Origin of the sequence: Rhodoferax sp. (assembly GCF_012927445.1) — a bacterium.
GTDB lineage: Bacteria > Pseudomonadota > Gammaproteobacteria > Burkholderiales > Burkholderiaceae_C > Rhodoferax.
In genome coordinates this window covers 575922-616924 of record NZ_JABBPD010000008.1, presented here as the reverse complement: position 1 = coordinate 616924, position 41003 = coordinate 575922, and the positions used below count along the sequence as shown (strand labels likewise).

The following is a 41003-nucleotide window of genomic DNA, read 5'->3' as shown; positions in this document are numbered from 1 at the left end:
GGGGAGAAATTACCAAGAAAGGAAGTCAGAACCAGCCAGGCCAAACAGTTGATAATTTAGCCGTCCTGCCTGGGGGAATTTGACTGGCCAAAGGTGGGGGAATTTGAAGTGGCCATCAGGGAGACTGTAGGAAGTTAGCCTGAGGAGTGGCGGTATAAGCCAAATACGATGCGAAGAGCTTTTTATTCAACGTTTCATTGGCTGTTCCATTTCCAGACCATAAGCGTTGGATATATCTTGGTATTTGTTTCAATAAGTCAGAGTCAATTGCTTGTCCTCGCTCGGCTTCACTATCCAGGATTGATCCATCATCAGCTTCATCATCAACGACTAACATGTGAAGAGGTTTGTCCGACTTCGCGAAGGTCGAATTCAGGACCTTATGAAGGTACTTCCCAAAATGTTCCAGGTGATCCACCTGTTTCATGACAACGGCAATGAGAGGCCGTTGGGCAATCAACATGCTTCTAACTAGGTTCGGAGTCTCAAAATACAGGTATTCAAGATCAACAAAGTTTTCTGAAGAAAGCAGAACTGACGGGGAAGGAACCAATATTCGCTCTGAACGGCGGTCAGTGTCGTTTTCCTCATTCCATTGATCTAACTGAAAAACGACACGCTCGTAGGTCTGCCGCCAAAGCGCAGTTCTCGTTCCCCCAAGGATCACCACAATATCAACTTTGCTATCCAAAGCCTTAGCGATGACCGCAATGAGTGAAGCAGTTTTTCCGGATTGCACAGCCCCCATGACCAGACCACGTCGTGTCCTTGTCTCTGGCCAATTTGTCAATGGTGACCTGATGTCCCCAGCTCCATAAATCCCGCGGTCAACAATGTATTGAGAGTCAAGATCAACCGCTTTCACTGCCGTTGCACTCAGGCCGCTCAATGCAAGCTGATTTTTGTAACTCACCCACCAACCAATTGGTTCGTTCAAAATCGGAGTACCTCTCGGCAACACTCCACCCGTCAGCAACCTAATATTTTCCGAATCCACGGTCACCTCAGGCTCGAGGTCTATAGTGAACTCTCGCAGCCCTTAGCGTTGACAAGCAACTAACACCATATCGATCAAGCAAAATGCTTTCTAGCATCATCTGATCCACATTAGCCAGTTCAAGCATTCCCAATGCGACCTCACCAATAAATCCCCATTGTGTTTTGTTTTGGGCGTTTTCTGGTCTTCTGTGTCCCTTAGTGAACTCCAAGATGTCCTTTCTCCGTGAGCTTAAGAATTCGTCAGTGTTGCCCCCACTCACATCGTGCAGAAACACTGCGAGCAGAGTAGCTACCAATTGCAACTCTTGCCATCTCTGACCGTTATCTTCATCCTTAAACTTGGCAATCCAACAATCGTTAGACGAGTGTGTTGTCAAGCATTTCTCCAGATCTTTTGCATACTCAACGAGAGTTGACTTTTTGCTGAGCTTATGTCCAGGTGTATCTCTGATGCTTCCCAGCAAATCATCTATCTGCTTAGCTGTTGATCGAATTACCAGCACGCCATCCGATTCAGCCGGTTTAAACAGCAATGAAGTTAGCCAACTCAACATTTTTGTTCGTTTGTAGCGAGCTTTGCCAAAATGATATCCATCCAAACAAGCTGAAATTTCCTCCAATGTCTTGTATTCATTTGACGGAAAGTAGGGCGCTAAATCTTTGAAATTGAGGTTATCTCCTGATGCAACAAGTAAGAGTTTGACCAATTCAACATCGTGGAAAAGTGCGTTGCGAATTTCCTCTGCATTGAGGTGTTTTCCTTGCTTGTTGTAGAGATGGAAGACTTCCTGAATTTGCCTTGGAGTTGCTTCTGAATACTCAATCAAAGGAATCTTGTATTGACTTTTTCGCTCAAAAATTTCATATACAGATTCCTCTACTTTTCCAACATCTATATTTACATCGATAATTTCACAGTAGTACTTTCCGGCTAGACCTTTTAGTGATCCTCTAAGTGCTTTCGAACTACTTTTAAGTGGGAAGGGAAAGTAAAGTTCAGTTTCAAGCTTGTCAGACAAAGTGCTCCCCACAGTTCGCTTCCAGACCTTACGGAACTTCCTGTAGTCAGTCCTGAAAAGTTTTTCCAACCCAGCATCTGGAAACCTGGCGGATTCGTTCTTGACAGTTTTCAGTGCTTTTGGATGTTGACCAATGAATCTCAATAGTGAAGTCAACCTTTGCTTGCCATCTACAACTTCATACTGCTTACTTTTCTTATCACCTTCAGGGTTAAGCAGAATGATTGAAGGCAGAGGAATGCCGCGTAAAACAGACTCTATAAGCTTCTGAGCATCGCTAGTAGGCCAGACATCGCCACGTTGGTATGAGGGGTTTAAGTTTAAGTTTCCCTTTCCAGCCCAATACGAGAAATCACTAATATTCCAAGTTTCACTAGTGGCAATTATTTGCTCGGAGTTGGAAGGATCTAAATCCCCCTCACCCTCCTCCTCCCAAGCTTCAATCCAAAGTTCAGTTGCATTTTTTTTGCTTAGGGTCTCACATAGTTCAATGAACTCTTGCTGAAGACGCAACGCCACATCAAATTTTTCTGCCAGTATCTCGGCGCCAGTTAACGTTAATCGCAAGTTGCCATCTTCAGAAGATACGCAAATAGCTTGCTCCTTTGGCTGCAACTCTTTAAATAAATTTTCTGCAAGGGTTATAGGGTTGGAATCTGCCAGATTACTTTCCAAGTCTTCGTTTAGCCTGAGCCAGGCCTGGACTTGACATATCCTTAGTAGCCAACTACTAGAAGTAAAACTTACCTCGGCGGCTTCAAATGAGCCACCAGACGACTTGTAGCCAACAGGCAATATCTCGCTATTGGACAGTTCAGATAGTTGGTCTGCAATTTTGTTCTGCAGAGTTTCCAGTTCGTCAAATTTAGCTTCATCGTCTTCGCTGAGTTGAGTCTCTTCTACCATTTCCTGCCCTAAATATTTTGTAAATTTCGTTGTTGGTTTAATTTCAGTCTAGCAAGTTGTCAAGACCGCAAATGGCAGTTTTTGATCTGCCTTTTTGACTTAAAGAAGCGCAGATGCCTCAAAAGTCATTTTGCAAGCGCATCTAAGACGCCGATTTGGACAGAATTTTGGACTTCACTCGCATTTTTAGACCTATTCCCGCTTCAGATGATAATCCTGTTTATTGAAGCGCTGAGCGTGGGCTATTGGTTAAACTCCGCAGCGGGCTCAGCTTCGTTTGGCGAATTTGTTTTGGGGTTATTTTGACAACTGTGGGTGTGAGCGACGAGCCTCGCGAGATTCGGTTCGTGGATTTTTGTGCGGGCCTGGGAGGCTTCCATCTGGGACTCTCAGATGCAGCCAAAGCAGCGGCCGATCAGCTGAGCAATCCAATTTCCTTTACTTGTGTGGCTGCGTCGGAGCTTGAAAATGACCTGCGAAAGTGCTATGTAGCCAACTTCCCGGAAATCAGTGATACGTACAGGAAGCTGCATTCGGAGTCGGGACTTTACGAGAAAGGCAAGGCAAAAAATGGAAAACTTCCCGAGTTCCTTAACGCCTTACCGGAATTCGATGAACGCGGCCAACTCGTCAAAATCCACGGAGACATGACTTGTTTCTTAGATGAGTCGGAGACTGGACTTCGAAAGTCTAAAAATGGCAAGTCATTGCTTCCCGAGCACGACTTGCTATGTGCCGGATTCCCCTGTCAGCCTTTTTCTAAATCTGGTGCTCAGCGCGGGTTGGACGATACACGCGGAACGGTATTCCATACTATCGCGACAATTCTTAGAGAAAAGCGACCTGCTTTTTTGTTACTAGAGAACGTCGGTAATTTCGCAAAACATGACGGAGGCAATACGTGGTCTCGCGTGCGCAGAATCTTGGAAGTCGATCTCGGATACGACATCGTTGCTACCGAGCATGTTGGCGTCGGTGATTCTTCAGGGCTCATTTCACCCCATCATCTCGGGTATCCCCATCATCGCGAGCGGTTTTTTATCGTTGGCCAGCGGAAAAAGCCAATCCGAACGGATTCAAAGTTGATCCGTGAGTTACTGAAGGAGCCATTGAGCAAGCGCAATACATTTCCGTTCGGGCGCACTGACGTAATGTTGTCATCACTGATTGGTAAAGGACTTGACGAGCAAGCGAGAACTAATCTCTCCGCTATTATTTCAGGAGCGAAATCACCAGCAGAAACTGAAAGCGTGGTTTCGTCTCAAGTCACATCTGACCGCGTGCGGTGTATCAACCACTGGGCTAAACTCCTGGAGAAGCTTGAGGAACTTGACCGACTAGGTGCTAAGCCCGCTTGGAAAGAGACTATGCCCTCGTACCCAATCTGGGGTTATGAATTGGACCCCTGGCATTGGTACCCAATTCATGAAAACCCTAAGGTATGTGCTTCTGATTTAGAGACACTGGCAAACCAGCGTAGAGAACTATTCAATTTCGCTAGAAAACGTATTGGAGAATCCACATCTCTTGGTGTTGACATCAAGGAGTTCTCACCAACTGGTGAGCGAGCTTGGCTTTCAAAGCCATTCAATACGCTTAGGACTGCTGATTGGATTGAAACTTGGCCAGCTTACGCAGGTAAGCGAGATGCATGGCCACGTTGGAAGCAGCGCTTCATTGAACAAAACCGCGAATGGGCCATCAGACTGTGGTCATCCATTGATCCCCATTGGCTCAGACAGTGGCTCGACAACCTTTATCAAGTCATTCGAGTCCCGTCTTACCAAAAACTCGAATGGAATTGCAAAGGAGAGGATCTTAAGATATGGAAACACATTCTCCAATTTAGACCGTCAGGCCTGCGCGTTAAACGCCTGGCACACGTCCCTGCGTTGATCGCAATGACGACCACACAAGTCCCGATTGTCCCGCGCCTGAATGGAAGTGAGTCGTTAGATGGGGCTGCTCCTGGCGCATTGGGGAGGCATCTCATTCCCTCTGAGGCCTTGCAGTTGCAAGGATTCCCCTCGAGTTGGGTACATCCGCCTAATCGAGAGCGCGCCTTTGCGTGCTTGGGAAACGCTGTTCATGTAGGTGTGGTGAATGCAATTGCGGGAAACTGGCTCTTTGGACACTGCCACCAAAAAGAGGCTTAGGGAAAACTTATATTGCAACTTCCCAAAAATAGCCCCTAGTATTACCTCTGAGTCTAGTCGAACGGATGGCCAAAACGGCCAATCCGGACTCCCAGTCCCAATCGACTTAAGCAGCCACTAAAAAGCCCTGGATCCAAGTAATCCTGGACGCTTTTCCATGCCCTAGTTCAAGGAACATCAGAATAGCGGACGACTTCCCCAAGAGCAACCCTATTCCTTCTTTTACTCTCAAATTTTAAATCAAAGCATCACCGCCCCCTCAAAAGCGCCCTCGGAGCAATCCCTGTGGCGCTTTTTTCATTTCCACTTCCACCAACCCAAAGGAGTCTTTATGTTCTTGCCATTCGTTGCCGCAACCGCCGTCGCCCTCTTCAAATTGGGTGCCATGTCCGTATGGATCAAATTGCTGTCTGAGACATCAGTTTCATGACGCTGATACTGAGTGCCATTGACCTTTTCGCCTTGAGGAAGCGGTACAAGGCACAGGCATAACCATCACCAACTCAGTCACCCGAAACCTTCACCACCCCACTGACCATCCATATCTCATAACTGACGCAACACCCGCAAGGGTTGAAACGTCACCCCTGCCAAGCCCCCTGACCCTCGCAGTCTCGGGGCTTTTTTTTGTCTATCGAAAGGAGCTGCCATGCAAACAATCCGAGACCCTGCCGACGCCGCCACCGTCACAAATCTTGAGTTGCGCACCTGTATTGAAAAAACGATCAGTGACCTCAGTGAAGACTATCCATACGACCCCGACGTGCTGGGCTACTTTCTTGTGGTCGAACCCGGTGACAGCATTGACGCCCTCAATGCACAACTTGGCTTCGACATCTTGGCCAACAAGTGGACAGGCATCCGCTTTGATCAGCTTGGGTATACGCAATCTTTCGAGGTCCTGGACGAACATGCCGGATTCTTTGAGATGGTGTTCATCATCAGCGACGACGGATTTGGCATTGAGGTCTTCATACCTAAAACTGGAGTTGATCCCGAGTTGCTGGCGATGTGCCGAAAGTATGCAATGCCGGTGGCAATCTGAGCATGGCATCCCGCAAATCCTCCGATCGCAAGTTTCATCCAAGAAAGGTCTTGCCTGCATGGCGGTCGATCCATACAGAAACGGTCAATTTGGTATTCCTGTCAATGCTGGAGCGATTTGGCATCACAGACGTTCCAAGCTATTTCCGCAAGCTACGCATTCCCATTGTCATTAGCGTGATCGTCGATGCTTGCATCGGCGGATTCGGCAGTGGCCTGAAAGGATTGATCCTTGGTGCCTTTTTAGGATTTATTGCACCAGCTGGACTGCTGTGGTTGGGTGTGATGCTAGTCGGAATCGGCATTTACCTCACCGTGTACTGCGCAGTATGGGCCGTCATTCTTTACATCCTTTGGTGGCTCATTCGTAGTTGACGCAGCCACCTTGCCATCTCCCTGCCTGTCCATTTTGGACTGCGCATTTTCAGCCATCTTATATGAGAAGGCTTCGGTCTGATCACCACTCAATCCCATTCACACACAGGAGTTCGTCATGAACACAGAAACTAATCAAGCCGTATACGTCACCATTTTGAAAACGGCATCCTGCCCTTCCCTTTCAGGCAAATCGACCCTGACCTACAACGTCGGCGGCAACGCTGCTTCCGAGATCCAGTTCCAGTTGCTGGCCAATGATGGTGGCGGTTACTTCAACAACGACTGGATTCCATACGTCGGCATTCAAGAAGTTCTGAATCAACTCCCCAATAGTCAGGAAATCACGTCCTCGACCCTGCGCTCCATTTATCCCAGCAAATCGACCAATTCACCTGGCTTCCTGCTGGCTGTTTTGAAGAGCCTTGGATTGGTGCGGACATTGAAAACCAACCGACGCTGCTATGAATTGATTGATCCATCGGCATTCATGGCGGAGGTCAATGCATTGCTGGAATCGGCACCGGATATTGCTATGGCTGCAACGGCCAATGCGAATACCGGAGGTAGGAAGTTGACGCTCAAAGACAAGCCAATGAAGGTCAAAGACTGATCGAGCTAGTAGTAATCCGCAGGTCTCTCCGTTTTTGCGTCTGTAAGTGCTTGAAACGTAACAAGTTTTCCGAGCTGACTTTTTTCACGCCGCCAATACCGGCCCAATACCGGCCTAAAGTTTTTTTCATTACCGAAGGAGGCCAATGCGACCTCTCGTTTCCACCTTGATCGCCGTCAGCCTTCTTGGCCTGATGTTCAACAACACCCGCTGGATGGGCATTGCCGCCGTTGCACTGCTGACATTCCGATTTCCCCCTTCCCTCGTTGGTCGCGCTCGCTTTGGGCCTGACCATTTTCATTTTCTACTGTTTTCGTTAAGGAGAATTTTTATGCAAATACAAGACCGCTATCTCGATGCCGTTTCCGCTGTCCTTGATTGGGACATTCCGGACGACGCTTATCCCGAAGCCATTAATGCCCAAGCTTGTCACCTGGCTGGCTCTGAGGCTGAAGATGGTTGGGGCTATGACTTGGACGTTATTGTTCACTGACATTACCCTGCCTCACACCCATCTCGTTTCTTCTCGCTTCTTCCCCCCAGTCATGTTTCGCAAGCTGCACTTCGCAGTGGGCGTAAGCGTGGCTGGGTGGCGGACAACACCATTATTTTTTTGATTGGAATTTCACATGAATGACAACATTTCCAGCTACCTTGTACCTGAAGCTGACCGCATGGATTTTGTGGATAAGCTGTTTGGCATTCACTTCCCGCTGAAGCTGGAGCCCACGGTGTTTTGCTTTGCGGAGCAATTGGCGGCACCCACATACAACGGTGGACATTGGCACTTCTTTGCTTTATCTAATGGCGGTTTCTACATGGCACCACGAACCGACACCATATTTAAAGTCAACGCCGACAATGGCTTTTCGGGGCAACTGTCGGGGGATGCATTGGGAATCACTGCCTGTTTGTATGCCTATAGCCACTTGTCGTTTGGTGATGGTGCGTTTGCCGAGACTTGCGCCCAGCAGTACCACCTGTTGCGAGAATACATGCTTGGGCATGCAGAGGTGAAGTCCATCTTGGCTGCGATTGACTGACGGAGGTGTACAGCATTTGACCCGTGGGGGATGCAGGTGGGGGCAGAAATCTTCGAAAGCGAAACCTGTGCCGTGGTGAATGGACATTAAGCGAGCTACCGTCACAACTCTTTTTTCATCTTGTGTTGGTGTTACAAAGTTTGCGCCCCCTCCCCACCCCTATGTCCCAGTAAACGTTGATTTTTTTTGCTTCCCCTCCTTCTCCTGCTACCACCAACTACATTGGGAATTTTTAAAAAAAACATTCAATCAAAATAAGTGATTTTGTCTTTTGGAAATATGTGTAGAGGAATGTATGTACGTGCTCTTTTGTGATGTGATTCTGCTTAGAAGGGGTACTATCAAATCCACTTGTCGATCTTGCCAGCGTGATGCTATCAATATTACCCACCATCTGTAGCCAAATCCAACATTAATAGGGAGTCCATCATGATCACCGCCGCTGACGAGATTTTCATAGATTTCAGTACGAGTTGTACCAGAAATGTGGCAGTTGCCAAATTACTTGGCTGGATGCAAGGTCCAATTCGGCGCAAGGTCATCGATGTGACTGAAGACGGCATCTCAGAGGATCAGCTTCCGTACATCCATACGATGGACGAGCCACTTGAAGATCAACTTTTGGAACTGCGGGAAGCCGCACAAAAAAGGCTGTATGAAGCGTTTGAAGCAGATGATGAGCTCAAAACGGACGAGTCGAAAAAAGTATTTAGTGATGCGGCTGACGAAGTTGACCGCCTTAGTCAAAAAATTTACAAAGCAGCACAATATTTTCGTGACATCGACGATGAACTTGCGAGAGGTGATGAGTGTGAATTGCGCGTAGATAAAACTGCTACAAAAACTCTCAATGACCCCTACATTGCGCTGAGTAGTCTTGATTTGTGGGCCATAAAGAAGTATGAGTTTTCTATCTTCTCACTCGAAGGTTCTGCCCCCACCATTGTTGAAGTAACTAAGAAAATAAGACAACGCCAAGGAGATGTGAATGAAACGGGTGACTTGGGCAAGGTCAAAGCGGGCAACATTCTTACAACACTTGCACTGTTCGTTGAGGCATTCGCGAAGACTGCTCCTAAATATGGAGGCGTTGTTGATGAGCCAAATGTGCTAGAAGTCGCAAAGTATTTTTCTGGCGTTGCGTTTGTAGCGAATAACGAGAATGAATTGAGTGGTCAATCGGTCGAAAACATACGGAAACTTATTTCGGCAGCCCTAAGAAGCAAGAAAGCATTGACTCTGAAGAGGACTTAGGCTCAGGATGAATTTACCATTTACCTTTTGGTAAATCGACGTATTACCAGACACCCGCTGATTTACTCAAGACTTCATCAACAGCCTTTAGAAAGGGCAAAATGGAGTCTCAAGAAAAGTCACCCAAGGGTAATGCGCCATTCGAATTTCCAGCACACCTGATCACGAAAAATAAGATCAGTGATGCCACGCCACCCGACAAAATCAAACCGATTCCGCCGTCTGCATTGGTAGCAAGCCCAGATGGTGCCAGCAAAACACTGGCGCCATCGAACTCAGGCTTGGCACAGTCACTCACAAACCAGCGAAGCAACGTATTTGTCTTGGATAAAGCCAAGCCGCTGGATGCGAATACATTCCCAAATCAACCCCGTACCCCAAGCTGCCAGATTCTGCCGACGATCGCCAACTTCCAGTACATGCTGACGGCCTACGACATATCAGTTGGCTATAACGTTATCGCTAAGAAACTAGAGATTGTTATAGCAGGGCACACCGGCTCTTTCGACAACCGCGACAACGTTTTGCTGTCACAAATAGTCAGTGTTGCGTCACTGAACAGCTTCCCAACAAGTCAGATATCCAGCCTACTTGTTGCCGTCGGTGACAGAAACCAATACAACCCTGTGGCCAGCATGATCAGGAGCAAACCGTGGGATGGTGTTGATCGTTACCCAGCCTTTTATGCCACCCTGGAGCAAGCTGATGGATTTCCGCAGGATCTAAAAGAGGTCCTGATGTACCGCTGGGTGCTTAGCCCGGTTGCTGCGGCGTTGATGGAAAGCGGATTCCGGTGCCGTGGTGTACTGACCTTGCAAGGTAAACAGGGACTGGGTAAAACGGCTTGGGTTGCATCATTAGTCCCTGATGAGAATCTTCGAGCACAAACGGTGTTGCTCAATCACCATTTGGATGGCAGCAACAAAGACTCCATCACAAGGGCAGCTTCGCACTGGATCGTCGAAATTGGAGAGTTGGATAGCTCTTTCAAAAAAGATGTTGCCCGTCTTAAGGGCTTCATCACGGCAGATACGGACAAGGTGCGACGCCCTTATGGAAGACTGGATTCTGAGTACCCTCGGCGCACAGTGTTTTGTGCCACGGTTAACGACAGCAATTTTCTGGTGGACTCAACTGGTAATTCGCGTTGGTGGACGATTCCAGTCACCAAGATCAATTACCAGCACGGCATCGACATGCAACAGTTGTTTGCTCAACTTGCCATTGATTTTGAAAAGGGTGAGCAGTGGTGGTTGACACCAGAAGAGGAACTGGTTCTTGAGCAACAAAACAATGCACACCGGGTTGTGAGTGCCATCCGTGAACGCATTATGAATGCTGTCGATATAGCGGACACTTCACGCGCCCACCTGCCACCAATGACCTCCATTGAAGTGTTGCAGGCCATCGGAATCAACTTTCCAACCAACCCCCAGTGCAAGGAATGTGCAGGCATCTTACGCGAATTGTTTGGCGAATCCAAGAAGATCAACGGGAAAGTTAGCTGGCGAGTTCCTTTGCGGCATCGCCAGACCCCAATGATACCGGCGTTAGGTGGCGCTGATCTGTACTGATTGACGGTACAGGACGGGATGCAGATTGGTCCGGGGCTGCCCCCCCCTGCATTCCCAAAGTCTTGTTGATTAACGTCCATCCAGGGATTGGTTCTGGCCAAACAGGGATGGAGGGTGGGCAGAAGTTTGAACTTGTGGTCATGTGACTCGGAACACTGGGGAAGGTCGCATTTCGATCAACGCCAGTAAGTTGAAACGTTCCTCCCCCCTGCCCTCCCCAAAGGTTCATTTGGCGTAACGGTACAAATGAACGACCACCCGCAAGTGCTTTAGTTAACGGCTGCATCGCCTGCTCCCGTCTGAAGGGGGTGCGCCAAATATCCCGGTTGGCATGTTCAGAGACGAGAGACGTAAAACCAATTTACCAATTACCTTTTGGTAAATCGACCTCTTACCAGATGACAAAAGGCCCAATACTTTTACCGCCAAATTTCAGAGGGCGGAATGAGAAAGAAAGAGGAATTAATCAACGCCTAAATGGGCAGGCATTACGTACGTTCCACATGACTGGCTTGCAATCTGAAGCTAGTCGCCATCAATAGCATAAATAAGGAATTTTCAAAAATGACAAAAGTAACCATCACCTATGGCAACAAGGTTCTCGCAAACAACAGTGAAATCCTGCTCGATTCTATGGAACCGAATGGCACCATGATTCTGCTGAATAAGTTCAAAGTTGAAACCGCATATTTTGACCTTGTTGAGTCCAATTTCAGAGACATCCAGCCGTTCCTATTGGAGGGTGTTGATTACACCGCTGAGGATCTGGTTGGAGCGAAACTTTGGGGCGACCTGACTGGCTTCGCTCAACGCCATGCGCATCTCTGCTTGAAGCATATGGCTACGTTTCCGTTTTCTCGTTTGACTGACATGTCTAAAGAGCAATACGGCAAAACTGGTTTTCAGATTGTTAACAAATAAGAGGAGCAACTATGAAATATGAAATCGACATTGCTGCTGGCATTCGCGCTGATCGCTTTGCTGCCATTGCGTTCGACAAGCGTCCAGGGAGGAAAGGCACAGTCGTTGGAATGCAACTTGGAGCCCACTTCGTTTTGAGGTGGATTTTCCAGGATGCATGGAAACATATCAGCGCTGGTATGGCTACAGCCGACAGATACAAACTCCACACGGCGAAATCACTTTTCAATGATAGCGAAGCTTGGGCCGGACATGAGAGGTCTACCTGCATCGCCATCGGCCGCTGCTTGGCCTACTTCGTCAGCAAAGAGATGCTGCCCCTGCATTGTGTCAATCCTCATGCAAGCAACAAACTTTACATGCTGAAAGGCCTGTAAGAGCTTTCTGGCAACCGTGACTCCATATGGGTCATGGTTGCCCTCACCTATCCATCAAACTATTTACGGAGATCTCACACTATGCCCGTTTTAAAATTAACCGCTGCCATGTTCCCGCAAGTGCTGCAATGCCTTGACGAAAAAGCCCGCACTGAACTTTGCGATGCCGACTGTCCCGGTTTGTATATTGAAGTACGTGCAACCAATCCAGGCCAAGGAACCTTTTACTTTCGTTACAAGGATGCCAATGGCAAGACCTGCCATCAACGCATTGGCACGACAAATGAGGTGACTCTTGCAGATGCACGCAAGCAGGCCAAGCAACTCAAGGCAGAGATTGCGTTGGGTGCTGACCCGAAAGGTGCAGAGAAGGCCAAGAAGGTAATGCTGACCTACAGCGTGTTCTTCACAGAACATTATTTGCCCTATGTGACTCCCCGCAAGCGGTCATGGAAACGTGATGAAGAGCTGTTTCGTTTGCGTATCGAAAAGGTGTTTGGCGACAAGAAGCTGGATGCGATTGACCGGATAAGAATTCAGTCGTTTCATACTACACTGTTGGCTGAAGGGCTTGCGCCAGCGACGTGTGACCACCACATCAAACTGATACGTCAATCACTTAATTTGGCGGTGGAATGGGACATGCTAGAGAAAAACCCGGCATCCAAGGTGCCTTTGTTCAATGTGGACAACAAGGTGGAACACTACCTTGATGAAGCTGAATTGTGCAGACTGCTGACGGTATTACGTTCACCTGACAGTCCTCGGAATGTTTGTCTGATCGCCCTATTCCTGCTAAGTACTGGTGCCCGACTCAATGAAGCACTGAAAGCCACATGGAGTCAGATTGACAGGCAGACTCGGGTATGGCGCATTCCGGCTGCAGTGTCAAAGTCACGCAAGATTCGGGTGGTGCCATTGAACGACAGTGCCCTTGATGTGTTGGCACAACTGGACACAGAGGATGACTTTGAGAGCTTGTTTGTCAATCGCCAAACTGGCAAGCCTTACACCACGATCATGAGGGTGTGGACAAGGTTGCGGTTGAAGGCTGGTTTGCCCCACCTTCGCATCCACGATTTGCGGCACCAATATGCGTCCTTCCTGGTCAACGCCGGGAGAACGCTCTATGAAGTGCAGCAGATATTGGGCCATAGCGATCCGTCAGTAACGCAGCGGTACGCTCATTTATCTACCAAATCATTACAAGATGCAGCAAACAGTGCGTCAATCATGATTAGAGGGGCGATGCCGGTGGCGCTACCGATGGACTTGCCGCTGCTGGTGGACTTGGCGTTGGTGGCTGCGTAATTCGGCGGTTTCGGGGCGGTGGTCGGTGCGAACTGGCCCCGCCTTGGGACATATTGGGCACGCGTCGGGCATTCGGGCTGTGGGGATGGCGACCCCCTTCCGGTGACTCGGCGTGTGACCCTGGGGGAATATTGGGGTGTGGCGTGGCAGCATGGCGGCAGTTGCAGCAAAACTGGAGGGATGGCGTGAATTGAGGTGGCTGGTGGAGTGACTGCAATGGAGCATTTTGTAATTCGGCAGTGCAGCGAGAGCGGTCATTTAACGTTATCCCCCAATCGGGGGATACCAAGAGCATTGCAATGATGTGAGAATGATTGATTGGGCAGATAAATCACACTCCTTATGAATTGCCGGGTTTGTCGCTATTTTTAATGGAGCAAACTATTCAAATGGGATTGACGAAAGTACAAGCCTTTATGCTTGAGGTTGCTACGTTATACCGTAGCATTTTGCGGTGTAAGTTACGTTGGGCATCACCCGCAACCACCTTGTGAACACTAAAGGAAATATGAAAATCAACGAGATACTGCCAAGGGGCAACTTAAAAATCGAGGAAGCCAACAGCCTGACCAAAAAGCTGTCATTGCTCGGCCTCCAATACATTACTGAAAGCAATGACTATCCACGGGTTCCAAAAACTCAGATGTCCGCGCGCTTCGATAAAGGCAACACAAACACACTAACCAAAGATCATGCCCATGTCTTTGCGAAACCAAATGGGCTAGGCAAGCAACTCTTCGCAATAAACGTCGACGGAACCGGGCATGATGGAAGCTCAGGCACAGATATCCCCAAGAAAGTGGGAGAGTTTTTGAAAACCAATGGGTATGCCATTCCACTGAATTATGTAGTCGAAAGCATGTCCCTCTCTGCTGCTCTTGAAGATACGTTCATCATCGTCATTGTTTTTGAGCAATAGTCTCACCGATGCCCAACCCGGCGCTCAACCCCGTTCGCTTCGCTCTCTGGACGCTGCGCGATAAAGCCGCGCAGCGCAGGTTAGCTCTACGTCATATGCCAGGAGAACGCGCGTGCTGAACGACTATGGATTTGAGGGACCCGTCTGGGAGGCAGCGAAGAAGCAGGCGACTGATGTGCTTGTCGAGGTTGCGCGGCGGCGCGGGCGCATGGCATATTCCGAACTCGTCGCTCAAATCACGGCGCTCTCGCTCGAGCCTCACGACCCTCGACTGTTCCATCTTCTCGGCGAAATCAGCTCCGAAGAAGATGCGGCTGGGCGCGGCATGCTCACCGCAATTGTGGTGCACAAGTCCGGCGACACGCAGCCTGGACCTGGTTTCTTCGAGCTAGCGAAATCTCGGGGACGGAACACCAAGGACGTGCTCGGGTGTTGGATTGCTGAATTCAACAAAGTGCATGACTATTGGGCAAACAAGCGTGCTGGCACATAACGGGTTGCTCGTCGCGGACATGCGGCATCAGAATGTCGCTTCGCGGCACTTGTTGCTTGCCGGACAGCACCAACGTTATAGGTTTGAAACGAGATTCTTGTGTTCCCCGCTCAAGCAAACAACGAGTAAGTTTGATGGCTACTGAAATAAAAACCTTTAGAGATTGCATGGCTCAAGCTGGAACAGCAAAAAAGCACCTAATGCTCGGAAACGGCTTCAGCGTTGCTTTGTTCCCTCAAATATTTAATTACACAACCTTGACCGAAAACATCGAGTCCGAGCGTATAAATTCTCTTTTTGATGCGATTGAGACACATGACTTTGAGTTTGTGATGCGCCGGTTATTGGAGGCAGAAGATATAGTTAGACATTACGATTCATCAGAGAAGGTCACTGACGAAATTGATTCCGATATAGAGGAACTCAAGAGAACGCTGATACATGTAATTACCAAGTCACATCCTCCCAAGCCTTCTGAGATAACAGAAGAGCAGTACTTAAGTTGTCGTAGTTTTCTTAAGAACTTCGAAAATGGGAATACCTATACCTTTAACTACGACTTGCTCCTCTATTGGGTTTTGATGCACTTTAAGGATCAAGGCGAACTGGCTTTGCCTTGTGATGATGGCTTTCGCTACCCCTATTCTGATGAGTACGTTCCAGACGGAGAAAGAGACACTTCATTACACTGGGAAATCGGCCGAGAACGGGGGCAAAGCACGTACTATCTGCACGGTGCGATGCATATCTTTAGCAATGGTTCGGATATAGAAAAACTCTCGTATGCCAATTTGGGTGTGCCGCTGGCCGATCAAGTGAAGAAGGCTATAGATCAGGATAGATTTCCGGTATTTATTTCGGAAGGCACAACTGAGCATAAGCTGACTCGAATAAAGAAAAATGGATACCTCTCTAGAACATTTTCATCGTTAAAAAGCATTACTGGCAGCTTATTTATTTTTGGCCACTCCATTCGTGATGAAGATGACCATGTATTTGATTTTATAAACCAAAACAACAGCAAGTTAATGATATTTATTAGCCTGTATGGACATCCTGACGATCCACATAACAAAATTATCATTCACAAAGTGAAGGGCTGGAGAGCAAAGTACTCCAATAAGGTTTTTGAGTTTTATGATTCATCATCAATTGATGTCTGGGGAAGCCAAAAAATCACACCCTAGTTTGTCATGCAGCCTATAACTCAGGCGTTGAATGTCTGCAGTCTGGAAATTTGAAAGTCGGCAATGGGTCTTCTAGAGTCAACTACTTTTCTCGAAAGCTGCCAGTCAAAATTGAGCGGCTGCAATGGAGCCAAACGTAATTCGGGTAAGCAGCGGGAGCGTTCGTTCTGATCGGCAATTCAATTTGAGTGAAACCTATCTAGGCTGCGCTAGGCTACCCGACGACTTTGTTGTTTTCAATATACCTGTGCATTCACCCGGTCGACAGACGCAAGTAAATGATTCATATAATATTTATTCGACGTTTTTCGCTGAGTTATTCGACTGGCTTCCATGTTACCTCGCCGTTTTTCTGAATATATCAATAGTTAGAGATAACATTCATAAAAATGCTATTACTTAATATTGTTAACCCAATAAATTTATGGCGCGAAACCTAAATAAATACCTTGATAATTAGGAAATTTAAATGTCCACAAATTTAAACCTTGTAATCTATCAGCATGAAAATGGTGAGCTGATTGAGGAAGGCATGAAAACCGTGCGATGCGAAGAGATCACGCCACAGCTATTAAAGCGAATCACTGATTCATTCCCAATGAAAGAGACGAAAGTCTATTTCGATAGAAAGCTCGAAGAAAGTTTTGAAATACAGTATTTCGAAAGCACAGACACGGCCAGTATCAGTAAAATATTATGCGAGTTATTTTGCAGCCTACTGGCTTTTGAGAATAATTTATTGAACCCAATAGTCGGCGAAACTCTTGGGCAGGCAAGTAATATGAATAGCCTTGTCAGCATAATCTTACCAGAACAAAATCAACAAGATCCAATCGAGGTAGCTATTGAACGATTCAGCATGTTAATTGGTGTTATCGGACTGTTTAGAGATAAGCAAGATAAGCTGCCCAATGAAATTGGCGCCATCATCAAGCTAGGGTGATCAGAATGTGCAAAAAAGAAAACTCTATAGAACCAACTGATAATTTCAGATCATGTAAAACCATGGAATCAACGTCTCGAAACTCAACAGCTGTTGGGGATGTTGCTAGGTGTGCCGAGCATAGATACCTTTCAGCTTTATCTTTTCACGCCACAAACACACATAGTTTAGAGATTACCAGGCCTACTATTACAAACTGCCCTGATGGCGGGCATGATCTAAATATCAGAGGTAGCATCGAAGAAGTAAAAGAACTGGTTAGCATTTTGACAGGAAACTCTGTTGAGACATTAAGTTTTTTAGATGGAAACGCCAAAGACGGAAATCTGAAAGTTAGAATTGATGTAAAAAGTGGGAAAACCATCTCCGGTGACACCATTGATAATCATGCCGCAAACTCAAACAGAAGCCCAGACTGTCAAGTAAATCTTTTAGCTCTTACAAACCCAGACTGCCAAGTCACTCCTGAAGCCCACAAGAAGCTAAATCTTCAGCGGCGCCTTTTCCAAGAGACAGGGGTGCTGGTTGGTATTGCTACAGCCAAAGGCATTCAACGAATTGAAGAGAAGAATAAAAAATATATAGAATCTAACGAAAGCAGTGAAGAAGAATAACTCTGAGACATGTCTCTGGGCTAATTTCCCACATTGCGTTCGTGCCAGGCTATTTATAACAATGCGTTCAACACCGCTCGCTTCGCTCCCCGGACAGTAAAAAACGACGCTTTTGCTTGCCTGTTAGCTCAATCGGTAAATGACAGGTATCTGGAAATTTGAAAGTCGGCAAAGGGTCTTCTGGCGCCGGTCGCAATCGAGCTGCCATACACAAACCACCCGCAAAATTACAGTTCAGTTTGGTTCAGTCGGTGCGCTCGGTTTACGCCAGTTCGCACCAAACTCACCATAAGCCCTTGATCCTGTTCGACTATTCCCAGCATCGCAGCCACCGTTGCCACCATAGGTTCAGTTGGCGGTTCAGCATCAAAAGGGTGCCACACTTGCCAGCAAAAAACACCTTGCAAATCTTCGTCTTACAAAACGATTGACTCGGTGTGGCCCTTACTGTTAATCCGTAGGTCCCTGGTTCGAGCCCAGGTCGAGGAGCCAAATATAGCAATGCATCAAGTACTTAGGTCTTGCGACTTAGGTGCTTTTTTCATTTCTGGGTTGAGCTAAGCCACTCTTCAGGTTCTGCATTGGTTCGGTGGCGGATTCAAAAGTATCTCCCACCGCTGCCGATGGCTTGGACCGCTCAGCTTTTGGCGGGTCGCCCCGCTAAACTAAAACACATTCAATTACCGAAAGAAAACATGTTTGATAAAAGCGGCCAATGGATTTACCTTGAAACGTTCGAAGATTTTGACAACGGCCTGTCAGACCTGATCGAACTCTGGTCAAGTACAGCGACCCAAGCGGTCAAAGAATCAGCACTCGCGCACTTCAAAGAAAACTTGGAGGGTGCCATGCTAAATTGGGCCGACAACCGCGCCAAGTTAAAAAAATACACAGCCATTGGTAAAGAGTTGGCTGAGTTTGAAGAAGCACTGAAGTAAGGCTCACCCAATGGAATCCACAAATGAAGCGATCGCTTGGGAGGCATTGAAAAGTCTTGGCGACACAGCTTTGGCGCGAGGTGGAATTCAAGGCGTTCTTCAAATGTTTGTCAGTGTGCTCACCTCCGCAGAACAAGTGGCGCGAGAATGTGACGATGAGGGCCATCCTGAAGCGATGATTTCGGATGCCATCTCCACCTGGATCACGTCGACTTATGTCCCTGAAATGCAGCAAGAGCTTTCAAATGGACCGGGTACAGCATAGGGTTCCTTTACACGGCAATCGGTGTTTACGCAGGATTGCTCTGCACCCCATTGGGGCTCTGCATTGGTTCGGTAGTCTGCATGGATAATTCCACCGATGAGAATAAATCTGACAACGCCGTTCGCTGAGAAAGATGCTGTTAAAGCACTTGGTGCACGCTGGGATGGCTCCAAAAAGCTTTGGTACATCGTCGATGTCACTGACCTCACTCCATTTTTGCGCTGGATTCCAAATATGGAGTCAGCCATGGACGGATCGGATGCTGTTGCGCAATCGACAAAGTCAAAAAGCACTCCACCGAAACGTACCCAAGCCCCAGTACCCTCCATTTCAGTGAATGACGTTCCGCATTGTGGGTGCGATGTTCGGCCTTGGGAAGACTGCATTCACACGGCTATTGCATGAACTCAATCAGCTTGAATCTCTCGGGCTGGTGCTGCCCACTCCAGCGTACATCTTGGGTGCCATCCTGTTTGGCATCATCAGCTGGATTGCGTTTCGGCGAGGCAGAAAAACATCAGTCTCAGTCCTCACATGGGCTGGTGTCCCTTTGATGCTGTACCCCTCCGGAATATCGCAAACTTGGACGCTGTGGTTGGTCGGGGGACGCACTTTCGGGCTTGGTTTATGCCAAGTGGAACTCTTCAACACAGGCAAGGTAAGTTCACCACAGATCGCTGCAACACTATCTAAGGTGAAACGCACTGGTACCAAACATGCCAATGAGTCCGATCGAGATCAGGTAGATGGCCGCAATGAAGTTCAGGAGCTTAGGCACAAGCAATATAAGAATGCCGAGTTAGCTGAGTTTGAAGAAGTGCTGAAGAAAGGCTCAAACGTTGTCCCTGCAGCCGACAGCAATACCCCTGCGGCGCCTGCCAAGACCAAGAAAAAGGCGTAAGCATCCTCAAATCGAGAAGCCGAACACATTACGAATCAAGCACTTAGGTCTTACGACTTAGGTGCTTTTTTAATTTCTGCAGTGATTTTGATGTGAGGCCCAGATCGGCCAGTAAGCGTTACGGCTTCCGTAAACTGATCTCTTCTCTACCGTCTATGTCAAAGGCCGACATCTTTGGCTTTAACCAGCTCACGCGCGTAATCGTAAGCCGCTTCTACCGCTTTTTCTTGAGTCGGAAAATCGTTGGGAACACGCCTGCGCATACCAGGAATGTGTGTCTTTAGGGGGGCGAAATCGCTCATCCGCTCAAATCGAGCCCAAGACAGCCAACGGCCTGTTGGCTCTTTTTGCGCACTGACAGTCACAGAATAGCCATCGAGTTCGATGAATCCATTTATATCCATGGTCTCCCCCTTAAAGTGGTGAAGTAATTATGGACTTTTTGCGAAAAAAGTGGAATGACATGACATCGGCATCCAGATCGCATCAACGAACCTTGCTTCCTCGTTGCTTCGCCATGTGACGGACCAGCAATAGCCAAAAAATTGCCCAAGCGGAGCCAAAAGCCCAGCCGCCCAGTACATCGGTCGCCCAATGAACGCCGAGCGCCACGCGACTCAACCCCACCAGCAGCGTCATCAGTGCTGCCGTCAGCAAAATATAGATACGTTCGGGCAGATAGCTGCGCGTACTCGCAATCAAGGCGCCGATCGTCAGAAAAACAATGGCGGACATGCTGGCGTGTCCGCTCGGGAAGCTCAAACCAGAAACGACAAGCTCAGCGTAGACCGCGTCAGGGCGAAGGCGACCGAAGGCTGCCTTGAAAACGCTAACCAGGACAGTCCCTGATATCACTGAGGTAGCCACAAGGAAGGCCTTGATCCTCGCATGAACGAGCGAGAGGTAGCCAACGGTTGCAACCGTGAAAAGTGACAATACTGCCGTGCTGCCCAATCCACTCAGGTCGCGCATGACTTCTGCCAGCCACGGGTAGGCTCCGCGAAATGACTGGGCACGGGCCAATAATTCCATGTCGAATATTCGCGTGTCACCGTCGGTCACTTCACTGCCTAGTTTTACAAACACAAAAGCCAGCATCACAACCGCAAACCCGATCATGAGAGGAAGCAACAGGGTTTGATATCGATCGTCTCCTTTGCGGGACGACGAAGTGGCTTTTTTACGGTCTAGAGTGGGCATCGAAGTAGCAACCTCATAGCAGGAAAATTCACTTGAAGGTCAGGGGCGAAAAACATCAACGATAAGTGTCGAAGTCCGCCCATGCCGGGTGCAGAATTTAAAAAAGCCCAGCACTTGCGTACGGGGCTTTTGAATTTCTGGCGACCGATTATTCGGGCAACGCAACTTTCTGGTCAACGCTGAACTGGTAATCTTTAAAGATGTGTTCAGCGCTCAGTGTTTGGTAGCTACCGTCGTCCAGACGACGTGTCGTGTCTTTCAGGCGATAGGTGTAATGACCACAGGTCCAGCAATTGAAGTTGCGCATGTGGGTACACAGGCAGGTCTTGTCCATCACCGAGATCGTTTTTGACTTCGGATGCAGGGCCACTTCTTGGTTGTAAGCGGTGATATAGGCACAGTTGCCATTGCCATCCAGCAGGTAGCCATAGGCTTCGCAGTTGGGACGAATACCAGCACCGATGGCCGGTGTATTCTTCAGCATGCGCATCGGGTAGCCCGTTGGCGAAATCGTGTTGACGATGATGTCTTCTTCGCTGGCCTTGAAATACTCCTGCTTGACCTTGTTCGGCAAGCCGCATTCATTGGCCACGGTAAATCGCGTGGCAACCTGAACGGCCGCCGAGCCATTTTCCAGGAACGACACGGCGTCGCTGCCGGTGAAGATACCGCCCGCCGCAATCAGCGGAATATCAAGTTGCTCAGTTTTCAGAAACTGAACAATTTCAGCAATGATGGTGGCCAGATCGTATTGCGCCCAGTCCATGCCAAAACCCAGATGACCGCCGGCCAACGGACCTTCCACGATCACAAAATCAGGCAGACGGTTCAGTCTGGCGTTTTTGCGCAGAAAGATTTGCAGCGCCCGCACCGACGAAACGATGATGCCGAGCTTGGCGTCCCGAAACCGGGGGTGGTCTGCCAGCAAGCCAAAGGAGCCCAAATGCAAGCCAGCACTCAAGGTAATGCCGTCAACGCCGGCATCCAGTGCCGAGGCCATACGCACCTGCAGCGTTTCACGCGGGCCGTTCATGGTCAGCTTTTCCATGCAGTTGACGAAAATCAGACCATCGCCACGCTTGGCTTGCATGGTGGATTCGACATGGCGACGGGTTGCCTCAGCCAACACGCCCAGATCGAACTTGACGCTGGACTTGTCGGAGTTGTCGATGTTGTGCTTGTAGAAGCGGGTTTTGTCTTTGACGAAACTGGTGTCAAAGCGTCGGTCGGAGACGTCATTCACCATGGCATCGGAGATATGCCCAATGCCGCCCAGGCGAGCGGCTTCCAGAGCCAGTTCGGCGGTTGAAATATCAACCCCCATGCCGCCAACAATGATCGGCACGTACTCTTTTTTACCAAACTTCAGGCGGAAGTCATCTACACGTTTCATCAAATTCCTTGGGCGCTCCGGCACCCCTGGTGACCCTCTTGGCCGGCGGCCCAAGCAAGCCCAGGGAGAACATAAATTGCAAGCCAGATGGGTCTTGCATAGCCTCAATTCTACCCTGCCTGTTTTTTAAACCTGATGCATTGACAATTCCCCTGCTCGGCTTGAGTACTTCACCAAGGCGTCCATTTTCTCCACCTGGACGCGAGCCAAACGATAACCATAAACAGTGGATTTAAGCCACGCCAATTCGGTTGCCAATGCCGCCTCGTCAGCGATTCGTGTGTGCCACACTTTTTGCTCCGCATTCCAGCGGTAAGCCCTGGCTTTCAACTGGTCTTTGGCTTCGAACGGGGCGTTGTTGGCCTGGACTCGGTAGCTCGGTTGGCGACTCAAGGCAATGATCTGGGCCAGGCCACTTTGACCGGAGGTGGGTAATTGTTCACCCAAAACCGCCAGCAGCGCATGGCAATCGACTTCAGCGCGGTGGGCATCATAAAACCAGCCCTTCGCCAAGGCCAGGTATTCCAGCTTGGCAGAACCTTGGCCTTCCTTTTTCCAGTCAATATCAGCAAACGAGCAGCCCCAGGGCAATTGAGCAAAGGCGGGTAGGCGCGCTTCACAAAACGGCCGGTCAAAACCGGCGTTGTGGGCAATGACCAGATCAGCCCCTTCCAGCAGGCTGGCAATCCGGGCCTCATCCAGATGCTGTCCCTGGACCATCTCATTGGAAATACCCGTAATGGCCGTGATCTCTTTCGAAATCGGCATACCCGGGTCTTCAAGCCCGTCGTAGACCATCACCTCACCGACGGGCAAGCCGGTGGCGGTATCCACATCGACGCGCAAGATGGCCAGCTCGATGATTTTGTCGCAGGCATGATCCAGGCCCGTGGTTTCCGTGTCCAGCACCAGAACCCGAATGACGGGTCCCAGCGGTTGCCGATCAAAGTGAAGAATGGGCAGCAGTCGGCGCAGCACCCGATAGTCGGGGTGGTTGGCGAGCGTGGTGGCCATGGATTCGGCGTCCGGCAGCAAGACGGGCTTGGGCGTCGCCGGGCGGCGCGGCTTGGCCCGGGGTTTTGGCGGCACGCCGGACACAACGGGCAGGTCGGCGTTATCAAAGGCAAGCTGGAGTTGCGGGTCGGTCACGTTGAGCTTTCGGATGGAAATTTATTCAGTCGAGCATTACACCGCACTCAGACGTGCCGCAGGAGACGGACAACGGATCGACCCAGCGGCCACCGGGCCAGCGCTTGTCGCCCCGGTGTCGCGGCATGCTCTGGGTTTTCGGGTAAATTGGCGCTATTCCCGGCGTCAGCCGGCCCTGATCAGCTCCTTTTTGAATAGCACCATGACATCTGCTTCACCCTCCGCGCCCACCCCACCGGCCCTGCGCCCGCTGCGCGGCGTGCGCGTGCTCAGTCTCGCGCTCAACCTGCCGGGCCCGGCGGCCTTGATGCGCTGCCAGCAAATGGGCGCGACCTGCGTCAAACTGGAGCCGCCACCGCCCGCCAGCGCCACCGGAGAGGCCATTCCGGGAGCCTCGGGTGACCCGATGGCCTGGTACAACCGCACCGCCTACGCGGCGATGCATCAGGGCGTTCGCCTCGCGGTGGCCGACCTCAAGACTGAAAAAGGGCAGAAAGCCCTGCACCGGGAACTGGCCAAGGCCGATGTTTTGCTGACCTCGTTTCGCCCGTCTGCCCTGCGCAAACTGGGTCTGGACTGGAAACTGCTGCACAAACTTTACCCGGCTCTGTCGCTGGTCGCCATTGTGGGCGCCCCCGGGGCGCGTGCCGAAGAACCGGGCCATGATCTGACCTATCTGGCGGAAAACAATCTGGTGAGCGGTCTGGACATGCCGCCCACCCTGTATGCCGACATGGGCGGTTCGCTGATGGCGACCGAGGCGGTGCTGCAAACCGTGCTGATGCAGCGTCAAAAAGGCAAAGGCGTTTGCATCGAGGTCGCCTTGTCGGAAGCCGCGGGCTATCTGGCCCTGCCGCGCACTTGGGGGCTGACGCAACCGGGCGCGGCGGTCGGCGGTGGCCACGCCGGTTATCGGGTCTACCCCTGCAAGGACGGCCGGGTCGCGATGGCCGCGCTGGAGCCGCACTTTGCCAAATCCCTGTGTGCCGCGGCGGGCGTTCAAAACGCCAGTGTCAAAAGCATGATGGCGCCCGCCACCCACCAGTTGATCGCCGACTACCTGCTCAGCATGACGCGCAAGGCCCTGGACAAGCTGGCCAGCGAAAAAGACATTCCGCTTTACACGCTACCAAAATAATAGCTACTTGCGCTTTCTGGACGGGGGCTAGCGCCCGTTTTTACCTATTAATAAGGTCAAAGACGGCGCAGCAGCCGCACATGCATCGGTCGGGTGAAATCCGCACCGGCCGGGCCACAAAGCGGCTCAAAAACCGCACGCACCGCCGCGATCTTGGCGTCATCCAGCTGGTGATCGGCAAAAGTCGGCCGCATCATGCGCTGCTCGAAATCGGCAAAGTTTTCAAAATGAACCGGCGTGGCAAAGCGTTGCTCGGCCACCTGCGTCCACACCCCGCTGGTCAGCGCTTGGTCAAGCGCCGCCTGGGCGGCAGCCCGCACCACGCCTTCGTCGTTGTACAGGCGAATCACTTCGTTCATAGCACCGTCATAAATCGGCTCTGAAACGTACAAGTAGCCGCCCGGACGCAGCACGCGGGCCACCTCACTGAGCGCCTGCGCCATCGCGGACAGCGGCACATGGTGCAGCGACTTGAGCATCAACGCAAGGTCAAAGGAGGCCGCCGGCAGGGGAATGGCCTCGGCACCGGCCGCGATGAAGGTTAAGTCCGACTGCGGGTCGGCCAGATTTTTGGCGTGTTGGCGCACATCGACTTCCAGACCGGTCACGCGCGTGCCGGGATAGCGTTGCAGCAGCGTCCGCGCCAAACGCGCGCTGCCGCAACCAAGTTCAAGGATGTCGCGCTGCTCAAGAGGCACTAACTCGGCCAAAACGGTCAATTCATCAGTGATCAGGGGGAGTTGATCCAAGGGCATCATCGGAGGTTTCTTTCTTTAAATGCTATACAAACAATAGCTACTTACGCACAGTAGACGGAGGCTAGCGACGTATTTTTCATAATTTTCACCAACAAGACGACCGCCCGGGCCTCCATCGCCTGCCCCAGCCCGACCGGGCCCATTTTTTCGGCGGTTTTGGCTTTGACGTTGACCTGGTCCACCGCCACGCCCAGCGCCTGCGCGATATGGGCGCGCATGGCGGCCATGTGTGGCATCAGTTTGGGCGCCTGCGCGATCACGGTGCTGTCCACATTGCCGATCTCAAAGCCTTTTTCACGCACGCGCCGCGCCGCCTCGGCAAGCAGCATCCCTGAATCAGCGCCCTTGAAACGCTCATCCGTGTCCGGAAAATGCGTGCCAATGTCGCCCAAGGCGGCGGCGCCCAACAGCGCATCGGTGATGGCGTGCAACAGCACATCGGCATCGGAATGGCCCAGCAGGCCCAGGGCAAAGGGAATCTCCACGCCACCGAGAATGAGCTTGCGCCCGGCCACAAGGGCATGCACATCCCAGCCCTCGCCTATTCTGAAATTCATCATGTTATTTACCTTTCATGCGTGCGTTCAACACCGCCTCGGCCAGCGCAAAATCTTCCGGGTACGTCACCTTGAAGTTCTGCGCGCTGCCCGCCACCAGCTTGGGGGCCAGACCGACAAACTCCATCGCGCTCGATTCATCGGTCACCTTGTCGCCCGCTTGTTGCAAGGCGTCCGCCAGCGCACCAAGGCGAAACATCTGGGGCGTCTGGGCCAGCCATTTGTCACTGCGGTCCAGCGTGCCGCTGACCCGGCCGCCGACTTCGCTTTTCAGGGTGTCCGGCAATTTAAGCGCCAACAGCCCACCGACTTCGTCCGAGGCACAGGCGTCGATCAAGGCATTGATCTGGGCGGGCGTGATCAGGCAACGCGCCGCGTCATGCACCAAGACCCAATCGTCCGGCGCGGCACCACACTCCAACAAAAAAATCAAACCATTAAAAACACTCGCAGCCCTCGTTGCGCCTCCGCAACCAGCTATTAAAACAGTAGCAGAATGGGATTGCAAAAAATCGTCATCGGCGGCCACAACCACTGTGGTCTGGGTGATCCGGGGCACCCCGCTAAAAGCAGCCAGGGTGTGCGCCACCATGGGCTGCCCGGCCAGCGGCTGGTACTGTTTGGGGCCCTCTGCACCCGAACGCGAGCCGGTGCCAGCGCAGGGAATGACGGCCCAAAAGCGGGCGTCAGAGGGGAAGATCGAGGGGGAATTATTAGAGAGGTCAGTCATAGGCTTCTCGCCATTCTAAAATCTAACTAAGATGTTAGGTCACCGTCAGACACCCCCCGCTCGCCCGCGTGGGGTGTTTTGTATTTGTGTTTTGAACTCAACGCGTTGCTTACGTTGTCCATAGGCGATTCATGTATTTACCCAAACTGCACCCCGGCAAACGATTCACCCTGCCGCGTCCCACAGGCTCAGCCGATGCTTTGCTGCTGGCCCAACTGGGCCTGCGCGAGAAGGGCAACGGCAAGCTGACTGCCATCGTCACCGCCAATGCCGCCGATGCCCAGCGCCTGATCGACGAGATCGGGTTTTTTGCCCCCGACTTGCGCTGCGTGCTGTTCCCGGACTGGGAAACCCTGCCTTACGACACGTTTTCACCGCACCAGGACCTGATCAGCGAGCGCCTTGCTACTTTGTGGCGCATCAGCCAGCGCGAAAAAGAGACGGGCGCCGATGTCGTCATCGTGCCCGCCACCACCGCGCTCTACCGGCTGGCGCCGCCCAGTTTTCTGGCCGGCTACACCTTTCAGTTCAAAGTCAAACAAAAACTGGACGAGGCCAAGTTCAAGGCCCAGTTGACGCTGGCCGGCTACAGCCATGTCACGCAAGTGGTCAGCCCGGGCGAATACGCGGTGCGCGGCGGTCTGATTGACCTGTTCCCGATGGGCAGCGCCGTGCCCTACCGGGTTGATCTGTTTGACGACGAGATCGACAGCATTCGCACCTTTGACCCCGACAGCCAGCGCAGCCTGTACCCGGTGCCCGAAGTGCGCCTGTTGCCGGGTCGCGAGTTCCCGATGGACGACGACGCTAGAGCCCGCTTTCGCAGCCGCTGGCGCGAACTGCTGGAGGGCGACCCGACCAAGAGCCGCATCTACAAAGACATCGGCAACGGCGTCGCCACCGCCGGCATCGAGTACTACCTGCCGCTGTTCTTTGAGGAAACGGCCACCGTGTTTGACTACCTGGGCGCGGATGCCACGGTGGTGCTGCATGGGGACCTGGAGCCAGCCTTCCAGCATTTCTGGCAAGACACCAAAGAACGCTACCGCCTGGTGCGCACCGACCCCGAGCGCCCCGCCCTGCCGCCGGAAGCCCTGTTTCTCAGCACCGAGCAGTTTTATGCCCGGGTTAACCAGTTGCCCCAACTGGCAATCAAGGCACCGGCCACGGGCATCGAACTGGTTGATGGTTCAATTGAGGCACCGACCCTTGCCGCGCCCACCGACTACGTGGAACTCGGCCTGTTGCCCGAGCTCACGGTGGTGCGCGGGGCCGACGATCCGCTGGCGCGTCTCAAAGACCACATTCGCCACACCACGCAGCGCGTGCTGGTGTTGGCGGAGAGCGAAGGCCGCAAAACCAGCCTGCTTGATTTTCTGCACACCAGCCAGCTGAGCCCACCGTCGTTTGATTCGCTCGCCGAGTTTGAGCGCAGCCATGAAAAAGTGGGCATTGCCACCTCGTCACTGAACACCGGTTTTGCCTGGCTGGAAGCGGGTATCGATTTCGTCACCGAGACCGAGTTGTTTGCCGCCGGCCCGACCACGCGCCGGCGCAAAAAGCAGGAGCAGGTAAGCGATGTTGAAGCGCTGATCAAGGACCTGAGTGAACTCAAGGTCGGCGACCCGGTCGTCCATTCGGCGCATGGCATTGGCCGCTACAAAGGACTGATCAACCTCGATCTGGGCAACAAACTGGCCAACGGCGAGCCCGAAATGCAGGAATTCCTGCACCTGGAATACGCCGACAAAGCCACCTTGTATGTGCCGGTGAGCCAGTTGCAACTGATCAGTCGCTACACCGGCGTCAGTCCCGACGAAGCACCGCTGCACCGGCTCGGTTCCGGCCAGTGGGAAAAAGCCAAACGCAAGGCCGCCGTGCAGGTGCGCGACTCCGCCGCTGAATTGCTCAACATTTATGCCCGCCGCGCCGCCCGCGAAGGCCACGCCTTCCGCTACTCGCCAAGCGATTACGAAACCTTCGCCAACGACTTTGGCTTTGAAGAAACGCCGGACCAGAGCGCCGCCATTCACGCCGTTATTCAGGACATGATCAGCCCGCGCCCAATGGATCGTCTGATTTGCGGCGACGTCGGCTTTGGCAAAACCGAGGTTGCGTTGCGCGCCGCCTTCATCGGCATCACCGGCGGCAAACAGGTGGCGCTGCTGGCACCGACCACACTGCTGGCCGAGCAGCATTACCAGACGCTGGTGGACCGCTTCGCCAAATGGCCGGTCAAAGTGGCCGAAATGAGCCGCTTTCGCTCCGCCAAGGAAATCAGCGCCGCCATGAAAGGCCTGGCCGACGGCACGGTCGACATCGTGGTCGGCACGCACAAACTGCTCAGCGAATCGACCAAATTTAAAGACCTGGGCCTGCTCATCATTGACGAAGAACACCGTTTTGGTGTGCGTCACAAAGAGCAAATGAAGGCGCTGCGCGCCGAAGTCGATGTGCTCACGCTCACCGCCACGCCCATCCCCCGCACGCTGGGCATGGCGCTGGAAGGCTTGCGCGACCTGAGCGTGATCGCCACCGCACCGCAACGCCGCCTGGCGATCAAGACTTTTGTCCGTACCGAAGGCAACGGCGTGATCCGCGAAGCCGTGCTGCGCGAACTGAAACGCGGCGGCCAGGTTTACTTCTTGCACAACGAGGTCGAGACGATTGAGAACCGCCGAGCCAAATTAGAAGAACTGCTGCCCGAAGCCCGCATTGCCGTGGCGCATGGGCAGATGCCGGAGCGCCAACTGGAAAGTGTGATGCGCGACTTTGTGGCCCAGCGCTACAACCTGCTGCTGTGCTCCACCATCATAGAGACCGGCATTGACGTGCCGACCGCCAACACCATCGTCATGAGCCGCGCCGACAAGTTCGGTCTGGCCCAGTTGCACCAGTTGCGCGGCCGCGTTGGCCGCAGCCACCACCAGGCCTATGCTTATTTGATGGTGCCCGATCTGGAAGGCCTGACCAAGCAGGCCAGCCAGCGGCTTGACGCCATTCAACAAATGGAAGAACTCGGATCAGGCTTCTACCTTGCCATGCACGATCTGGAAATTCGCGGTGCCGGCGAGGTGCTGGGCGAAAACCAGAGCGGCAACATGCTCGAAGTCGGCTTTCAGCTGTACAACGAGATGCTGTCCGAAGCCGTGCGTTGCCTGAAAGCCGGTATCGAACCCGACCTGCTCAGCCCGCTCAACGTCACCACCGACATCAACCTGCACGCCCCGGCCCTGCTGCCGGACGACTACTGCGGCGATGTGCATCTGCGTCTGAGCTTTTACAAAAAACTGGCCACCGCCAAGAGCACCGACCAGATCGACTCTTTGCTGGAAGAAATTGTCGACCGTTTCGGCAAACTGCCCTCCCAGGCACAAACGCTGATCGACGTGCACCGCCTGCGTGTGATGGCCAAGCCGTTTGGCGTGGTCAAAGTCGATGCCGCCCCCGGCGTGATCACCATCACCTTCAAGAAAAACCCGCCAATCGACTCGATGAAAATTATTCAGATGATCCAGAAAAACAAACACATCAAACTGGCCGGCAGCGAGAAGCTGCGCATTGAGCGCGAGTTGCCGGAAGCCAAAGACCGGGCGCAGATGGTGCGCGATGTGCTGCGGGGGCTGGGGCAGCCGGTGCTGGACATGGCTACCACCTAATTGCCCAACACTTATATACTTGCTTATGTAATTAATTGGAGAAATGCCATGTCTCAAGTCACTATTTATATGGACGATGATGCGATTGCACTGGCCAAAAATTCGGCTACGGCAGCAAAAACATCGCTGAGCCGCTGGCTGACAGGCTTGGTCAAGGAAAAAACAGCGACGCAGGCCAATAAAGGCTGGCCCGCTGACTTTTGGGACATGGCCGGGGCCTGGAGCGAGTCGGACTTTCCAGACGTCGCCCAAATGCGGGCCAATGAAACCCCGCAAGCCCCTCGTGAATCGTTTTAAGAACGCGCTCCAGAAGTTCACCGATGTACCTGCTCGACACCAACATCCTGGCTTATTTTTTCAAACGCCAGGGCGGCGTGGCAGAGCGCATTTACGCCCACCCGCCCAACCTGCTTCATGTGCCCAGCGTGGCGATTTTCGAGATTGAGTTCGGTCTGGGGGCATCCTCCAAGCCAGAAAAACACCGCCCCCAACTCGACTGGGTGCTGCGCACCTTCCACATTGCAGATTTCGACGCCAACGCCGCGCAAGCCGCAGGTCATATCCGCCATGTATTGCAAAAAGCGGGAACGCCCATCGGTACTTACGACTTGCTTATCGCCGGCATTGCCCTGGCCAACCGTTACATCGTCATCACCCGCAACACCCGCGAGTTCGAGCGTGTGCCGGGGCTGCGCGTGGAGAACTGGTATGACGAATGACTGCAACCGCTGGTTGCAGAAATCAGATAAGCCAAAACACACCCTCGCGCGGCCTCGCAGCGCATGAACAGGCAGCGGAGACGCTAGACAGGCTCACGGCTGCACTTCGGTTTTACTTATAACAAACCAGCCTCTAGCCCCCGTTCTTATTGCGCAAGCAGCTATCAAAATAATAGTAAGTAAAGCATCCATGTCAAACCCTATCCTGAACGCCCCGCCCCCCAACCAGCACAAGCTGGACATCCTGCGCGAGCATTTTCCGCAAGCGGTGGAGGTGGACGCGCAAGGGCGCGTGCGCATCAACGCCGCCGGGCTGCAACAGGCCATTGACCCGTCGAACCCGGCGGGCTTGCAAGTGGAAGAAGATGGCTACGAGCTGCGCTGGGTGGGCAAGCGCGAGGCGTACCACAGTGCCTTTGTGCCGGTGCAAAAAATCATCGAACCGCTGCCGCTGGAGAGCAAGCACTGGGACAACACCGGCAACATCTTGATGCGCGGCGACAACCTGGACGCGCTACGCCTGCTGCGCCACAGCTACTTTGGCAAGGTCAAACTGATCTACATTGACCCGCCTTACAACACCCAAAGCGACTCGTTTATCTACCGCGATGATTTTTCAGCCAAGCAAAGCGAGGTGCTGGCGCAACTGGGTTACAGCGCGGACAACATCGACTACATCAAAAACATCTACGGTGCCCGCACGCACAGTGGCTGGTTGAGCTTTATGTACCCACGCCTGCTGCTGGCCAAGGATTTGCTGCGCGACGATGGCGTGATTTTTATCTCGATTGACGACAACGAGCAGGCGCAATTGAAGTTGCTGTGTGATGAGGTATTTGGGCAGGAGAATTTTGTTGCGGATGTACTTTGGCAAAAAAAGTACGCTGCGGCTAATGATCACAAAACCATTGCGCCTTTGCATGATCACATTCTTGTTTACCGGAAAACTGATGAATGGGTACGCAATTTGTCGGCACGAACGGAAACCCAGGATAAGCAATATCGACTTAAGGACGACAACGGCATTTTTCGCCCCGACAACTACTTATGCAACAAGTCCGCCGAAGAGCGCCCCAGCCTTTACTATCCGATCATGCAACCCAATACCGGGGAAGAGATTTGGCCCAAACGCACCGCTGTATGGCGATATTCCCTGGAGACTCATCAAAAAAATGTGGCGGAAGGACTTATCTATTGGGGTAAAGATGGCACTGGGCGTGTCCCGGCCTACAAACGCTACAAAGACCGCCTTAAAAACGGTGGGGCTTTAGTGCCTACGACTTGGTGGACTTTTGACGAATGCGGCCACAACGACGAAGCGCAAAAAGAGACTGCTGCACTACTCGCTCAAAAAGTTTTTTCTACGCCCAAGCCAATCCGTTTGCTGCAAAAAATCATGCGTTTAGGCTGTGACAAAGACGATACCGTGATGGACTTTTTTGCTGGAAGTGGAGCAACAGGTGAAGCCGTGATGCGCCTCAATGCTGAAGACGGCGGCAAACGCCAATTCATCCTTGTCCAAATTCCCCAACCGATTGACCCCAAAAAGCAGCAAGAGGCGCATCACTTTGTGACCCAAACGCTGGGCAAGCCCGAGGCCACCATTTTCGAGATCACCGCCGAGCGCCTGCGCCGCGCCGGGGCCAAAATCGAAGCTGAACAAGCCGCCAAAGTGCAAGCCCTCGCCTTGCAACCGGCTCAACTGGACGGTTTTTCGTCTGCGGATGAAGCTGGCTCAGCGCCAGTGGTACACGTCGATACCGGTTTCCGCGTCTTCGATCTGGTGGACGACCCCGATGCGCTCATCTTGCAAAAGACGCTGCAACAGGCCACACAAGCCGACGTGCTGGCTCTGCAAACCGCCATTGCCACACCGCAACCGTCGCAATTGCCGCGCATCCTTTACAACCTGCTGCTGGCCGAGAGTTTGCCGCTAACGACCACTCTGCGCACCCTCAAAGACCAGCATCTGTATCTGGCCGGTGATGTACTGCTCATCGTGCAAACCCTGCCGTTGGACGAACTGACCGACACCCTGCGCGCCTTGCAAACCGAAGGCACGCCCGCGCTGCACCTGACCGTTTATGCGCCGTGGATTGCCGATGACAACTTCATGCTGGGCATCAAAACCGTAGCCGAATCGCTGGGTTATTCAGACGACAAGCTGAAACTGCGGGGCTGATCAGCATGGCAGCCCAATTTCAATACACCCGGCTGGCGCACCAAAGCGCGGCGGTGCAAAGCATTGCGGATGTTTTTGCCGATGTGAATTTTGTGCCGCCCACCGGCGCGCAGGCTAACCCGGTGTTTGTGCCTGCCCTGGCAGAACAAACCTTGCGTGCCAACATCACCCGCACGCGGGAAAGCAATCACATCTTCGCCGGTAGCGTGCAGGTGACAGGCACCGCCACGCCCACCTTGAGCCTGGACGTGCTGATGGAAACCGGCACCGGCAAGACGTTTACCTTCATCGAGACCATCCACAAGCTGCACAAGGATAAAAAACTCTCCAAGTTCATTGTGCTGGTGCCCAGCAATGCAATTCGCCAGGGCACGCTCAAAAGCCTGCAAACCACCGCCAGCTTTTTTTCTCGGGAATACAGCAACCAGAAGATCAACGTTTTCAATTATTCCAGTCGCACGGTGCCCGGTTTCATTCACGCGGCCAACACCGGCATTTCGGTGCTGGTGGCCACTTACCAGGCGTTTGCGGGCGACAGTAAAGTGATTAACAAGCGTGGCATTGAGGCCAATTTGTTGGGGCGGGCCAAAAGCTATATGGAGGCGCTGGCCCAAATTCGCCCGGTGCTCATCATTGACGAGCCGCACCGTTTTGAGGGCAAGCAAACGCAGGAGTATTTGGCCAAGTTCAATCCGCTGCTGACCGTTCGCTTTGGCGCCACGTTCAAGGGTGACAGCGACGCCATCAAATACCGAAACCTGATTTACACGCTGGACAGCCTGGACGCGTTTCGCCAGCGACTGGTGAAAGGCATCACGGTGGACACCGTGGGCACGGGTGCCGAGATGGCGCAGGTACTGTGCTTCACCTCGGTCAGCGGCAGCGCCAAAGAGCGCACCGCGCATGTGAGCTTCCAGAGCATTGCGGGCAAGAATGCCACCGTGGAGTTACTGGCCAAAGACAATCTGGGCGATAAAACCGGCATTGCTTTTCTGGATGGGCATGTGGTTGAGGCCGTGACCGCCAGTGAGGTGCGGTTTACCAATGATTTCTCGCTCCCTTTGGGCGAGGCCACGTCTTACGGCATGTTGGCAGATCAAATGCAGGCGCTGATCATTGGTCGCAGCATTGCCAATCATTTCGAGCGTGAAGAGGCGTTGTTCAAACGCGGTATCAAAAGCTTGAGCCTGTTCTTTATCGACTCGGTGGCCAAGTATTTACCCGAGGGCAAAAAGCCCGCCGTGGTGCGCGAGGCGTTTGAGCGCCACTACCGCGTGCAGTTGGCCCAAATGTTGGACAAGCCGGAGCTGGACCCCGGTTACCGGGCTTATCTGGCGCGCAGCGCGGCCGATATTGGCCGGGTTCATAAAGGTTACTTTGCCCGTTCGCACAGTGAAAAAGGCGAAGAGGAAGCGATCAAGCTGATTTTGCAGGAGAAAGAAAAGCTGCTGTCTTTTGACACCGATTTGCGTTTTATCTTCTCCATGTGGGCGCTGCAGGAAGGCTGGGACAACCCAAATATTTTCACGCTCTGTAAGCTGGCCCCCAGCAATTCCAAAATTACCAAACTGCAGCAAATTGGGCGTGGCCTGCGTCTGGCGGTGAACCAGCAGCTGGAGCGGGTGCAGTCGGATGACGCGGCGTTTGACGAGATCAATGAGCTGGTGGTGGTGGTGCCCGCCAGCGAGGGGGATTTTGTCGAGTCGATTCAAAACGAAATTGCGGCCCACAACGTGCGCCGCGTGGCACGGGTGTTTGACCAGGAGGCGCTCAAGGTCAATCAAATTTGCGATAACCCGTTTGTGACGGTCGTTTTGCTGCAAGCCTTGGCGCAGGCCGGGGTGACGGCGGTGGACACACGCACGGGCCAATCGACCATCATCATGAGCCAGGCCGATTACGCCGTCCAGCGCGCCGCGATTTTGAAACTGGCGCAGGGCATTGAGGGCGTGAATGCCACCGAGCTGCAAGCCTATCTGGACGCGTATTTCAGTGGTTTCAGCCAGGTCAAGCACAAGGCGGACAAGCCCCGGGTATCGCTGCACCTTAACGCCGCGAATTATCAAAATTTCAAAGCACTGTGGGACAACCTGAACCGCGATGCCGTGCTGCGCTATGAGTTGGATGCAGCGGTTTTGACCACAAGAATTCTGGAACGCATAGCGGCTGATTTCTCCGTGCTGCCGCTGACGATCAGCGTGACCCGCACCGAGTCGGTGGAGAGTCTGCACAAGGTGAAGAGCACGGAGCAAAGCTACAACATCGCGTCGCAGTCGGTCTACACGCTGTCTGAATTTGTGCGGGAACTGGCCAATTTAACGAAGTTGAGTTACCACACCGTGGGACAAATTTTGAGCCGCATGCAGAGCGATAAATTCGACCAAATCCGCCACAACGAAAACCGCGCACTCACCACGCTGCGTGACTTGATACTGGGCTGCATTTACGAGTTGTTGGTCAATAAAGTGAGTTATCAGTTGCGTGAAGTTCGCGCTAAAACATCATTAACGGACATCAAAGGGGACTTACTGGGAACGATTCCCGTCTCGTTGTGCGGGGTTGAGGCCCACGCCATCAGCAACACCGAGGTTCAGGCCCGGTCGTTGTATCTAGATGAATTCATGCCGGTGGACAGCCAGATTGAGCGTGACACGGTAGATGAGTCCAAGCAGACGAGCATCACGGTGTTTGCCAAGCTGCCAAAAATCAACATTCCCACCCCGATGGGCCACTACAACCCAGATTTTGGATATGCCCTGCAACAGGGGGGCACCGCGCAAGCGCTGTATCTGGTGGTTGAAACCAAGGGCTATGACAATCGCACGGACATCCCGCTCAAGGAAAAATGGAAAATTAAAAGCGCTGAGCATTTCTTCAAAGCGCTGCAGGATTTGCCGGAGCTCAAAGAGAAAGGCATCCAGATTCACTACCAAACCAAGATCAATGGCGAGTCGCTGGCTCAATTGATTTTAGGCATTAAATAGGCATCTAGCCCCCGTATTCATTGCGCAAGCAGCTATCAAAACAATAGTAAATTTATTCCCCATGCAAGCCACCGAACTCTCCCCCGGCCTCGTCCTTCAAGGCTTCACCCCTCCTTTGCGCCTGGCTGACTTCAAACTCATCGCCTTCGACATGGACTCGACCCTCATCAACATCGAGTGTGTGGACGAGATTGCCGATGCGGTCGGCCGCAAGGCGGAAGTAGCGGCCATCACCGAGGCCACCATGCGCGGCGAAATTGCTGATTTCAAGGAAAGCCTGCGCCAGCGCGTAGCGTTGCTCAAAGGCGTCAGCCTGGCCAGCATGGAAGAGGTTTACGCGCAGCGTCTGCAACTCAACCCCGGCGCGGCGGAACTGGTGGCGACCTGCAAAAAAGCCGGCCTGAAAGTGCTGCTGGTGTCGGGCGGCTTCACGTTTTTTGCCGACCGGGTGCGCGACCGGCTGGACATTGATTACACCCGCTCCAACGTGCTGGAGGTCCATGGTGGTGAGTTGACCGGCCGCATGATCGATCAACCCTGGGGCGATATTTGCGACGGCGCCGAAAAACGCAAGATGCTGCTGGAGACCTGCGCCCAGCTCGGTATCACGCCGCAACAAACCATCGCCATGGGTGATGGCGCCAATGACCTGCCCATGATGAAAGAAGCCGGTTTGTCGGTGGCTTACCACGCCAAACCCAAAGTACGCGAACAGGCGATGGTCGCCATCAACAGCGGCGGGCTGGACCGGCTGCTGGAAGTGCTCAACTAAGATCCCTTTTTTACGGGAGACAAGACCCATGAGAATCGAAACCCTGGCCGTCCACGCCGGCTACACGCCTGACCCCACCACCAAAGCGGTGGCGGTGCCGATTTACCAGACCGTGGCCTTCGCCTTTGACAGCACCCAGCATGGCGCTGACTTGTTCGACCTGAAAGTGGCCGGCAACATTTACAGCCGCATCATGAACCCGACCAACGCAGTGCTGGAAGCCCGCGTGGCAGCGCTGGAAGGCGGCATTGGCGCGCTGGCCGTGGCCTCCGGCATGTCGGCCATCGCCTATGCGATTCAAACCATCACCGAAGCGGGCGACAACATCGTGTCGGCGTCCACACTGTACGGCGGCACCTACAACCTGTTTGCCCACACCTTCCCGCAAATGGGCATTGAGGTGCGTTTTGCCGATTACCGCGATCCGGCCTCGTTTGCCAAGCTGATCGACAGCCGCACCAAGGCGGTGTTTTGCGAATCGGTGGGCAACCCGCTGGGCAACGTCACCGACCTGGCGGCACTGGCTGAAGTCGCCCATGCCCATGGCGTGCCGCTGATCGTGGACAACACCGTGGCCAGCCCGTATTTGTGCCGCCCGTTCGAGCATGGCGCCGACATCGTGGTGCATTCTCTGACCAAATACCTCGGCGGCCACGGCACCACGATTGGCGGCGCCATCGTGGACTCCGGCAAGTTCCCGTGGGCCGACCACAAAGAACGCTTCAAGCGCTTGAACGAACCCGATGTGAGCTACCACGGCGTGGTCTACACCGAAGCACTGGGCGCTGCCGCCTACATTGGCCGCGCCCGCGTGGTGCCGTTGCGCAATATGGGTGCCGCCTTGAGCGCCATGGCCGCCTTCCAGATTCTGCAAGGCATTGAAACGCTGGCCTTGCGCATGGACCGCATTTGCGACAACGCCCTCAAAGTAGCCCAGCACCTGCAGTCGCACGCCAAAGTGGGTTGGGTCAACTACGCCGGTCTGCCAGACCATGTGGACCATGCGCTGGTGCAGAAATACATGGGCGGTCGCGCCTCGGGCATCATCAGTTTTGGACTGAAAGCCAGCGACAGCCTGGAAGCCGGTGCCCGCTTTCAGGATGCGCTCAAGCTGTTCACCCGGCTGGTCAATATTGGCGACGCCAAATCACTCGCCTGCCATCCCGCCTCCACCACGCACCGCCAACTTAGCCCGGCCGAATTGGCCAAAGCCGGCGTGAAACCCGACATGGTGCGCTTGTCCGTGGGTATTGAGCATATTGACGACCTGCTGGAAGACCTGGAACAGGCGCTGGCAGCGGTTTAATTGCCGGGCTCAGGCCCGCTCCACCACAGGCTGCCCGGCCTGCACGGTAAAGCGGGCCAGGGTTTCAATCCGGGTGTCCTGACGCGTCACGTCATCAACCACCCGCAAGGTGGTGGTGAGCTGGCGGGGCGTGAACTCCACCACGCCATAACCTTTGCGCTGTGCGTCGGCAAATACAAAATGCGGATTTTCAGCCAGTCGTTCGGCTAGTTTGGCGCTGCCGCTGGAACGCGACGTGATGCTGGTACCGCAAAACTCAACGCCCACGCTGGCACTGTTGGGGTCTGCGTAATCGGCTTTGACGTGGCCGACCCAGTTTTCATGCACATCGCCGCCCAGCAACACCGGGTTAGTCACCGCGTGCTGGCGCAAGGCATCCGTCACCCGGCTGCGCGCGGCGGTGTAGCCATCCCAGCCGTCATTCCAAAGCGACTGTCCGGGGCCAATTTTTAAATCTCGTTGACCAAACAAAGTGGGCTGGCCGAGCACATTCCAGCCCGTTTCACGCGACTTGGTTTTGGCAAATTCGTCAACCAGCCAACGCTCCTGCTGCCGGCCCAACAAACTGCGCTTCGGGTCGTTCCATGCCGGGCACTGGGCCGGATTCAAGGTGCTGGAGCCCATTGCACCGCCCTTGTTGCAGACCTGCGGGTCTTTGTATTGCCGGGCATCCAGCAAATACAACGCCGCCAACTGGCCATACTGCAAACGGGAATAAATGCGCATTTCTGCGCCACGCGCCAGTCCCGCAAGGGCTTGGGTCAATACCGCAGCGCGAAGCGGCATGTGTTCGTAATAGGCTTGGTAGGCCGCCGCCCGCCGTGCCAAAAAATCAGCCGGTGAAGATGGGTCCGTCAAACCGCTGTTGCCCGCCTGCAACCCGGCATAGTCGTTCTGCACCTCATGGTCGTCCCACGTCATCAGCCAGGGACAGGCCGCATGCATGGCCTGCAAATCCGCATCGCCCTTGTACAAGGCATAACGCTGGCGGTAGTCATCCAGACTCCGCACCCAGCCGCCGGAAGGCGTGCGTACTTTGCTGTATTTGGCCGGGTATTCATAAATGTAGTCGCCCAGAAACATCACCGCGTCGAGGTTTTCTTGCCGCATGTGCCGCCAGGCGGTGAAATAGCCATCCTCCCATTTTTGACAGGAGGCGTAACCCAGCCGCAGTCGGTTCACCACGGCATCCGGTTGCGGAAAGGTTCGTGTGCGCCCCACCGGGCTAACGGCATCGCCCGCCATGAAGCGGTAAAAGTACCAGCGGTCAGCCTCCAGACCGGCCACCTCCACATGCACCGAATGCGCCAACTCGGCGCTTGCCAGCGACTGGCCACTTTGCACGAGGTGGGTGAATTTTTCGTCATGCGCCATCTCCCAGCGTACCGTGACAGCAGTCTGACCGCGGTGGAGACTATTCAGTAACAAGCGCGTCCACAACACCACCGAGTCGTGCAGGGGCGACCCACTGGCCACGCCCAGGGCGAACGGATTGCTGGAAAAACGGGGCTGGCTGCACGCGCTGCGCGGTAACCACAAAGCAACCGCACTGACGCTGGCCAGCTGGAGCAGACGGCGGCGGTTCAGCCAATCAGGATCGGTCATGGAGGGGTGAACTGCGCGAATGCGCTCAGCCCAGCGCAAGTCGGCGGGCAGCGCGCTCGCCGACGAAAGCAAATGCAAACGCCAGCCCTTCTTCCATCGATTGTTCTATGGCGTGGCGTTCCTGTTCCGTCAGGTAAAACATCATGTCCACATCGTGCCGGACATACCGGGCAGGCAAGCGGTTCAGCGCGACGCAGGCCACATCGGCCAGCATGTCAGAAGTGAAATTCGGATGCGACTCAGTCAGCCGGGCCACCTCTTCAAAGACCAGCCGTTCGTAATAGTTGTGAATTTGCTCAAAATTGAGAACCATAAACGCTCCAAAAACGCCACTGGCCACATTGACCAGCACTTCACCTTAGCAGTCCCGGGGACCCCTGACAAGGGGAAAAATTAAGAAAAAGAGGGCTGCAACCACTATATTGACGGCTATCACAGCTATGAAACTTGTAGCAGGCACGAAACTGCGCTATAGTTTCGTGCCGTACCGGAAACTGGAAGTATCAAAGACTGATGCAACGTCCAAGTTAAAACGTCCCGGTGATCAATCAATGCTTTCAGGAGAGTCGTTTAATGAGTTCCAAAGAAAATGCCGCAATCGGTCAACTGCTTGGGCTACTGGAGTCGCGTTACGCAATCCGGGTACTGTGGGCTCTGAAAGACGGACACGCCCAGACCTTTCGATTGCTGCAAGACAGTGTCGGAAGCATTACCCCCAACACACTGAACACCCGCATCAAGGAATTGCGCGAAGCGGGTCTGGTCACGCATGGCACCGACGGTTACGTTGTGACCACTTTGGGCGCGGACCTGCTCAAACGGCTCGCTGACCTGCCGGCATTTGCCGCCAAATGGGCCGCCAGTCAGGTCAAAAAGACGCCCTGATTAACCGCCAGTCATCTCGCCTCGAAAATAAGCGGGATGTGGGGTTCAGCGTCCAGAAGACAGGTCAGTCCTGTCTTTTTTTTGACGCCGCTTTTCAAGCCACAGAACGGCTGC

General features: G+C 53.1%; 39 protein-coding genes and 1 pseudogene. 28 read left to right on the top strand and 12 right to left on the bottom strand.

Going from position 1 to position 41003, the window contains the following annotated elements:
* Positions 1–115: 115 nt before the first annotated feature.
* Both HHJ17_RS18395 and HHJ17_RS18390 read right to left on the bottom strand, forming a co-directional pair.
* Positions 116–997, bottom strand: a complete 882-nt coding sequence (locus HHJ17_RS18395; RefSeq protein WP_296506840.1) for a hypothetical protein — start codon at positions 995–997, stop codon at positions 116–118.
* Positions 998–1004: 7 nt separating this feature from the next.
* Entirely contained in the window at positions 1005–2924 is a 1920-nt protein-coding gene (locus tag HHJ17_RS18390; protein WP_296506839.1) for a DUF262 domain-containing protein, read from the bottom strand.
* Between the two features lie 317 nt (positions 2925–3241).
* Here HHJ17_RS18390 and dcm point away from each other — a divergent pair, with 317 nt between their 5' ends.
* From dcm to HHJ17_RS18295, 19 genes are all read left to right on the top strand, one after another.
* A complete protein-coding gene (gene dcm / locus HHJ17_RS18385; protein WP_296506838.1) occupies positions 3242–5080 on the top strand; it encodes a DNA cytosine methyltransferase in 1839 nt (612 codons plus the stop codon).
* Positions 5081–5729: 649 nt separating this feature from the next.
* Positions 5730–6125, top strand: a complete 396-nt coding sequence (locus HHJ17_RS18380) for a hypothetical protein (RefSeq protein ID WP_296506837.1) — start codon at positions 5730–5732, stop codon at positions 6123–6125.
* 2 nt (positions 6126–6127) lie between these two features.
* Positions 6128–6499, top strand: coding sequence for a hypothetical protein (locus HHJ17_RS18375; protein ID WP_296506836.1), 372 nt, complete (start codon positions 6128–6130; stop codon positions 6497–6499).
* A 118-nt stretch (positions 6500–6617) separates the two neighbouring features.
* Positions 6618–7112, top strand: a complete 495-nt coding sequence (locus HHJ17_RS18370) for a hypothetical protein (RefSeq protein ID WP_296506834.1) — start codon at positions 6618–6620, stop codon at positions 7110–7112.
* A 145-nt stretch (positions 7113–7257) separates the two neighbouring features.
* Complete coding sequence (locus HHJ17_RS18365) at positions 7258–7605, top strand: hypothetical protein (protein WP_296506833.1); 348 nt, start codon at positions 7258–7260, stop codon at positions 7603–7605.
* Between the two features lie 136 nt (positions 7606–7741).
* Entirely contained in the window at positions 7742–8155 is a 414-nt protein-coding gene (locus HHJ17_RS18360) for an antirestriction protein (protein ID WP_296506831.1), read from the top strand.
* 429 nt (positions 8156–8584) lie between these two features.
* Positions 8585–9409, top strand: coding sequence for a hypothetical protein (locus HHJ17_RS18355; RefSeq protein ID WP_296506827.1), 825 nt, complete (start codon positions 8585–8587; stop codon positions 9407–9409).
* A 101-nt stretch (positions 9410–9510) separates the two neighbouring features.
* Positions 9511–10983: a VapE domain-containing protein gene (locus HHJ17_RS18350; protein ID WP_296506825.1), complete on the top strand. Its 1473-nt coding sequence runs from the start codon at positions 9511–9513 to the stop codon at positions 10981–10983.
* 564 nt (positions 10984–11547) lie between these two features.
* Positions 11548–11904 (top strand): hypothetical protein, encoded by a 357-nt coding sequence (locus HHJ17_RS18345; RefSeq protein ID WP_296506823.1) that lies wholly within the window; start codon positions 11548–11550, stop codon positions 11902–11904.
* Between the two features lie 11 nt (positions 11905–11915).
* Positions 11916–12281 (top strand): hypothetical protein, encoded by a 366-nt coding sequence (locus HHJ17_RS18340; protein WP_296506821.1) that lies wholly within the window; start codon positions 11916–11918, stop codon positions 12279–12281.
* Positions 12282–12362: 81 nt separating this feature from the next.
* The gene (locus HHJ17_RS18335) at positions 12363–13592 is read left to right on the top strand and encodes a site-specific integrase (RefSeq protein ID WP_296506820.1); all 1230 of its coding nucleotides are present in this window, start codon (positions 12363–12365) and stop codon (positions 13590–13592) included.
* A 490-nt stretch (positions 13593–14082) separates the two neighbouring features.
* A complete protein-coding gene (locus tag HHJ17_RS18330) occupies positions 14083–14511 on the top strand; it encodes a hypothetical protein (RefSeq protein ID WP_296506818.1) in 429 nt (142 codons plus the stop codon).
* 112 nt (positions 14512–14623) lie between these two features.
* Positions 14624–15004, top strand: a complete 381-nt coding sequence (locus HHJ17_RS18325) for a hypothetical protein (protein WP_296506816.1) — start codon at positions 14624–14626, stop codon at positions 15002–15004.
* A gap of 134 nt (positions 15005–15138) precedes the next feature.
* Positions 15139–16191, top strand: coding sequence for a DUF4917 family protein (locus tag HHJ17_RS18320; protein WP_296506814.1), 1053 nt, complete (start codon positions 15139–15141; stop codon positions 16189–16191).
* 469 nt (positions 16192–16660) lie between these two features.
* Positions 16661–17134, top strand: a complete 474-nt coding sequence (locus HHJ17_RS18315) for a hypothetical protein (RefSeq protein WP_296506812.1) — start codon at positions 16661–16663, stop codon at positions 17132–17134.
* A gap of 5 nt (positions 17135–17139) precedes the next feature.
* Positions 17140–17748, top strand: coding sequence for a hypothetical protein (locus HHJ17_RS18310; RefSeq protein ID WP_296506810.1), 609 nt, complete (start codon positions 17140–17142; stop codon positions 17746–17748).
* Between the two features lie 623 nt (positions 17749–18371).
* Positions 18372–18686, top strand: coding sequence for a hypothetical protein (locus HHJ17_RS18305; RefSeq protein WP_296506808.1), 315 nt, complete (start codon positions 18372–18374; stop codon positions 18684–18686).
* A gap of 10 nt (positions 18687–18696) precedes the next feature.
* The gene (locus HHJ17_RS18300) at positions 18697–18951 is read left to right on the top strand and encodes a hypothetical protein (protein WP_296506807.1); all 255 of its coding nucleotides are present in this window, start codon (positions 18697–18699) and stop codon (positions 18949–18951) included.
* A gap of 96 nt (positions 18952–19047) precedes the next feature.
* Positions 19048–19356: a DUF5710 domain-containing protein gene (locus HHJ17_RS18295; RefSeq protein ID WP_296506805.1), complete on the top strand. Its 309-nt coding sequence runs from the start codon at positions 19048–19050 to the stop codon at positions 19354–19356.
* A gap of 280 nt (positions 19357–19636) precedes the next feature.
* Here the strand turns inward: HHJ17_RS18295 and HHJ17_RS18290 are convergent.
* The 5 genes and pseudogenes from HHJ17_RS18290 to HHJ17_RS18270 all read right to left on the bottom strand — a co-directional run.
* Positions 19637–19747: pseudogene (locus tag HHJ17_RS18290) on the bottom strand (DUF3096 domain-containing protein); the annotation flags it as partial.
* Positions 19748–20010: 263 nt separating this feature from the next.
* Positions 20011–20256, bottom strand: a complete 246-nt coding sequence (locus HHJ17_RS18285; protein ID WP_296506804.1) for a hypothetical protein — start codon at positions 20254–20256, stop codon at positions 20011–20013.
* Between the two features lie 82 nt (positions 20257–20338).
* Positions 20339–21052 (bottom strand): phosphatase PAP2 family protein, encoded by a 714-nt coding sequence (locus tag HHJ17_RS18280; protein WP_296506802.1) that lies wholly within the window; start codon positions 21050–21052, stop codon positions 20339–20341.
* 148 nt (positions 21053–21200) lie between these two features.
* Complete coding sequence (locus tag HHJ17_RS18275; RefSeq protein WP_296506800.1) at positions 21201–22445, bottom strand: nitronate monooxygenase; 1245 nt, start codon at positions 22443–22445, stop codon at positions 21201–21203.
* A 126-nt stretch (positions 22446–22571) separates the two neighbouring features.
* The gene (locus HHJ17_RS18270; protein ID WP_296506798.1) at positions 22572–23594 is read right to left on the bottom strand and encodes a 3'-5' exonuclease; all 1023 of its coding nucleotides are present in this window, start codon (positions 23592–23594) and stop codon (positions 22572–22574) included.
* 202 nt (positions 23595–23796) lie between these two features.
* On the opposite strand from HHJ17_RS18270, the gene HHJ17_RS18265 reads away from it, so the two are divergent.
* Positions 23797–24732 (top strand): CoA transferase, encoded by a 936-nt coding sequence (locus HHJ17_RS18265; RefSeq protein ID WP_296506797.1) that lies wholly within the window; start codon positions 23797–23799, stop codon positions 24730–24732.
* A 56-nt stretch (positions 24733–24788) separates the two neighbouring features.
* Here the strand turns inward: HHJ17_RS18265 and HHJ17_RS18260 are convergent, their stop codons facing one another.
* The 3 genes from HHJ17_RS18260 to ispD are packed head-to-tail and all read right to left on the bottom strand — an operon-like array spanning position 24789 to position 26777.
* Positions 24789–25481, bottom strand: coding sequence for a class I SAM-dependent methyltransferase (locus HHJ17_RS18260; protein WP_296506795.1), 693 nt, complete (start codon positions 25479–25481; stop codon positions 24789–24791).
* 50 nt (positions 25482–25531) lie between these two features.
* Positions 25532–26047, bottom strand: a complete 516-nt coding sequence (ispF, locus tag HHJ17_RS18255; protein WP_296506862.1) for a 2-C-methyl-D-erythritol 2,4-cyclodiphosphate synthase — start codon at positions 26045–26047, stop codon at positions 25532–25534.
* Between the two features lie 4 nt (positions 26048–26051).
* Entirely contained in the window at positions 26052–26777 is a 726-nt protein-coding gene (gene ispD, locus HHJ17_RS18250; RefSeq protein WP_296506793.1) for a 2-C-methyl-D-erythritol 4-phosphate cytidylyltransferase, read from the bottom strand.
* 131 nt (positions 26778–26908) lie between these two features.
* Here ispD and mfd point away from each other — a divergent pair, with 131 nt between their 5' ends.
* The 7 genes from mfd to HHJ17_RS18215 all read left to right on the top strand — a co-directional run bounded on the left by mfd (position 26909) and on the right by HHJ17_RS18215 (position 38399).
* The gene (mfd, locus tag HHJ17_RS18245; RefSeq protein ID WP_296506791.1) at positions 26909–30436 is read left to right on the top strand and encodes a transcription-repair coupling factor; all 3528 of its coding nucleotides are present in this window, start codon (positions 26909–26911) and stop codon (positions 30434–30436) included.
* A gap of 48 nt (positions 30437–30484) precedes the next feature.
* Positions 30485–30733, top strand: coding sequence for a hypothetical protein (locus HHJ17_RS18240; protein WP_296506790.1), 249 nt, complete (start codon positions 30485–30487; stop codon positions 30731–30733).
* A gap of 23 nt (positions 30734–30756) precedes the next feature.
* Positions 30757–31155: a type II toxin-antitoxin system VapC family toxin gene (locus tag HHJ17_RS18235; protein WP_296506788.1), complete on the top strand. Its 399-nt coding sequence runs from the start codon at positions 30757–30759 to the stop codon at positions 31153–31155.
* Positions 31156–31345: 190 nt separating this feature from the next.
* Complete coding sequence (locus HHJ17_RS18230; protein ID WP_296506786.1) at positions 31346–33337, top strand: site-specific DNA-methyltransferase; 1992 nt, start codon at positions 31346–31348, stop codon at positions 33335–33337.
* A 5-nt stretch (positions 33338–33342) separates the two neighbouring features.
* The gene (locus tag HHJ17_RS18225) at positions 33343–36321 is read left to right on the top strand and encodes a DEAD/DEAH box helicase family protein (protein ID WP_296506784.1); all 2979 of its coding nucleotides are present in this window, start codon (positions 33343–33345) and stop codon (positions 36319–36321) included.
* A gap of 61 nt (positions 36322–36382) precedes the next feature.
* Positions 36383–37093 carry a phosphoserine phosphatase SerB gene (serB, locus tag HHJ17_RS18220; protein WP_296506782.1) on the top strand — a complete coding sequence of 237 codons (711 nt, stop codon included), beginning with the start codon at positions 36383–36385 and terminating at the stop codon, positions 37091–37093.
* A gap of 28 nt (positions 37094–37121) precedes the next feature.
* Entirely contained in the window at positions 37122–38399 is a 1278-nt protein-coding gene (locus tag HHJ17_RS18215) for an aminotransferase class I/II-fold pyridoxal phosphate-dependent enzyme (RefSeq protein ID WP_296506781.1), read from the top strand.
* Between the two features lie 9 nt (positions 38400–38408).
* On the opposite strand, the gene HHJ17_RS18210 is transcribed toward HHJ17_RS18215, so the two are convergent.
* Together HHJ17_RS18210 and HHJ17_RS18205 are read right to left on the bottom strand one after the other, a co-directional pair.
* Positions 38409–40004, bottom strand: a complete 1596-nt coding sequence (locus HHJ17_RS18210; RefSeq protein ID WP_296506779.1) for an alkaline phosphatase D family protein — start codon at positions 40002–40004, stop codon at positions 38409–38411.
* 25 nt (positions 40005–40029) lie between these two features.
* A complete protein-coding gene (locus HHJ17_RS18205) occupies positions 40030–40317 on the bottom strand; it encodes a late competence development ComFB family protein (protein ID WP_296506777.1) in 288 nt (95 codons plus the stop codon).
* Positions 40318–40577: 260 nt separating this feature from the next.
* Here HHJ17_RS18205 and HHJ17_RS18200 point away from each other — a divergent pair, with 260 nt between their 5' ends.
* Entirely contained in the window at positions 40578–40889 is a 312-nt protein-coding gene (locus HHJ17_RS18200) for a winged helix-turn-helix transcriptional regulator (protein WP_296501946.1), read from the top strand.
* The last annotated feature ends 114 nt before the right edge of the window (positions 40890–41003 follow it).

Coding starts and splice junctions, on each gene's coding strand:
- HHJ17_RS18390 (WP_296506839.1), bottom strand. CDS start 2,924: ATGGTAGAAGAGACTCAACTCAGCGAAGACGATGAAGCTAAATTTGAC.
- HHJ17_RS18380 (WP_296506837.1), top strand. CDS start 5,730: ATGCAAACAATCCGAGACCCTGCCGACGCCGCCACCGTCACAAATCTT.
- HHJ17_RS18375 (WP_296506836.1), top strand. CDS start 6,128: ATGGCATCCCGCAAATCCTCCGATCGCAAGTTTCATCCAAGAAAGGTC.
- HHJ17_RS18370 (WP_296506834.1), top strand. CDS start 6,618: ATGAACACAGAAACTAATCAAGCCGTATACGTCACCATTTTGAAAACG.
- HHJ17_RS18365 (WP_296506833.1), top strand. CDS start 7,258: ATGCGACCTCTCGTTTCCACCTTGATCGCCGTCAGCCTTCTTGGCCTG.
- HHJ17_RS18360 (WP_296506831.1), top strand. CDS start 7,742: ATGAATGACAACATTTCCAGCTACCTTGTACCTGAAGCTGACCGCATG.
- HHJ17_RS18355 (WP_296506827.1), top strand. CDS start 8,585: ATGATCACCGCCGCTGACGAGATTTTCATAGATTTCAGTACGAGTTGT.
- HHJ17_RS18350 (WP_296506825.1), top strand. CDS start 9,511: ATGGAGTCTCAAGAAAAGTCACCCAAGGGTAATGCGCCATTCGAATTT.
- HHJ17_RS18345 (WP_296506823.1), top strand. CDS start 11,548: ATGACAAAAGTAACCATCACCTATGGCAACAAGGTTCTCGCAAACAAC.
- HHJ17_RS18340 (WP_296506821.1), top strand. CDS start 11,916: ATGAAATATGAAATCGACATTGCTGCTGGCATTCGCGCTGATCGCTTT.
- HHJ17_RS18335 (WP_296506820.1), top strand. CDS start 12,363: ATGCCCGTTTTAAAATTAACCGCTGCCATGTTCCCGCAAGTGCTGCAA.
- HHJ17_RS18320 (WP_296506814.1), top strand. CDS start 15,139: ATGGCTACTGAAATAAAAACCTTTAGAGATTGCATGGCTCAAGCTGGA.
- HHJ17_RS18315 (WP_296506812.1), top strand. CDS start 16,661: ATGTCCACAAATTTAAACCTTGTAATCTATCAGCATGAAAATGGTGAG.
- HHJ17_RS18310 (WP_296506810.1), top strand. CDS start 17,140: ATGTGCAAAAAAGAAAACTCTATAGAACCAACTGATAATTTCAGATCA.
- HHJ17_RS18305 (WP_296506808.1), top strand. CDS start 18,372: ATGGCTTGGACCGCTCAGCTTTTGGCGGGTCGCCCCGCTAAACTAAAA.
- HHJ17_RS18300 (WP_296506807.1), top strand. CDS start 18,697: ATGGAATCCACAAATGAAGCGATCGCTTGGGAGGCATTGAAAAGTCTT.
- HHJ17_RS18295 (WP_296506805.1), top strand. CDS start 19,048: ATGAGAATAAATCTGACAACGCCGTTCGCTGAGAAAGATGCTGTTAAA.
- HHJ17_RS18285 (WP_296506804.1), bottom strand. CDS start 20,256: ATGGATATAAATGGATTCATCGAACTCGATGGCTATTCTGTGACTGTC.
- HHJ17_RS18280 (WP_296506802.1), bottom strand. CDS start 21,052: ATGCCCACTCTAGACCGTAAAAAAGCCACTTCGTCGTCCCGCAAAGGA.
- HHJ17_RS18275 (WP_296506800.1), bottom strand. CDS start 22,445: ATGAAACGTGTAGATGACTTCCGCCTGAAGTTTGGTAAAAAAGAGTAC.
- HHJ17_RS18265 (WP_296506797.1), top strand. CDS start 23,797: ATGACATCTGCTTCACCCTCCGCGCCCACCCCACCGGCCCTGCGCCCG.
- ispF (WP_296506862.1), bottom strand. CDS start 26,047: ATGAATTTCAGAATAGGCGAGGGCTGGGATGTGCATGCCCTTGTGGCC.
- ispD (WP_296506793.1), bottom strand. CDS start 26,777: ATGACTGACCTCTCTAATAATTCCCCCTCGATCTTCCCCTCTGACGCC.
- mfd (WP_296506791.1), top strand. CDS start 26,909: ATGTATTTACCCAAACTGCACCCCGGCAAACGATTCACCCTGCCGCGT.
- HHJ17_RS18240 (WP_296506790.1), top strand. CDS start 30,485: ATGTCTCAAGTCACTATTTATATGGACGATGATGCGATTGCACTGGCC.
- HHJ17_RS18235 (WP_296506788.1), top strand. CDS start 30,757: ATGTACCTGCTCGACACCAACATCCTGGCTTATTTTTTCAAACGCCAG.
- HHJ17_RS18230 (WP_296506786.1), top strand. CDS start 31,346: ATGTCAAACCCTATCCTGAACGCCCCGCCCCCCAACCAGCACAAGCTG.
- HHJ17_RS18225 (WP_296506784.1), top strand. CDS start 33,343: ATGGCAGCCCAATTTCAATACACCCGGCTGGCGCACCAAAGCGCGGCG.
- serB (WP_296506782.1), top strand. CDS start 36,383: ATGCAAGCCACCGAACTCTCCCCCGGCCTCGTCCTTCAAGGCTTCACC.
- HHJ17_RS18215 (WP_296506781.1), top strand. CDS start 37,122: ATGAGAATCGAAACCCTGGCCGTCCACGCCGGCTACACGCCTGACCCC.
- HHJ17_RS18210 (WP_296506779.1), bottom strand. CDS start 40,004: ATGACCGATCCTGATTGGCTGAACCGCCGCCGTCTGCTCCAGCTGGCC.
- HHJ17_RS18205 (WP_296506777.1), bottom strand. CDS start 40,317: ATGGTTCTCAATTTTGAGCAAATTCACAACTATTACGAACGGCTGGTC.
- HHJ17_RS18200 (WP_296501946.1), top strand. CDS start 40,578: ATGAGTTCCAAAGAAAATGCCGCAATCGGTCAACTGCTTGGGCTACTG.